Origin of the sequence: Tangfeifania diversioriginum (assembly GCF_900141875.1) — a bacterium.
Classification (GTDB): Bacteria; Bacteroidota; Bacteroidia; order Bacteroidales; family Prolixibacteraceae; genus Tangfeifania; species Tangfeifania diversioriginum.
In genome coordinates this window covers 1-56,397 of sequence record NZ_FQZE01000026.1, presented here as the reverse complement: position 1 = coordinate 56,397, position 56,397 = coordinate 1, and the positions used below count along the sequence as shown (strand labels likewise).

Genomic DNA, 56,397 nt, shown 5'->3' with positions numbered 1-56,397 from the left:
TCATATTTATTCCCCCTCGCAGCTGAAAGACATCATCCAGCCCCAACTCGAATTTCTGAAAGCAGGCCTTCAGTTTAATATAGTTTTTCACCCGCTGAATTTTAAAAAGCCGCAAGTTATTTATTCAGATAAAAAGGTGGAAGTCACCTCATTTCCGCTCAAACACAGCATTAACACTTGTGGTTTTCTTTTTAAAGAACACCCCAAAGAAGCCAATATTAAAAAGGAATATGTAAAAAAGTACAACATCCCGATTCCTGAAATCATAAAAATTAAGAGAGGTGCCGGTTTCCAAACTTCGGAAGGCGAATTTATTCCTCACGAAGAGCTGACCACTCCTCCACCCCGGCCACGATCGTACGCTTTTTGTTCCGATACCGCTTTTCATCCGCCGGTTGCGGAAATTATAAAAGATGTGGATTTATTGTACCACGAAGCCACATTTACCGAAGAACTGAAGGAATGGGCTCAAAACACTTATCACTCAACCGCCCGTGAAGCCGCCGAAATTGCGAAAATGGCCAACGCACGCCAACTCATTCTCGGCCATTTTTCAGCGCGTTATAAAAATGTTTCGCCATTTCTAAAAGAAGCCCGGGCGGTATTTCCAAACACCGTGGCTGCGGAGGATGGGAGTAGGTATGAAGTGGGAGAATAGAATAGGTAATGACATTTTAAAACTAAAAAGCACGGATTACAAATCCACGCCAGCGAGTGGAACGGCATGGTCTGCTTTAGAAAGGACTATTTATTACAAACAGATATATTGATATCTTCAATTTTATAGAGACTTTCTAAGATTCTCTTATTTCTTCTATTTATCAAATCTATTGTATGAGTTGTGTATTTCTTGTACTCACAAACTGTTTGAGGCAATGGTGGTCGAGTAAAATTATCAAATGGTATAGAAAAATTAATTTGCTCTTCGTCGTCTATAAAATCCTGCAGCATAAAGAAATCAACGTATCCAGTGAAATCAACAAACAAATCAAAAAAATCATTGTATCTCAAAAGTGCATCATAAAGTGGACTTTTTTCTTCATTATAAAAGCGTCTAATGCATTCCAAAGTCAAATCAAACCTGTCACAAATCAATCTGCTTATTCCTCTGGCTTGATTTACGGTAAAACCATTCTTATTATGAGCAGGAAATATTATATGACCTCCAATGGTACGAACTTTATATTTTAGTTCTTCTCGCTCCATGTCAGACAAGCATCCATCGAATTTACCCTTATATTTTCCATCAAAATGCGGACACATTCTATCACTTGATAAATTATCACCTAAGTTGTTTTTTATGAGCAGTCTACCATATTTGTTGCTGGTAATTTCTACGTCATAAATTTTTCCACACGGTAACACTTTATTCCATAATAATGTATGTGCGTAATACAACTTGTGGCTGTCTGTATCGGGGTCGCCACATTTACTGTCTTGTCTAAAATCAAAATTGATATCAATTTTATTCATGATTACAATTCTTCGGTAGAAAACTTGCTACCCCGCTAGTGCGGATTTGTCCCATGGGGATGCCTTCGGCGTAATCCGTGCTTTCATTTCCATGGCACAAATTGCGCGAATGCATCCCTTCGGGACAAATTTGCGCCAACAAGTATATATTCAGATTTATGCTTTTTAATATTCTTTCTTGCGTTATTTCCCAATGCGTATTCATCGTTTTTGGTTTAATTCGGTGTTTAAAACTACCAATCTTTTGTTAAAAAAACAATAACTCCAAAGGAACCGTTCTCTCCGAAAAGAACGGTTCTATCGTGCCACTCCATTAAAATATCAAAATCAGCAGTTCTGAATCCTCCGGCCTCCTTTAAAAATCAATCATTGTATTTCAAAATAATGATCCTATTCAAAGGAGGACGCGCTCCGATGCTGCTCCCCGTCCCCCTTTGGTTGCAAGTTTGGATTTGGAAAACGCCAGATGGATACCAAAGGGGGATTTAGGGGGATTAAATACTCACACCTCAAAAATTCTTTCTAAAATTCAATAAATGCCCGCGCATGGTCCTCATTTTTTTGACTAAACACCAATGCAAATTCAGAACTCATCAGACTCCTCAGCTTCAAAAAAATTCTTATGAAAATTCACCAGATATAATTTTTCTACCGGGCGGGTAAAAGCGGTGTACAACCATCGGTAATAGTCGTTGTTCAGCATGTCTTCCACCAGGTAACCGTGGTCAATAAAAACTGTTTTCCATTGGCCACCCTGCGCCTTGTGGCAGGTTAACGCGTAGGCATACTTCACCTGCAACGCGTTGAAATATGGATTTTCACGAACTTTTTCCCAGCGGTTTCGCTTGTTTTTTATATCCTGGTAATCTTCAGACACCTTCTCGAAAAGCTGCCGGTTTTGGTCTGAAGAAAAAGAAGCGGTTTCAATTGACAAGGTATCGAGAATAATTTTGCAGTCGATTTCCACATTTTCGTAATCCACAAAACGAAGACAAACATTGGCAAACCGGAAATCATACAACTCTTCGTATCCGTAAATGGTTTGAATTTCGGCAATGTCGCCATTGGCAATAAAATCGAGGCCGTCATCTTCGGTAACCCAATGGTAATTGTTTTTTACTACCATTAATAGATCGCCCCGCTCAATTTCATTTTCTTTATACAGAATAGAACCCCGGATTCCCTTGTTAAACAAATTGGCCCGTTTGTTTGATCGGGTTACCACAGTAGTATCAAATAGCCCGTTTTTTTCATATTCGGTGGTTATGCTTTCAATTAAATCTCCGCCTGATATCCGTTCAACATCGGGAAAAGCCTCTATATCAAATTGAATAAACCCCTTGGTTTTTTCATCTTCAATATTTGTCCTGATCTGCGTAGCACACGAAAGAATTCCTGAATCGGCTGCCTGGCGCACCACTTCTCTCAAGACGTACTCCTGCACACCAAATCCGAAGTACTGCAATGTTGCAGCTTCGAGCGCGGGGCTTATGTCGAGCCCCACCGGCGGGAGCTGCGCCGTGTCGCCCGAAAGCACCAGCCGGCAGTTTTCGCCCGAATACACGTACTCTAACAAATCATCGAGTAAGCGGCCACTTCCGAACACAGAGCGCACGTTGCTTTCGTTTGAAATCATGGAGGCTTCATCAACAATAAAATACGTGTTTTTATACAGATTTTTGTCAAGCACAAATTTCCCCATTCCATCAGAGGACGATTGCTGACGGTATATTTGTTTATGAATGGTAAAAGCGGGCATTCCGGTGTACCCGGCCATAACTTTTGCTGCCCTTCCGGTGGGTGCCATGAGAATTGTCCTAATCTTTACCGATTTTAGCGTTTGCGTGAGCGTGTTTATCATGGTTGTTTTTCCAGTACCGGCAAAACCTTTTATCAACAATATTTCGTCTTGCTCTTCTGACGCTATAAAAGCGGCCAAACCTTCGATTAATTCTGACTGGCACCGAGTTGGAGCAAAGGATAAATTTTTATGGAGTAAATGTTTTAAATGTTTTTTGATCATAGCTGCTAAAATAACAATCAGCAAAGGAAGGTAATTTATTTTTTTTTATAAATTTGCATGCGATCGACATCAAACTTATTAAAATTATAAAAATGAGAACCGTAATTCAGATTTTACTATTTATTGTTGCAATTGTACTAACCTACTTTATTTATAAAGGTGTACAGGATCCAATCGATTTTGATAAAACAAAAGAAGCCCGTTACGATGCAACCATCGAAAGACTGAAAGAAATCAGGAAAGCCGAGCTGGCATTTAAAAATGTACACGGACGTTTTACCGGGAGTTGGGATACACTCATCAATTTTGTAAAGTACGATTCAGTAAAAAATGTACGCAAAGTAGGTGAATTAACTGACAGCATGATAGAAGAAGGCCTGACAGAAAAAAAGGCAGTTGACCTGGGTTTATTAATCCGCGATACAATTAAAGAGAGCGTTCTCGAATCAGAATTTGGAGGTTCTTTCAATGCCGATAATCTTAAACTAATTCCAGTGCCTGATACAACCGCTGAATTCATGCTGGGGTCAAATGTAATAACAACCGGCTCCGGAATTAAGGTTCCCGTTTTTGAGGCTAAAGCGCACAATAATATTGTTTTAAGAGGGCTTGAAAGGCAATATGTTATCAACCTGAACGAAACAAGTAGATTAAATGGAAAATATCCGGGATTAAAAGTTGGCTCGCTTACCGAAACCAATAATAATGCCGGTAACTGGGAATAAGTCGATGCACGATTTGATAACAGATCAATCATTTGAACCAAAAAATATAAGTGAATATAAATTATCCATCCAGGTCAGCCTGGATGGATTTTCTTTTTTTGTTACCCATAAAACCGAACGCAGGTTACTTGCACTAAAAAGCACCCGGGTAACCATTAGCTCCGAAAAGTTTCTTGCACGCCGGTTTGCTGAATGGGCAAACTCCGAAGAAATTCTGAGCAAACCCTTTTCGTCAGTTACAATTTGTTTTATTACACCAAAATTTACATTGGTTCCCAATGAGCTTTACGAGAAGAACAAAGCAAGTTCCCTTGTAAATCTTTTGTTCGATGCGCAGGTAAAAAGCCAGATTATTGCCAACGCTATCGACGAACTTAGTACCACACTCTTATTTTCAATTCCGGTTGAACTGAAAAATGAATTTGACAAGGTTTTCAATAGCTACACGCTTATCCATACCGGAAAAGTATTGGCACAACAATCGCTGCAATTAATCGGCCCCCAAGAAACGGGTTTAACACTGTTCTTCAGCCCGGATAATTTTTCACTTTTCCTTCATAAAGAGGGCACTTTAATTTTGACCAATAGCTTTACCTACAGCCACCCGAACGATGTTTTATACTATTCACTCACAGCGCTCAAACAATACAAAATCGCCCCAAAGCAATGCAAAGTTCTGATTTCAGGGCAAATAGAAAAAGAAAGCGATTATATTACCCTACTGAAAAATTATTTCGGGCAAACCTATTTTTTACTACCCGATTTTGAATCCACCCCCGAACCATTAAACGAACCACTTCATCAGTTCATTTCACTTTTGTAAAATGCGAATAGTAGGCGGAAAGTACAAGGGAAGAGTTTTCAGTCCGAATAAAAAGTTCGGAGCACGGCCAACCACTGATTTGGCCAAAGAAGCTTTGTTCAACATACTGGCAAATCGTTACAATTTTGAAGGAATGCATGTGCTCGACTTATTCTCAGGGACAGGTAGCATTGGCTATGAATTTATCAGCAGGGGAGCAAGCGAAGTCACATTTATTGAACTCGACTTTAATCATGTTCGCCTCATTAAAAATGTAACAACAAAACTGGAAATTACCAATGCCCGGATTATTCGAAGTGATGTATTCCGTTTTCTAAAAAAGTGTCCCTCAAAATTCGACATTATTTTTGCCGACCCACCTTTTGAGCTGAAACAATTAAATGATATTCCCCAGGCCGTATTTAAGGCTGATATTTTAAAAAATGATGGTTTATTCATCCTAGAACATCCGGGGAAATATGATTTTTCAAAGCATCCGAACTTTACTGAAATACGGAAGTACGGAAAAGTAAATTTCAGTTTTTTCACCCCCACTTCAAAACAGTAACCTGTCTGTCAAAACGTCAACACTACAGAACTCAAAACCCTTATCCTCACTCCATTAAAGACAATTTGTCCTCCCCAAATAAAATAAATGAATTGGACTGTATTTTGTATTTGGCTTAAAAAAATCAAGGCTAAAAATGGAATATAAAGATTACTATAAAACGCTCGGGGTTTCGAAAAACGCCACTCAGGATGAAATAAAAAAAGCCTATCGCAAGCTGGCCATAAAATACCATCCTGACAAAACTAAAGGCGATAAAAAATCGGAAGAGCGCTTCAAAGAAATTGGTGAAGCCTACGAAGTGTTAAAAGACCCTGAAAAACGAAAAAAATACGACCAGCTCGGTGCCAACTGGAAACAGTATGAAAATGCCGGTTACGGTGGCGGCGGATTTAATTCTTCACAGTTTGGTGGAGGGCCTGCCGGCGGCAGAAATTATCACTTTGAAGGTGATTTGGGAGATATTTTTGGAGAGGCCGGTGGCGGTTTCTCCGATTTCTTCAATGCATTTTTCGGTGGTGGAGGAAGCAGTCGGTCAGGATTTGCAGGCCGGCAACGCCCGCGCAGAGGTCAGGATTTGCAGGCTGAAATGGAAATCAGCCTGTATGAAGCCTACCACGGAACTTCCAGAATTCTCAATGTGGACGGCAAAAAACTACGCGTAAACATTAAGTCCGGTAGTTACAACGGACTTGAACTGCGAATAAAAGGGAAAGGCGCACCGGGAAGCGGTGGCGGCCCCAGTGGCGACATCTACATCAAAATCAGGGTTCGGCCCGATAATCAGTACAAAATTGACGGTAACAACCTGATTCTAAAAACGGATGTGGATTTATATACCGCTGTTCTGGGCGGCAAAAAAGAGATTCAAACATTTGCCGGCAAACTCAATGTACCCATCCCCAAAGGCTCCCAGAGCGGCAGCAAACTGCGGTTAAAAGGAAAGGGGATGCCGGTTTACAATCAGCCCGGAAGCTACGGCGATTTATATGTACAACTAAATATTGTTATCCCGAAAAACCTGAGCCGCGAAGAAGAAAAACTGTTTAGAAAATTACAGGAGTTAAGAAATAATCACGTTTTCAGTCACAACTAAAATTGGAGAAGTTATGTTGGCAAAATATTACGAATACAATTACACCGACCCGATAATTGAGCTATTCCTCAACAGGATGAATGACCTCAATTACAGATATTATGCAAGCGAATTGCTGGATCGGTTAATGCATTCCGATGATTTTGATTTTAATGCTTCAATTCGGAAAGCCATTGCAATTTTGCGCCTGACAGGAGTTCCTGTACAGCAACATTTCTCTTGCATTTACCGTTCGGCGGCACGAGGCATGCAACGCGACTGGAAACTTTCGGAACTGGCCTGCAGCTTGGTTATAATCAGTGCCGAACCTGAAAATCAGGAAATAGAAAAAATACAACAGGCTTTAATGGGTTATCTGGGAATCTGATGTGAAAAATTTATACTGACAAAAAATTTCCTGATAAAAAAAAAGAGGCTAGTCCTCAAATTGACTGCCTCTAAAAATAATTTGCCTGTTTAATTCTAATCCGTTTTACGCTTAATACTGCAACCAACCGGATTCGTTTCAGCAATGGCAACTTCTTTCCCCTGCCCGAGGCTCTTGAGCGCATTCTGAAGATAAGCCTGCTTCACCTCGTCGGCATTTTTGTAGTTGTCGTCAATGGCCCCTTTGTAAGCCAGTTTCATGTTTTTGTCGAAAAGAAAAACATGGGGAGTGGTTTGCCCGCCAAAAGCGTTGGCAATTTTACTTTCTTCGTCAACTACATAGTAAAAATTGTAGTCATTTTCGCTGGCCTGCTTTTTCATGGCCTCAAAAGAATCCGCTCCGCCGCGATTCTGGTAGTTCGAATTCAGGACAATCATACCCACATCATTATTATCAGCCCATTCTTTTATATCATTATAGCGGCCTTGCCACTGCTTAACAAATGGGCATGAGGTGCACGAAAACATCACCAGCAAGCCGTTTTCTTTAGCTACATCGGCCAGTGAAACCCGTTCACCAGACACATCGAGCATTTTCACATCGGTCAAGGTGGCTGAACTTCCGATACCAATATTTCCGCTACCTGCAAATACCGGTACAACAGCCAGAATCATTATAAATACAATTAGTCTTTTCATAATTCATTGATTTTAATACAACAATAAAACACTTCTATCTCTTTTTTAACGCAGCTGTTACTAAGAATGTTCAAAGTGCTATATTTGTAATTCAAAAAATAAGAAAAAAACAAACAAATGGATATCAGCTCCTTAAGAAATGAGTACAAACACTCGGCGCTAAGTATGCATTCGGTTCATAAAAATCCGGTACAACAATTTGAAAGCTGGCTTGATGATGCAATTGATTCTGAAATTCAGGAACCGACAGCCATGGCAGTTTCAACAGTGGGCAAAAGTGGTTTTCCGCAATCGCGAATTGTTTTATTGAAATACCTTGATAATAACGGCTTTGTATTTTTCACCAATTTCGAAAGCCAGAAAGGGAAAGCCCTCGGAGCCAATCCTGCAACCGGACTTTTATTTTTCTGGCCCGAACTGGAACGCCAGGTGCGCGTTGAAGGTATTGCCGAAAAAACAAGCCGCGATTTTGCTGAAAAATATTTCCGGTCGAGGCCGGTAAGCAGCCAGATTGGTGCATGGGCTTCGGAGCAAAGCCAAACAATTCCCTCGCGCAGTTACCTCGAAGACCGCTTCTCTGAATTTAGCCTGAAATATAAAAACCAAACACCTCCCCTGCCCGATTTCTGGGGAGGTTACCGGGTAAAACCAATCAAAATTGAATTTTGGCAGGGGCGCGAAAGTCGCTTACACGACCGGATTTTGTACGAAAAAATTGAAAATGACTGGAAAATTCAACGGCTCGCGCCTTAAAGTGAAAATGAGAGGCTAACCAAAGTCGAGCTTAAATTTTTGTTTGAGCAGCTGGAGATTCGGATTCTTCTTCAGCATTTCACCATATTTTTCCGCATCAGTATAAATAATTTTTTCTTTTTCGGCATGAGAAATTTTTGTTACCAGCTGAATCCTCGAATTTTTCAATTCTTTGCGTAACCATGAAACCAACTCTGGCTTTACGCTGTTAATCAAATCTTCCTGGACAGAATTGTCGATATCCAAAACCAGTTGATAGTTTTCGTTTAGTTCGGGAGTTTTTGAAAGCGTGGACTGCAAGTTGGGTCTGTCGTGCAGTCGCTCTACAAAACTATCCCATTTCAACTTCATTTGCTCTTTGGAAAAATCTTCAGTTTCGTCTGCCCTGCTATACATTTCATGTTGTTCCTTTGCCGAAATTTTTTCATCATCGCTAAATTTTCCGGCAAGGGCATCTTTAATCGACGGCCCGCTGATATCGCTTGAAAGTCGCCTGATTTTCTTTTTAACAGGAGGTAACTTTTCAGTTACAGTCCGGTTGGATCTGTTTTTTTCGGGGGTTGAAGCAGGTTGTTGCTGCGAAAAAATGGACTCGAGGATATCCTCATTTTCATCGCCGTCAGCTATTTTTTTTTTAAGGTGAGTTGCGCCATCCTTATTAATGCCAGTTCAACCAGCAATCGTCTGTTCTGGCTGGGTTTGTATTGCATGTCGCATTCGTTGCTGATTTCAAGCGCTTTCAGTAAGAAATCGTTTTCGCACGAGGTTGCCTGTACTTTGTAACGCTCCTTTATTTCACCACCAACTTCGAGCAACTTAACCGTTGCGGTGTCTTTACACACCATTAAATTACGCAGGTGATTGCTGAGACCATTTATAAAGTGGTGTCCGTCGAAACCATGATTCAAAATTTCATCAAAAATCATAAGCGTTTCAGGCACTTCATTTTTCTGAAAATGGTCAACCATCCTGAAATAGTAATCGTAATCGAGCACGTTCAGGTTGGTAATTACATCCTGATACGAAATTTCTTTCCCTGAAAAACTGACAATCTGGTCGAAGATTGAAAGTGCATCGCGCATGGCACCATCAGCTTTCTGGGCGATAATATTCAGCGCCTCTTTATCGGCAACTGCTCCTTCGCTTTTCGCTACATATTCCAGGTGAGTGGCAATATCCGAAATGTTAATCCGATTAAAATCAAAAATCTGGCAGCGCGATAAAATGGTAGGAATAATTTTATGTTTCTCGGTTGTAGCCAGAATAAAAATGGCATGTTTGGGCGGCTCTTCAAGCGTTTTCAAAAAAGCATTAAATGCCTGAGATGAAAGCATGTGCACCTCATCGATAATATATACGCTGTATTTCCCCACCTGCGGCGGTATGCGCACCTGATCGATGAGCTGGCGGATATCTTCCACCGAATTGTTGGAAGCCGCATCCAACTCGTGAATGTTAAACGAGCGGTTGGTGTTAAAGGCTTTGCACGAATCACATTCATTACAAGCCTCAATATCATCCGACAGGTTGGAGCAGTTGATGGTTTTCGCAAAAATACGTGCGCAGGTAGTTTTACCCACTCCCCTTGGCCCGCAAAACAGATAGGCATGCGCCAGCTGGTTGTTTTTTATGGCATTTTTCAGGGTAGTTGTAATCGACGATTGTGCCACCACCGTATCGAACGATTCCGGCCTGTATTTTCGTGCTGAAACAATAAAATTCTCCATTTACTCCGTGTCTTTTATCGAATTTCAAAGATAATTAAATCTCGCTTTTTACAGGCTAAAACTTATCAACACTATATCAATTTATTTTTAGTGACTATCTATGTATTGTATCTACAATTAATGGCATTTTATTGATTTCCCGCAGATTTCGCAGATAATCGCTGATTTTTTATAAATTTCTGCGAAAATCAGCGCAATCTGCGGGCGATATATTTTTTTGATATATGAACCTGTTTTTATTCTAATTTTTTTAAGACGGTTTTTCTGAAACTTTTACGTTATTTGATGAAAGAAAATTTATATGAAAAAAATTCAAACTGTATTGTTATTTTTACTGATTGGCATATTTTCAGCTGCTGGTCAGTACAAAACATTATACGATTTTTCTGCCCGCACCATCAATGGGGAAACACTTGATTTTTCAACCCTGAAAGGCAAAAAAGTGCTGCTCGTAAACACGGCGACCGAATGTGCACTTACACCGCAATTCAAAAAGTTGCAGGAACTTTACGAGGAATACGGTGGCGACGATTTTGAGATAATCGCTTTCCCGAGCAACGATTTTGGCAGCCAGGAACCAGGCGATAACGAACATATCAAAGAATACTGCACAAAAAAATTCGGGGTGAGTTTCCAACTGATGGAAAAAATTTCGATAAAAGAAAACCCACACCCCATTTATAAATGGCTCACCAGCAGCGAAGAAAACGGCACGCTCGACGGCAAAGTCATCTGGAATTTTCAGAAATTTTTAATTGACGAAGACGGCACTGTCGTTGAATCGCTGTCGCCAATAACCGGCCCGCAAAACAGGAGGATTGTGGAATGGTTGCAGGAGTGACAAGATTGAAATGTCGTTCCGAGTACTCACCCAATTTTACTGGGAATAATGAGACGGTAACAATAAAGCTCCAAAATGCAAATCACAAATAAATTTCAATTTTCTAAACCTGAAAACACCAAAGTTCCAGAATTTATATTGTTTCGGTAGTTGGTTTTTAGTTTTTGGAACTTTTTTGATATTAGTCTGAAAATCTAAAAAAATCACTGATGCCAGGTTAATCGCATAATTTCCTGTCAGGGTGCAGTTTTGGTCATTTGATGAGTGAAAGTACAAATTTTTTTGTTTCCTGTAAAGGATTCACTTTGAATGAAGATTAGACTAAAGTGACAGCTATTTTGCAAAATTGCAATTGCTCACAGGAAAGAATAAAGACTACGAATTAATATTTTATTTTTCTGGGGTTCATTCTGTTATCAAAAAAATTCAGAAGGATAATTTTGTCACCCTGTATTTTGTAAAAAAGTGTTAATTGCTTTACTATTACAAAACCACGGATATTCCTGTTTTTGTTTTCTACGGTTCCTATTTCCGGAAATTCCTGAAGAATATCGAGAAATTCATACACTTTTTTCACGAAAGAACGGGTTACTTTCTCACCCCATTCTTCCAGCAAAAAGGCTATAATTGAGTCGAATTTTTTGTCAGCCCTTTTCGACCAAAATATAGTTAAAGCCATTTATTGTGCTTTTTTTCTACTTCACTGTGAGGAATGAGATTTTCAGGATCATTCGATTCAATTTCAGCCTTTAATAATTCGTTCCTTTCCGATTCGGAAAGTCTCGCCCACAATTTTCCTTCCGGACGGTCTTTTATTTTCACCATAATGGAATAAAACTTTGCCAAAACATTGTCATTGCCAATCGAGTCTATTAAGTGATGAAAATTCTTTTTAAGTTCTATTGTATCCATCTTTTTTGTTTCAAATATACAACTCCTGAATAAAAAAAGTAATTACCCCTTTAAAAAATTATTCTGAATTTTTCTGATTTTATCTCTGTTCGAATAAATTTCCCGGGACATACAAGATAACCAGCCGGGCTATTCATAACTTTTATTGTTTTGACAAAATAAAAGTCAACAGGAAATTCAACAAATTTTTGTAAGTATTGCAATACACAATTATTTATCATGAAATCGATTACAATAAACATAGATAATGACCGGTTGGCCGATAAAGTGATAGGTTTGTTGGAATCTTTAAAAAACGAAAAGCTGGAAATTGTCAGTAAAGATGACTTGGAAGACCTGAAACTTTTAAAAGCTACACGAGAAAAAGAATCCATTACTTTTGAAGATTATTAAGGGATAAACATTAGGATTCGAAAGTTTGCAGTAAAAGACTTGAAAAAAAAATAACTCCCAGTAAAAAACAAAAGATTCATCAAAAAATTTTAGAACTAAAAAATTCCCGAACGTTTCAAATGTGAAGAAACTCACTTATTTCGAGCCAGCATTTCGGTTGCGTGCAGGAAATTTTCGTGTTTTGTTCGACGTGGAAAACGACACCATTTATATTGGCCGGGTACTTCACCGGAAAGAAAGTTACAAAAAATGACAACTTTAAAGATCATTACGCCTGGCTTCTATTTCGGCGAAGGCCTGTTCTGCAGGGATTGATTCTTCACTTCCCGATACTGCTTCGTCATAAGCCCTTATATCTTCCAACTCTTCCAGTTTATCCAGCATTTCACGGTAATCACGGATAGGCAAAATAACACTTACTTTCCTTCCTTTTTTGTCGGTAATATATTGTTCCTTTATAACTTACATTTTTCTGTAGGTCAAAATTAAGTATTTTTTTTAGATCTGATGATGCCAGGGATAACTCAGATAAAAAGCTAATGGTTTTGTGTCTTTTTATCCTAACAGGGTTGAACGCCACTGATTCATAAGCACTTGAAATATATTTCAATACTCATAGCTTGTAAGGCAGCCCGTAAAACTCCGAAAGAAAGTAAATCAGATGTTTTGGATTTATATTGACAATGAACCCATGGAATTCCTAAAATTTGGAACCCGCCAAAACTTTTACAACGACTTTCCTCCATTTTAATCTAAATTCACTTCACCGCCTCCTTGTAAATCCGCAGTGCCCTTTCCCGTGCTTCCTTGTGCTCAACAATTGGTTCCGGGTATCGTTTCATTCCCATTTCCGGCACCCATTTCATCACGTATTTATCTTTGGGATCGAACTTTTTCTGCTGGTTTTCAGGGTTGAAAATCCGGAAATAAGGAGCAGCATCACAGCCTGAACCTGCCGCCCACTGCCAGCCGCCATTGTTGGAAGCCAGTTCGTAATCGAGCAGTTTTTCGGCAAAATAGGCTTCGCCCCAGCGCCAGTCGATGAGCAGGTGTTTGGTCAGAAAACTGGCAGTAACCATTCGCAGGCGGTTGTGCATAAACCCTGTTGCATTGAGTTGGCGCATGCCGGCATCCACCATCGGGTAGCCAGTTTCCCCTTTACACCAGCGTTCAAATTCTTCCTCGTTCTTTCGCCAGTTGATAAAATCGTATTTCGGTTTGAAAGCTTTTTCTACCACTTGCGGAAAATGCCATAAAACCGACATGTAAAATTCCCGCCAAATCAATTCATTCAGAAATACATCTGACAATTCGGCTGCTTTTTGCACCAGCCGGCGAATGCTTACTGTCCCAAATCGCAGGTGAATTCCAAGGCGGGTGGTTCCCTCCTCTTCGGCCGGGAAATCGCGGGTTTTGGCATAGTTGCGGATTACCTCTTCAGGAAAATTACGCGAAGGAATTTCAGCATCACTTTCTTCAAACCCCAGTTCCTTCAGCTTGGGAAACGATGAAGAGGAAACTTTCAACAATTTATCCAGCTCATTTTCCGATTCATACTCCGAAATGGGATGGTCTTTTAGTGTTTTTTTCCATTTTTTGCTGTAAGGAGTAAAAACGGTGTAGGGTGTTTCATCGTCTTTCTGCACTTCATTTTCTTCAAAAACAACCTGGTCTTTAAACTGCAGAAACTCAATCCCTTTATCTTTCAGAAATGTTTTTATTTTTTTATCGCGCTCCAAGGCTGCTGGTTCATAATCTCTGTTTGAGTAAACAGCCACCACATCGTGTGTTTCAACCAGTTTTTTGAATGCATCTAAAGATGTTGAATGAAAAGTTTTTAACGTACTTTCATTTTTTTCGAGTTCAGTTTTTATTTTTTTTGTTTCAGCATGAATAAACGAAACGCGGGCATCGGTTTTGGAATTTAATTTTTCAAGAATTTCCGTATCAAAAATAAAAACAGGTAAAACCGGCAAGCCTGAAGTTAACGCCTGAAAAAGGCCATGATTATCGTGTAGCCGTAAATCGCGCCGAAACCAAAACAGTACAATTTTATCTTCCATAAAACTTTCTTTTAGCAGAATTTTACCCCGAAGTAACAGCAGAAGTTGCAGCCGATGTGGTGGCAACAGAAACGGCAACTGCCTGCACAGCTTTTATGGCTTCGGCAACTTCGGCCGACACCTGGTTCTCAACCATCATTTTCTTTAACTGCAGGCGCGCTTTTTTGCGTTTCTGTTTGTCAGGAAAAATCCTTTTCATCAAGCCGGTAGTTTGGAACATCGACAGCAACATAATTTCATTTTCATCTGCTTTACCCTTAAAAATCTGGTTTTCAATTTCGCCCCGCAAATGATATACCACCTGCTTTTTTGTCAGTACCGGCTTTTTCCACCTGAAAAACAAAAAACTTTTTTCTTCCATCCGGATAATGCCTTTTCGTGTTAAATTCTTTTGCAGTTGTTTTCGTATTTTTTTCTGCGAATAACTAAATTTATTCAGCCAACGCGAAATTTTCTGTGGCTTTTTCTGCGTATTTAATTTTTCCAGTAATAAATGGTGCAGCTCATTTTCTGCTTTCCCATTTTTAACTATTATCCGCTTATTCTCAAAAACAATATTACCGTTCATGAAAAGTTCAAGCATAATTGCGCCTGGCAACACATAATTCATTGAAGTTGCCGACGTGTATATAATTCCACCCTTTTCCGGATGAACTGCCAGCACAAATAATTTCTCAGAAAGCGAAAGCGTTTTTTCCATTTTTTTAAACGTATGATTTTTTCTTACTTTAACAGACCTAAATATTTGCTTGAATTTACAAAGAATATGACAAACTTATAATGAAATGAATAAAGGATTTGCAAGCGATAATAATTCGGGTATACACCCTGCCATACTAAAAGGGATTGAGAACGCCAACCAGGGACATGTGAAAGGCTACGGTGACGATCCGTACACCCAAAAAGCCATTCAACGGTTTAAAGAAAAGTTTGGCGAAGAGACCGAGGTCTTTTTCGTTTTTAACGGAACAGGTGCCAACGTGCTGGGATTAACAACGGTAACCCAAAGTTTCAACTCGATTATTTGTGCCGAAACAGCGCATATTGAAGAAGATGAGTGCGGTGCACCGGAAAAATTTTCGGGATGTAAACTCCTGCCGGTCGAACCCGAAAACGGAAAGCTCACCCCCGAATCAGTAAAACATCACCTGAAAGGATTTGATTTTGAGCATCATTCCCAACCTAAGGTAATTTCCATATCGCAGGTAACCGAAATGGGCACGGTTTATCAGCCCGACGAAATAAAAGCACTGGCTAATTTGGCCCACAGCAATAATATGCTGCTGCACATGGACGGTGCCCGCATTGCCAATGCCGCTGTGGCGCTCGACATGGATTTTAAATCGTTTACCAAAGATTGCGGCGTGGATGTACTCTCGTTTGGCGGCACCAAAAACGGGATGATGATGGGAGAAGCGGTTCTCTTTTTTACCCCGGAGTTGACGGTTAATACAAAATATATCCGCAAACAGAGCATGCAGCTCTACTCAAAAATGCGCTTTGTTGGGGCGCAGTTTCTTGCCTATTTCGATAATGATTTATGGAAAGAAACGGCAACGCATGCCAACAAAATGGCTAAACTGCTCGAAGCCGAAGTTTCAAAAATTCCGGAAATAAAAATCACCCAACAGGTTGAAGCCAACGGTGTTTTTGCGCAGGTTCCCAAAAAAATAATTGCACCGCTGCAGGAACACTTCTTTTTCTACCCGTGGAATGAATTTAAAGGTGAAGTGCGCTGGATGACTTCGTTTGATACCACAGAAACCGAAATTTACGAGTTTGTGCAACTAATAAAAAATCTGCTACATACAAACTCCAAATAGCAATATCCAAAAAACAAACAATAACCAAAAGCCAATGAATAAAATTTCAAACCGAATACACAATTCTATGTTATGATGACTGAAGTTTGGAATCTGAAAATTGAATATTGATTTATTTGTAATTTGAGATTTGAAGTTTGAAGTTTGAAGTTTGGAATTTAATTGTTATTTGTTTTTTGATTATTGAAATTTAAAAAAATATGCGCCTTTTTAATTACTATCCGAGCAACCCGAAAAAGCTGGATCCGAAAATGGAAAAACGGATATTTATTCATTCGCTCATCCTTCCGGCGCTTTTGGTGTTTGTATTCTGGATGGTAAAAATCACCGAGCTGGTTACGGGGATCAGTTTGGTGGAATGGGGTGTTTTTCCGCGGGAATGGAGAGGTTTACCCGGAATCCTGTTTTCGCCGTTCATTCACTCCGGCTTCAGCCACCTGATATCCAATTCAGTCCCATTTTTCATCCTGTTTTTCGCGCTCATTTACTTTTACAGGCGCATTTCTTACCGAATTTTTATTATCCTTTATTTATTGTCGGGCTTGACAGTTTGGCTGGCCGGCCGCCCGGCATGGCATATTGGCGCCAGCGGCGTGGTGTATGCGCTGGCAGCATTTCATTTTGTGAGCGGAATTATCCGGAACGACGTCAGGTTGCTCACCCTTTCGGTAGTTGTTGTATTTTTGTATGGCGGTATGGTTTGGGGACTTCTTCCCATTGACCCCAAAATGTCGTGGGAAGGGCATTTGTGGGGAGCCGTTTCTGGAGTTGTCCTGGCTTTATACTACCGGAAATACATTATCCGACGCGATAAATTCGAATGGGAAGAAGAAGAAGAAGAGGAGGAAGAACCGGAAGAAGAAAGCGAAGAATTGCAACCACAGTCTGATGAAAAGAAAAATAGCAACACGCAGGTTAATTCCGGCTTTCCGAACAACTATTTTTCTGAAAACACCAACCACACCGGAGAGTATTAAAATTTTAAAATGACATTTTATGAAAACACAAAATCATCGCCTTATAATTTTCAGTGGCCCGTCATGCGTGGGCAAAAGCCCGCTGGCCAAAGCGCTTGCAAGATTTTACTCCGAATTGCATCAGAACATGAAACCACTTGTTTTATACAACAGCCGCGCTGCAAGGCCGGGAGAAGTTGACGGTACGGATTACCATTTCAGAACGCGCGAAGAAATTGAATCATTAAAATCCAACAACCAGTTTGTTGTGATGGAAGTGAGGGGCGACCTGCAGGCACTTGACCTCGGGGAACTTTCAAAAACACTGAGCGAAAACGATGTGCTTTTTGAAGGAAATCCGTTTGTTGGACGGGTGCTGCAAACGCACGAAGCACTAAAAGAGATTGAACGTCTGAGTGTTTTCATGTCGCCGCTTTCTGCTGATGAAATAAGTTTTCTCCAATCCACAAAACCATCGGTTTCAATTCCTGATTTCGTTACCGATGTTATGCGACGAAAACTACTGCGCCGTACCAAGAAGCAAAAAGGTGAACTCGCGCTGCCTGACCTGGAGAACATTGAAAAACGGGCTTCGAGCGCTTTCAGGGAATTGCAGGATGCTCATCATTCTCAGCACATAATTCCCAACCACAATGGTGAAGATAGTGAAAACTGGGATGCCTTTTACTACCCCGTTGGCGATGCCCGTAAGTCACTGCTCGCCTTTGTGGCACTATTAAAAGGTCAGGATTCTCCGTATGCAGAAAAATGGGAGGAAAATTTTATTAAATAATCCACAAAAATTAAAACGAGAGCCATTCCCAGGCACCGGGAGTGGCTCCTTTTTTTGGCAGTTTAAAATCTATGGAAATTTGTTCAATGAGTCAATTTCCAAACTCTATTGTTCCTAAAATTCATTTAAATTTTCAAGCAGTTCCAACAACACTTCCTCTCTCATTTTATAGCAACACATTCCTCTTAGCATCAGAAGAAATTCGTTGCCGCAAACCATTTTGTAAAATTAAATTTGTGTGTTTGAGAATACAAGACATTGCCGTTACATATTTGAGTGCCTTCGCTGTAAATTGCGATGCAATTAGTCGTTAAAATCCCAAAAACCTTCGCCTTTCATTGTTGCAATGCCGGTATCAAAATCGAGTATCCCGGTAATAGATACTTCTGCGGTTCCACTTTCAAATTTTCCAGTTCCCTCATAAATATTAACAGTACCTGTAATCGCTCCGTCAGTAACACTCGCACTCAAAGTACCGGTGTAGAGAAAGTAGTCGCCGTTCATAACGGTATGTTTGCCTTCAATGTTCTCAATAATTAGTGAGTTTTCGTAATCAAAATCACAACCGGTTACTTTCCAGGTGCTTTTTTCAGTGTCCAGTTTTCCGCCGTGCGCTTCAATCCCAGACATATTACCACCAGCTAAAACTACCACTTCAAACTCTTCGGGTGTGCATAAAACAGTCCCCTGCGAGAAATCAGGCACGGTGGTTGTCCAGCATTTTGCGGGGATGGGTACTTTTGCTTTTTTGAGTTCCGGATCATTCTCCGGGTTCAATAAATCCTGGTTGGTTTCAAATTCTGAACAACCGGAAATCAGAACGCCAATAAAAACAAAAAGAAAAAAATAATTTAGCTTTTTCATGACAAGTAATTTTAAAGTTAAAACTGAAATTTAATCAGTTACAATGTCATAATTAAATATCGGAAGGCGATTAAATCTTTTATCAAAAGGTTATGGTCTCTTGTCAATCCTTAAAACTATTTTTCAAATGTTATAATTCTCTGCCGAGGAATTTATATGTTCAGTAAAAGCTGCTGTTTTCTATGAATAAATCATTCTCTTCCATCCATTTTTTTACACGTTCATGTTCAGATAGATATTTCTTTTCCATTTGTACAAGCAGTTCGTTGAATCGTTTTTCATTTACAATTTTTTCAAATAAAGGGTCGTCTTTTGCGAGGTTAACCCACCATAGCGGAAACGTTTTATTCTTAATGAATTCATCGAGCAACTCATACGCTTCTGCTTTTTTCCCCTGAAATGCATAAACAGCAGCCAAATCGTAATACGCCCTGCTGTTCTGGGCAAAATCGCGCTGTTTTTCAATGGCTTCCAGGCAGTAATTTTCTTCAAGTGCAAAATATTCGTTTGCTTTTGCCGGCTGCCCGGTTTTGGCGTATGCCAGCCCAATGCGGTGCGCTTCTCCCAAATCGAGGATATTCAGCGAATCTTTCTTTTGCATCCATTTTTGGTAATAGTACAATGATTTGCTGTAGTTTTTTAAAAGATTATTATTCCCTCCCAGACGACGCAACAAAAACACATTCCCGGAATCGCACGCGAGAGCCAGGTCCAGGTATTTTTCAGCCATCAGATAATCGCCGAAATACTGTTCGAGCGTACCAACCGACAAGTAATAACTTAATGAATCGCCTGTGCTGGTCAAATCAAATGCATTATTAAAATGCGCTTTGGCCTCCTCTTTAAAACCTGCACAGGCAAAGGCAAAACCAAGCTGACTGTATAGTTCAGCCAAACCAGGCCCCTGATTTAGCGATATGGCTTTTTGTCCATTTTCAATCGCTTTTACAAAATCGGGTTGCCGCCAGGTATAAATCCGGGACAAAACCGAATAAGCTTCCCAAAAATTTGGATTGATTTCCAGTACGTTCTGAATATCTGTCAGCGCTTTTCGGTCGTCATTCATTTCGTAGTAATATTTCCCGCGAATCAAATACGCTTCTTCCGATTGTTTATCGCAATCCAATGCACGCTGAGCAAGGTAGAATGCGGAATCCAGAAAATTCGCCTCAAAGTAAGTTGTATTGTAATTTTTTTCCCAGTAAACGGTTGCCAGTGCGGCATAGGAGGGCGCATGTGCTGAATCGATAGCGAGCGCTTTTTCAAAAAAAATTGACGCCTCGTTCAACGCTTCCTTGCGGGTGTTATCCATCTGATATAAAAAAAACTGATTTCTTCCCTGCCGGAAAAAATCCTGTGCTTCCACATTGGTTCCATTTATTTTTTCGAGAAGCTGTTTTTCTGTTGGTGACAGCCGGACATGCAGTTCACCCGCTACCAACTGCGCCGCTTCATTTTGAAAAACAGAAACATTGGCCAGATTATCCTGAAATTTTTTCTGCCAAATCAGTTCTTCATTTTCTGCCCGATAAAGTTTTAAAAAAAGAATAAGCCCTTCCTCCGTTTTCTGAAATGTAGATTCCAGCATTGCTGAAACTTTTAGCTCCTTCCCGATATCTTTTATTGATTTGGAAGTTTGCCGGTATTTTTCCACTGAGGTACGCGAAATCACACGCAAATCCTCCAGCTTCATTAATTTGTCGAGTAGCTCTTCCATGCAACCTTCTGCCTGGTATTGATAAGTCGGAGGGCCAATATATTTTACGGGGAGAACAGCTATGGATTTCTCTGACGGAACTTCATTTGTCAGGCCTGAAATCCTTCCGTTCAGAAAAAAATATGCGAGCGCAAAAACAACAATCAAGCCACCTGCAAGCGAGAGGACTTTAAAAAATTTCCCTTTTGCTGATTGTGCTTCAACTGTTTTATTTTTTCCACCTTTTTTAAACTCACCGGGCGAAATGCCAAAATATTCATGAAAACATTTATTGAAATAGGTTGGACTGCCAAATCCCACTTTGTATGCAATTTCAGCAACCGATAAATTTTCATTCTGAAGAATTTCCTTTGCTTTTTCCAGGCGCCGTTCGCGAATAAATATGCTGATGTTCTTTTTTAAGTTTTCTTTCAATCTCCGGTGCAGCGACGAATAGCTCATTCCCATTTCTGCAGCAAGCTCTTCGGGGCCGAAGTGCTCGTTGTGGAGGTTGGTATCAATAATTTTCGTTAACCTATGGATAAAACCATTCTCCACCGGATTGCCTTTAAAAAAATAGTTGTTTTTGCTTTCGTTAAAATTACATCTTTTTGGCTTAAATTCAATAATTTAGATAATTAAAAGCGTAATTATTTTTTCCTGATAAGCTTGTAATTCCGGTATTCGAACAACCGCACTCCTAATGTTTTTTCAATAAAATGCAGCAGCCGGTATTTGGGTTTCATTCTGACTTTGCTCAAATCCACATCCACCTGCCAGTTAAGGCGCTGGATGCGCTCTTTCATCACAGCCGGATGAGTACCTTTAAATTTTGCCAGCATATCGTATTTTCCACTGTAATTGAACTCCTCTTCGCCGGCCTTTTTGCGTGCTTCGGATTCCGAAATGCCATCGTAAAATTTACGCACTTCGTCAATTTTTTCCTGCATAAAACGCGGATGGCGCACCCAGCCGTAGTGGTAAATTTCAGCATCAGCAGGAACAACGTTCAACTTTCGCCCGTTTTTACGAAAACCCTGCGCGTCGCGGTAGGAACGAATGGATTTGTCGTTGCGGATAACCCGAATTTCGTTGCGGTACCATTTTCGTGAAACGGCCACATAATCGAATGTTCCGTAAAAATGTCTGTACCGGAACAGCAGCCCTTCCACTTCTTTTCGGTTTAGATTATCGTGCATGGCCTTTTGAATGGCAGGCAGGTATTTTTCATGCACTACCTCATCGCCCTGAATGTAAAAGCACCAGTCGTATTCCGGAGGAATCGGATCAAATGCTTTATCGGTTTCGGCGGCGTAAACTGCCCCACCCTTTTGCAGGCTTTTATCCCACACCGTATCCACAATTGTAATTTTTCCCGGCGCAATTTTTTCAATGATTTCACGTGTGTTGTCGTCCGATTTTCCAACCGCCACTACAAAATGGTCGCAAACCGGCAAAACCGAAGTGATGGCTTCAACTATTGGAAAATCAAATTTTTCGGCGTTTCGAATGAATGTAAAACCGCAGACTTTCATCTCATTATTATTGTTAATTTTCAATGGTATTCGATGGAACTCGCTTTATAATGATCCATCTGTGTGGCAAAATTTTGTCCATGCTCGTTTCATGAATTAAATTTTCGTTTTTTGTTCCAAAAAGCCAGCGCAAATTCTATGGCCGAAATCAGCAACAACAAATCGCCCATCAGTTCCAGGCCTTCTTCGGTAGCTGCTTTTGCCATCCGGTAATTATTTTCGTCATAAAGTTCGAGCCATAATTTGGAGCGCCCCATTAACCTGCTAAAAACATACGTTATGAGAATTCCTGCAAAAAACCAGGCCGAAGCGGGCTGCGAAAAAAACTCACGGGTGGCACTTTTTAGCTTTTTAAAGTCGCGCCACACCAGCCAGAGTCCTGTCAGCAATACCATCAACGCCGGCCAGAACCACCAATCTATTAGAAAATTCAACTCGCGAATAAATCCAATCAGTAAAAACAGCCCCACCAGGTTGGAAACAGGCTGAACAGTCTGGTGTCGTTTTCCCAGCATGAGGTAAAAGAATGCGAGTGCAAGCAGTATCAATTCCTGTAAAAGCTCTGTACGGCTGATTTCACCAAACAAAGCATCTTCCAAAGGAGAAATGGCATCGAACCGGATGGCTTCTGCAATTCCAAAAACCAATAGAGAATAAATTACTACCCGGAGGGCAATTTTGGCTGGCGTGTAACTCTGCATAATCAAAATTTGAATGGGCTAAATTACATTTTTAATTAAAACTTCGCTTCAATCTCAGTTTGAAAACAAATGATATAAAAAAGATGGCACCGCTCAAAACGATGCCATCCTTTTAAATTTCACTTCAATTTCCTGATAAATCCTGAAGACGGGCAATTATTCTTATAACCCGTCTATTCTGCCGGTTTCAAAACCACACTCACATAATTATCAAAATCAAAATAAGTGTTAAAAGCTTTCCTGACCGATTCAACCGTCATATTGTTTACAATATTTTCGTACGAACCAAATTCTGAAAAATCGCCGTCTTTCATGTAGTATGTATTGCTGAGAATGTTCAGCCAAAAATTGTTTTCACGAAGCGCCAGTTCGCGTTCGCGCAGCATTTTCTCTTTTGCTTTTGCCAGTTCCTCCTCGCTGGGCCCGTTTTCAGCAAAGTGCTGAATCTCATCGAACACAGCCTGTTTAAGTTCTTCAACTTTCTCCGGATCGGTTCCGTAATAAATGGCAATGGTATATTCCTCATCCGGATATTTTGAAGAGGAAGGACGCGCTCCGATAGAATAAACGCTGCTGCGCTCTTCGCGGATTTCTTCCAGCAAGCGGGTGGATAAAATTCGACCTAGTGCATCGAGTTCCATTGCTTTTTCAGTTGAATAGTCGAAATCGCCATGGAACACAATGTACTGACGGCTTCTTTCTTCCTGTCCTTTTTTCACAGCTTTTTCAACCACACCAGAAGGCGGGTCAATACCCAGATTGCGCCACTCTTCTCTATCGTCAAAATAAGGCAACCCGCCAATATACTGCTCCACCAGTGGTTTCAATGTTTGCGGATCGACATTCCCTACAAAAAAGAAGGTAAAATCAGCTGCATTGCGAAAGCGTTCTTTTGCAATATTTTTAATCCGTTCAAAATCGGCTTCATCAAGCAGTTCCACCGACATGGGCCTCGAGCGTTCGTGATAATTGGCCAGTACGGTTGTAAGCGTATCCTGAAACGCTGCTTCGGGCGATGCCGATCTGTTCTCCAGCGTTCCTCTCATCCGGCTAATGTACGCCTGAAAACTGGTTTCATCAAAGCGCGGACGCGTAAAATAGAGGTAAACCATTTGAAGCATGGTTTCGAGATCTTCTACTGAAGAATTGCCGTCGAAACCTTCACGAAGCGTTGAAACATAAGGCGATAAGCTAAAAACTTTATCGGACAGCATTTTATCGAGTGTTATTTTATCGAATTGCCCGATTCCGCTCATGGCCATAATGGCATCGGCCAAACCAGCTGAAACATCGTCTTCAAGGTCATACAAAGAAGTTCCTCCCGGGCTCCATGCCGAAAACAGGATTTCATCGTCTTTAAAATCGGTGGTTTTCACAACTACTTTCGCCCCGTTGCGTAATGTCCATTCAACAGCGTCAACTTTCTCGATTTGTTTTTCATTTACCACCGAACTTCCATTGGGTTTATCTTCCAGAAGCGGTGTATCCGAAACGGTGTCTTCATAAGGTTCCAACTCCGCATTTTCCACCTCTTCGAGCAAGGCCAAAATATCTTCTTCATCCGGAATTTCAGTTCCTTCAATTTCAGGGGCAGTAACTACCACCACCCTGTTTTCTTCTGTTATCCATTTGTCTGCCAGTTCGTTTACTTCTTCCAGTGTTATTTCGGGCAGAAATGTTTTAAAATATTCATATTCATTTTCAATTCCGGGAATGGGTTCTTCAGTCATCAAAAAGTTACGTTGGTATTCCTGGGCATAGTTTATCGATTTTCGCGTTTCGCGCTCGTTGTAAGCTTTTTCAATCTGGTTTAAAAGTGCACTTTTTTGCCTTTCGAGTTCCGACTCGGTAAAACCGAATTGCTTCACACGTTCATTTTCGAGCAGCACGGCTTTTAAGCCTTCTTCAATTTGGCCGTTGTTACAAACGGCAGCCGACTGGTAAACACTTTTGGGCCCAAACAATTCGGTAAATGTGGATTGCCCAACGATAAAAGGCGGTTCAGCTTCCTGTGTTTTTTCCGATAACCGGGTATTTATCATTGTATTGTACAGGCTGTGCAAAATTGACTTCCGGTAATCGCCAACTGTTTTGGCTTTTTCAAGCGGGTGTTTATGAAAAACATAAGCCACCGGATATTGTGCTTCTTTATCGGTGGTGATGGAAACAAGTGTTTCTTCGTGGTCGGGAATGTCAAAAATTTCTTTCGCACGCGGGTTTTCAGGTGCAGGGATTTGAGAAAATTTTTCTTTTACCTGTTCCACCATTTCTTCCTGATTGAAATCGCCCACAACAATAACAGCTTGTAAATCTGTGCGGTACCAGTCGTCGCGGAAACGACGCAATTTTTCTGGCGGTGCATTTTCAATTATATCCACATCGCCGATTGGCAACCGCTCGGCATATTTTGAATCGTGCAGGAAAACCGGCAACCATTCCTGTTGCATCCTGAAGCTGGCATTACGGCCGCCACGCTCTTCTTCCAGAATAACGCCGCGTTCATTATTAATTTCTTCATCTGAATCGGTAATCTGGCTGGCCCAGTCGTACAAAACCTGCAGCCCTTTTTCCATATAAAGTGTAGAATCGAGCGGAACTTTCAGCATATAAACGGTTTCGTCGAAACTGGTATAGGCGTTAATTTCAGGTCCAAATTCCATCCCAATGGACTCGAAGTAATTGATCAACTCATGTTTCGGAAAATTTTTAGTGCCGTTAAACGCCATGTGTTCTGCAAAGTGCGCCAACCCTTTCTGGTCGTCATCTTCGTCAACCGAGCCGGCTTTCACAATCAGCATCAGTTCGGCACGGTTTTGCGGGTTATCGTTTGCCCGCACATAATAAGTCATTCCATTCTCCAACACTCCCTTCGAAACTTTCGGGTCGAGCGGAATAGGGTCGTTTAAATCAATATTTTGCTGCGCACTTAACAACAGTGTGCTAAAAAGGAATAAAACAATCAGTAAGTTTTTCATGGTATTAACATTTATTTTTACAGAAATGTGTATCTGAAATATCATTTACATTACAACAATTTATTTAAACAGAGGTTGAACAGCATGTGCAAATGCATCTTTTTCGTTTGAAGGAATTATTATAAACCTGTTTTTTATGTTGGCTGGTGCGTTTTCGGTAAGGAAGGAATGTGCAGTAAAGTTGAGCAAATCCAAATCGTTGTAATCATTTCCAATGCCACATGTTTGTTCGGGTTGAATTCCCAGAATATTACAAATGTGGTTCACCCCGTGCCCTTTTGAAACATCTTTATGAAAAACTTCCAGCCAAATGTACCCCTCGGTAACCGGCGAAGAGGAACGAATCACCCTGATTTCGCTGCATTGTGCTTCAACTTCCTGTTTTAATGCTTCAAAGTTGTTCTCATCTTCGGGAATAATTAAAAGGAACTGGCACAACCCTTCATCCAGTTCGCCGTTTTGCTGAAATGCTTTTGCCTGTGCATTGTGAAACGAAAGGTATTTATTAAACTCGGGGCATTCCTCTTTTCCGCGGCGGAACCATAAATTGTGGTTTTGTGGTGCCGTGGCAAAAGCGTAAAAATTATATTCTTTTTGAATGAAATGCCTGACCAGCCGTTTAGTTGATGCAGGTGTAATGTTAAGGTTAAAAAGGTGTTTTTTATCGCTCCATTGATAAACTCCAGCACCCGATGAAAAAACGATATAATCGAAGGGGACATCGGGGGCAATCACTTCTTCCACTTTTTTCAGGTTGCGGCCGGTGGCTGCCACTCGGATTACGCCCTGTTCACCAAGTTTATGCAACGCTTCCAGGTTGCCGGCGCTGATACTCCGGTCATTTTTTAAAAATGTACCGTCGAGGTCGGTAGCCACCAGTTTTATATTTTTCTTATCCATAGCAGCAAAATTAGGTAAATTCCAAAATAACAGACGAATTTAGTAACGAGAAATATGAATCAAAAATTTATCTGCAAGCTGAATTTTAAGATTTGTTTTAACTGCCGATAAAATACACAGAAACCGGCATTGTTTCTGAAAAAGTACTATTTTTGCGCCACAAAATAAGAAGTTCATTAAAGCATGATTAGCAGAAGGATTATCCGTACCAAAGTATTACAGGTTTTGTACGCTTACTATTCCTCACCGGGAAAAACGCTCTCCAACACCGAAAAGGAGCTTTTTTTCTGTATTGGAAAAACTTATGATTTATACCATTATTTGCTGGCACTGGTAATTGACATTGCCGATTATGCCGAGGAACGAATCGAAATCAGACGGAACAAACACCAACCCACCGAAGAAGATCTCCATCCGAACACCAAGTTTATAAGCAACGAAGTAATTGGGCAACTTCGCCAAAACCGCCAGTTAAAAGCCTACCTCAACCAGGAAAGCCTGAGTTGGGCAAATAACCCGGAACTAATTAAAGATTTGTATTTATTCCTGATTGAATCGGATTTTTACAAAGATTACATGGCCGATAAAAACCGCTCTTTTTTTGACGACCGGAAGTTCGTCGATAAAATTTTCAATAAAATAATTCTGATTACCGAAGATTTGTACGATGCGCTTGAGGAAAAGAGCATTTACTGGAACGACGATGTTGAATTTGTAGTTTCCATGATATCGAAAACCCTGAAGAAATTCAATCCGGGTTCAGATTCTGACCAGCCGCTGTTACAGCTTTTTAAAGACCAGGACGACCGCGACTTTGCCAAAAATTTATTACGCAAAGCTGTTATTAACCACGACGAACTCAGAGCGTTTATTAAAGAGCACTCGCGCAACTGGGATTTAGACCGTATTGCCTTTATGGACATTCTCATAATGCAACTAGCGTTAACAGAATTTATATATTTCCCATCGATACCCACCAAAGTTTCGTTAAACGAATACATCGAACTTTCGAAATATTACAGCACCGACAAAAGCCGGAATTTCATAAACGGAATATTAGATAAAACACTGAAAGACCTGAAAAAAAGCGGAAAAATTAAAAAAGCTGGTCGCGGCCTTATTGGAGAGTAGCAATGAAATACCCTGCTTTTTTTAATCAATTACCGTTGAGGCAAATACTGAAAAACCAAAACAATTGGCTATTTTTGCCAATGTGAACAATAAAATGAATTTTGAAAATTAAAAATCTGATAAAATGATGAATGTTATTCTAATGATGCAGCCTGAAGGCCAGGATGCTAACCCGCTAATGAGTTTTTTACCCTTATTACTGATAGTAGTTGTTTTTTACTTTTTCATGATCCGCCCGCAAATGAAGCGGCAAAAAGAAGTAAAAAAATTCAGGGAAAGCCTGGCTAAAAACGACAAAGTAGTTACCACCGGCGGAATCTACGGAAAGGTTGTTGAAGTAAAAGAAACCACTGTTGTACTTGAAATTGCCAAAGATGTGCAAATTAAAGTGGACAAAAACGGTATTGTTAAAGATTTAAGCGATGCTCAACCGCAGCGCTAAAAAGTAATTTTGAAAGCATAAAAAAAGGTTGGCAATTAAATTGCCAACCTTTTTTTATGCTTTTATTGTTAAACATTTAATCAGATGCTTACTTTCCCTCTCTCCCCCATTGGGGAGATGTCTGCCGACTGGCGGACAAAGGGATATTACACATTAAACCTAAAGTGCATAATATCACCATCTTTCACCACGTATTCCTTTCCTTCCACGGCAATTTTACCGGCATCGCGGCAGGCATGCTCTGAACCTAAACGCACATAATCATCGTAGTTGATTACCTCGGCACGAATAAACCCTTTTTCAAAATCAGAGTGAATAATTCCGGCTGCCTGTGGGGCTTTGGTTCCCTCGGTAAAAGTCCATGCACGGCTTTCATCCGGGCCGGTAGTGAAAAAAGTATGCAGGTTCAGTAACTTGTAAGCTGAATGAATGAGCTTGTTTACACCGGGTTCTTCCAACCCCAGTTCTTCCAGAAAGAGCTGTTTTTCTTCGTATTCTTCCAGCTCGGCAATATCCGATTCGGTAGCCGCAGCAATAACCAAAAGTTCAGCATTTTCATCTTTAATGGCTTCCTTAACTGCTTCAACATGTTGGTTCCCTGTTTTTGCCGAGGCTTCATCCACGTTGCAGGCATACAAAACCGGCTTGTTGGTGAGCAGAAAAAACTCTTTGGCAATTTTTTTCTCCTCGCTGGTTAATTCCACGGTACGTGCCGACTGGCCCTGCTCCAAAACAGCGATGTACCGCTTAGCCAGCTCCACCATCTTTTTGGTTTTCGGATCGTTGGTATGTTTGGCCTGCTTTTCAAATTTTTCCAGCCGGCTTTCGAGCGTTTCCAAATCTTTCAGCTGAAGTTCAGTGTCGATAACCTCTTTGTCGCGTACCGGGTTTATCGATCCATCAACATGGGTAATATTATCATTCTCGAAACACCGAAGCACGTGTATAATGGCATCCGTTTCGCGGATATTTGCCAGAAACTGGTTCCCCAAACCTTCGCCTTTGCTTGCACCTTTTACCAAGCCGGCAATATCCAGTATTTCAACTGTTGTGGGCACCACCTTTTTGGGCTTGTCAATTTCAGACAGTTTTATCAGTCGCTCATCGGGTACGGTAATGACACCCATGTTGGGTTCAATTGTACAAAAAGGGAAATTGGCCGACTGTGCTTTTGCACTCGACAAACAGTTAAACAAAGTGGATTTTCCCACATTGGGCAATCCTACAATTCCACATTTCAAAGCCATTTTTTTCTTTTAAAATTTGCGGTGCAAAGGTAATTTATTCTTCAATCCTGTTTTCAATTAAATGTAAAAAGTTCATTAACAGTTCTGCATATATAAAATCTTATGATTTATTACAACTGAAATTCATTTCTTAAACATCCAATTTGTACATTTGTCTAAATTTATTACAACCATGATTTTAAAAAATATATCAGTTGATTGTGTACTATTCGGATTTCAAAATAACAAGCTAAAAGTGCTGCTATGGCAGGCAGAGCCAGAGCTCCTTGAAAATTTTCTCACTTCGGAAGAAGAGTATGAGCAAATAAAAATTTTATTCGAAAAAAATCCCGCACTTGGTTCTGATAATTACTGGGGACTTATTGGCACACACCTTCCGATGGAAGAGGACCTGGACGGTTATGCCAAAAAAATTCTGCAAACCACAACCGGCCTCGACGATGTGTACCTGAAACAAGTTAAAACGTTTGGTTCGCCCGGAAGAGTGCCGCATTACCGGGTGCTCACTGTGGCATACTATTCGCTGATTAATCCCGATTATCATGATTTAAAATTGTCGCCACTGGCTAAATCTGTCAGGTGGTTCGATATCGACGACATTCCAAACGTGATTTTCGATGTAAAAGAAATTATTAACGCAGCACTGAAAAAACTAAGGGAAGAAGCTCAATATCATCCGGTTGGATTTCACCTGCTCCCCGAAAAATTTACCCTCACACAACTTCAATCCCTGTACGAAGTTATTTTAGGCGAAAAACTCGACACCCGTAATTTCCGAAAAAAAATACAGAACATGAATTTATTAATCGATACGCAGGAAAAACAGAAAAACGTTGCCCACCGGGCTGCAAAACTCTACACTTTCGACATTGACGTTTACCATAAATTGGTAGAAGAAGGACTTAACTTCCGGATTTGAGTTGCTTAAACCTTTCCACTAATTTTTGGTCATACAAAGCAAAACCATTAATTTTTCAAAATTGTTTTCTGGTTGGAACAAATAACTTACTGTAATTTTTTTGAATGAAAAGTGAAGACAGTGCACTCATTGCCGAACTGAAAGATGACAATCAACGTGATCTTGCATTTCATAAACTGGTAAAAAAATACCAGGAACGATTGTACTGGCACATCCGGAAAATGGTTCTGAACCACGACGATACCGACGACATTCTTCAAAATACATTTATAAAAGTCTGGAAAAGCATCGAAAATTTCAGGGAAGAATCGAGCCTTTTTACCTGGCTTTACCGCATAGCCACCAACGAAACCATCACGTTTATTAATTCAAAAAAACGCAGAACAATGCTGCCGCTAAACGATGCCACCGACTATTTACGGGACAACTTAATTTCTGATCCCTATTTTGAAGGTGACAAAATTCAGATGAAACTCCAGGAAGCTATTTTATTATTGCCCGACAAACAACGGTTGGTCTTTAACATGAAATATTTTGATGAAATAAAATACGAGGAAATGTCTCAAATTCTGGATACATCGGTGGGAGCCCTCAAAGCTTCGTACCACCATGCGGCCAAAAAAATTGAAGAATATTTAAGAAATACTGATTAAAATGATTTTAAACTATTTACTGAAAGGAAAGTCAAATAAAACAAAACGGAAGAAATGAGCGAGCTAAAAAATGATGCACCAAAATTATCTGAAATAAAAAAGGAACACCCGTTTCGTGTTCCCGACAATTATTTCGAAGATTTTTCCAGCCGGCTTCACACCAGGCTGGAAACAGAAAAACAGGCTCTTCCAAACCCCAAAAGCCGAATAATCAGGCTGCTCAAACCAGCCATTGGGCTGGCAGCCAGTTTTATACTGGTATTTTTACTTGTTTTCTGGCCACTTAAATCGTTTTTGCCCAGCTACATGGCCAAAAATAATTCTGCTATTGAAACAACTACTACCGAAGAGGACACCTACCTTTCCATACTCGAGAAAATTGATGAAAATTCATTTTTTGCCTTACTTTCTGAATCTTCTGATGAAGAAATAAATGATTTTAACGACGAAGAATTGATGAGCTACGTGAGTTCCAATTTTTCGGAATACGAAATTTACTTAGAAACTGCTAACGAATAATAAGATGAAACGAATAATAGCTTTTACAATTATTTTGGTTGTTACAGCCACATCGGCACTAAAAGCCCAGGAAAACGATAAAAAACACGAAAACAGATGGGAAAAATTCCGTGCTGAAAAAATTTCATTTCTCACCTCCCGGTTAGAGCTCACACCAGAAGAAGCACAGAAATTCTGGCCGGTGTATAACCAGCTTGAAAAAGAGAGATGGGAAGCGCAAAAACACCGGCGCAATCTTGAAGAAAAGGTTCGTGAAGCTGAAGAATCGATGTCGGACAGGGCAATAAAACAACTCACACGTGATTTTGCAGGAAGTCTGCAGCAGGAAGCCAATCTGTTAGTTGACTACAACGAGAAATTCCTCCAAATTTTATCTCCCGGTAAAGTGCTTACACTTTACAAGGCTGAAAATGAATTCAGGATTCACATGATAAAGAAATTCAGGGATCGCAGGAAAAACGGTGACTAATTTTTCACTTGAATAAAAAATAGGAAGGATTAATCCCCACCTTAAATGAATCTTTCAATTCTCCCGATTGCGAATATCGGTAAATAATGGCATCCTGCGCATAATCGATGGCATCGGCTACATAAATTTCATTAGCAGAAGGATCAACGGCCAGGTTATAAAACAATCTGCTCCCAGCCGGTATAAAAACGGAATCGGGCAAATACCTTTGGTCAACAGCCATTTTGTTAATACCACTCAAAATATAATAAAGAGTATCTTTTGAAGCATTCATTTCAAGTGATGCCGGCTGAGATTGTGCCGGGAACCGGTAAATCTGTTCAACCGTAAAGGTTTCCGGATCGATGCGGGTTAACGCCGGCAAAAGTTCTTTTTCGCTTGTATTTTCGTAAGTCCCTTCCGAAAGTACCCAAACCTTTTCATTTTTGTCCACTGCCAAATCTTTGGGCTGAAATGGCACTTTAATTTTCTGGGTTAATTCATCGTTTTCAGTATCGATAATCAAAATATACTCATCGTTTGCCCAGGAAGAAACAAACACATATTTACCCACCTGGACCATCTGTTCCGAATGATGATTGCCGATCTCAATTTTACCGGTAACATCAAGTGTGGCAGGATTAAAAATTGTTATTGAGCTGGCGTAAAGATCAGAAATATAGGCCTTTTCTTCCGAAACGAAATGAATGTGACGCGGCGAAGTTAAACCGGTAATGGTACCCTTGTACTCAACAGTTTCAGAGTCTGCCACATAAATTTTCCCCGAGTTGTTTACCACAATAAATAATGAATCACCAAATTGCGCGAGCGATTGCACCACATCGCCCAGCGGAGCATTGTTCCGGGCATAAAAAAGCTGATTGGTAACGGTTTTCTTTTGGGTGTTATAAAATGAAAGCGCAGCATTTCCGTACATGAAATTTCCTTCGCTCGCAATAAAAACACCATTATTTGTATCCAGGTCAAAAAATACTGTTTCTACAGGTTCTTCCGAACACCCTGCAATTAGCAAAACCAAAAATGTTATTTTGAATAATTTCTTCATGGTCAGTTTTTGTAATTTATTGCTACCGAAAAACGGTAAAAACGCCCGGGCATGGGGCGCCATAAAATACTCTGGTAATTTTCGTCAAGTAAATTTTCAACCGTAAATTTCAAATTCACAGCATAGTTACCAAAGTCGGATTTTCTGCCAATGGCAATTTTATTCAGCCAGTACGGATTTAAAACACGTTCGAATTCCGATTCCTGGTTACTTGATTTGGTAAACCGTTTGCCCACATAATTTAAAGAATAGTTAATCGCAAACTTTTTCCAGGAGGTGTTGAAATGGAAATTCCCTTTGTGTTTGGGAATGTAAATCAACTGTTTACCACGCGACTGATCGACTGAACTCACAGCATCGAGGTTTGATGTCCGGGTAAAAGAATAATTGCCACTGGTCCGGAACCGGAAACTTTTCCAGTCGTATTCAGCAGAAAAAGAATATTCAATTCCGCGCGAAAAAACGTTTTTCACATTTTGCGCTTCCCAGTACCAGGCACCGCTGGAAGCAGGCTGCCATGAAATCCAGTTTTCAATTTTCGACGCAAATCCGGTAACTTCATTTTTAAATGTCATTTTGCCCAACTGAAAGTCGCCCGACAAAGAAACATCGCCCGTAAAACCGTCTTCCGGTTGCAAATCTGGGTTTCCCCCCGGAATCCAGTACAAATCATTCAGGGTGGGTTTGTGGTAATTTCGGGCAATATTCGATAGCAGAACAACCGGGAAACGGGCGAATGGCTGCCACTCCAATCCGGCAGCCGGAATGAACGGGACAATGCTTTTATCGAACGACTCGGAGCGAAGCAACAGAAAGGCAGCAAAACTGTCGGATGATTTAAAGTTGGCCTTCATGAGCAGACTAGTTTCAAACCGGTTTTTCAGGTACCCGCTTTCATCAAGCAAATTGCTGGTTTTCACCCGGTGCAGATTGGCATCAAAACTCAGGGTGGCAAATACAACTTCATTCATTCTTTTGAAAAAGCGAAAGTGGTTCAGAAAACTGGTTTCCCTGCTTTCCGAATTTTCATTCACAAAATTAAACTGTGGCGTGGCACGGAAATATTCAAGACGATTTGAACTCACTCCGCTAAAAATGCGCGTATTCCAACCATCACTGTATTTTTTCCATTCCAGCTGCGCCCGCAGCTGCTGGTCGTTTTGAAATTCATCGCGGGTGCTTCCTTCGTATGACATCAGTTGCGGCAAATTCCGGTGGCTTTCCTGATACCAAAAACGCAATGAAAAAATTTCGTTCTCATTACTACGCAAATAAAATTCCTGCAAAACTCCGGTCTTCCGGAAATCTGCATTTTCAAGCGTATCTTTTCGATGCGGAATTACCCCCGAATTGAAAAAAGAAAAATCATTTTCCGATGCTTCGTAAAAAAGCCGGGTGTTCGATTTAAAATTTTCTGTGCCCGCCATCAACTTAAAAAAAGTTTTCCGGGTTTGAAAAGAAGCCAGTTCTGCTAAACCCGACACGCTAAATCGCGTTGACCAGTCGGGATTATTTTCGAGGTGAATGCTCCCTCCCAGCCCGCCGCTACCCTCTGAGAGCGAACTTCCGCCATGAAGCAAGTACAAATTATCGGTAAAAAATACCGGCAATAACGATAAGTCGGCCAGCCCGCGCATCGGGGAATTTAAATTCATGCCATTCCACAATATTTGTGTGTGCGTGGCCGCAGTTCCCCTGAAACTGGCTGTTGCCGAAGAACCCTGTCCGTACGATTTTATAAAAACGGGCGAAAAACCTGAAATCAGTTCAGAAAGATCTGCGGTTACTGATGACGCCATGGCTAAAGAATCGGGGCGGGTAATTTTCAACCCGGCCTCTTCAATTTTCTTTTTGGCGAGCACTTGTACTTCTTCAATATGAACAGTATCAGAAAGGTTTTGCGCTTGCATTAAATGAAAAGACAACAGAAACAACACCAGCAAAAAACTTTTTAGTGGGTTCATTTTTTTATGATTTTACAGGTTTCTGTTCCTTGCCGGTGGGTGACAACCAGGTAATAAATTCCGGGTTGAAATGAAGAGAAATCTACTTTTGCCGGGAACGTAAAAATTTCTTTATTGAAGAGTAACTGGCCAGTTGACGAAAACAGCACAATTTTAGATTTGGAAATTACAGTTCCTCCAATTGTGAGTTCATTTTCAACCGGGTTGGGATAAACCTGAATTAATTGAGAAATTTCATGAATTCCCGTGATTGTTTTTTTTGCAATAAATACTGCGTTATTGCCCGATGAAACAGTTATCGGTGGCTCAGTGTCAATGATAAAAACAACCTTTCCGCTTTCGTCGGTAAAATAGATGTCATCTGCAGAAACCTGCACATTTTTTAAAGGAGCAAAGCCGGATTCAGTGATTTCTCCGTCAAAAAAATTACAGGTGGTTTGTTCGAGCAGGATTTCAACTTCTTCGTTCCTTTTTGCGGAATCTTTATTTGTAAGCAACCTGGAATAGTTCCAGGGTTGTGTAATAGTTGACACATGGTACAAATCGAGCGTATCGCCATCCGAAATTTCAATTTCATTGAAACTGTTCAAAAACGGGTTCCCGTTGAGGCGGGCAATCCATCCCCTGGCAAAACTTTCGGGCTCTGTTTTTCCTCCCCAGCCATACGAATAAATCCCCTCGGTTTCCACTGAATACAAATACAGCTTTCCCCCGGAGGCTTCGTCGTCTCTGAACTTAAAATCAACTTCCACTTTTGATAAACCGGCCACCATTGCGTGGGCCAGGGTCAACCTGTTAAGACCTGAATAATTGAGCTGCGGGTTTTCAACAACTTGCATTAAATCAACCTCCCCAACCTCAATCCATTGAAAGGGGAACAAATTTTCATCTTCATTTTTCAGGCTGAAATACAGTTTAATCTTTTCATTTTCTGAAAGCACTTCCACATTTTTCTCTGCCTGCAAATCGAATCCTTCCACGTTGCATACCACATTCAATATTCCGGGTTGAATGGCTTTGAGCCAGTAACTTCCATTTTGTTGAACGACTTGTCCCAAACCAGGACGGGACGAAGAAAAATGCACCGGGATATTTAATTTTTCATTTTCATTGTCGTAAACAGTGGCTTCCAGCCGAACCGAATCACCCGGATAAAGAGCTGAAAAATCAGTAAGAATTTGAATGGAATCAGGCTCAACCACCATAATATTAATTTGCTGAACTTCAGCTTTTGCAGAAATGGAAATTTGAGTTTCGCCTGTACTTTGTGCCGTTAATTTTCCCGAATTATCTACCGTTGCTACCAACTCATCCTGTGAGGAAAAGGAAATGTCAGTTCTTTTTTTTCTGCCCTGCTCAAAATAAACTGCTTCAAGCAATGATGAATCACCAGCAACCAGTTTCTTGGAGGTTGGGAAAACAACCAACATGTTCTCCTTCCCACTAATTTCCGGAGCTGGTGCCACATCGGCAAACCATGAAACATCGGTGGAAATTTCGCCCAAATGGCTGGTATTAGCCAAAGTTCCTGTAACAATCTTTACAAAATGAATTGAATCGAGATGCACGTAATTTCCATTTTCCTCAACGGCCCATGAAATGTCAATAGGATCACCTCCAGCGCCTTCAATTTCAGTTGTGTACGGATTATCGGGCACTGTCATATCGATTCCTTTTACCCGTGGACGGTTATCAGCATAACCGAAAGCCAATGCTTCCGTTTTAATTACCTGCTGCAAACTGTCGATAAACGGATACAACATTGTTCCTTCAAAAGTCACCGAATCCGGAGGGTAGCCGGGGAAAAAATCATTTGCCGGATAATATTCCTGAAGGTTAAAATTGTTTGCAAAAATCCATCCGCTCTCACCTGAATTATTTTTCCAGAAAACATCTCTCGTTTCAGTTTTAAAATAGGTAACCGATGAATTTTGAATGGATTGGGAATAAAAATGCTGGCTACCGGCAATTTCAAACCAGGTGTCGTCAGGTTTTCCATTGCTGTTTTCATCCTGCATTACCCAAACCACTCCGGGTTCAGAAGAACCGGAAAAGGCATTCCCGAACACAGTAAAATCAACTCCATACGGATTTTCCTGATCATTCAGGCAGGCCTCGTTGAATTTAAGTATTACGTAACCTCCAAAACTACCGAGAGAAACAAGTTTGTCGGGGTTGGCAGCCATTTGCTCAGCAGCGGCTGGTGTTCCCAGCGAACTGATATTAATGTGCTGGCCGGGAGCCGGTTTGTAATCCCAGACTTCAAAACCGTTGGTTTGTGAGAGCCCCCAAAAAGGGAAAGCCCCCCATACGAAAAGTAGTAGTAATTTATTCATTCCCCTTTGTTTTAGTAAAACGGGGAAATAAAACTTCAGGTGTTTAAACCGTCGCTTTTATTCCCGAAAGCATTATAAAAAATGGCAGGTCTTCTGGCTTATTTTCTATTGGCAGCGCCTTCCCGTCCCGATAAATCGGGACAGTGGCAAAAAATGCTGCCAGTTTTGAAAAATTACAGCTGCGGGTACAGCTCCGGTTTTGCACCGGATTCCCTTTTTAATTCACCATTTTTTTTTCATCACAAAATTAATAATCGTGGTATAAATTCCTGTCACCAGATATTTTCCGGGTGGAAACTTAATAAGAATTTATTCCACGGCTCGCAACCAGGCTTCGGCCATAAGCTGGGCTCCGGGCATAGCAGGATGAACCCCGTCGCCAGTCCAGTAAGTTGCAGGTGCGTGTTTCACTGCTTCGTCGAAAACCTTTTGAAAAGGCACCCAAATAGTGTTGAATTCATCAGCCAGTTTTTTGGCAACAGCCTGGTATTTTTTCATGGGCGCTACCCAGGTTTCATCAACAACCGATGTATTGAGCACGTAATATGGTTCGCAAATAACAAGTTCTACGTTGGGTAAATTATCTTTGGTTCGTTTCAGCAATTCGCGGTAATCCTTTTCATAAATTTCAACTGTACCGTCGTAATGGCCGTCTCGTTTGTGCCAGTAATCGTTCACTCCTATTAAAATACTTAAAATGTCAGGGTTCAGATCCAGGCAATCTTTTTTCCAGCGTTCGTCCAGCTGATAAACTTTATTCCCGCTGATTCCCCGATTATAAATGGTAAGATTTTTTTCCGGTAATGCATTCAATAAAGCTGATGCAGCCAAGAATGCATACCCCGAGCCAAAAGAAGCCGGATTATTGGGCAGTTCTTTTGTTTTTTCTCTTCCGGCATCGGTAATGGAATCGCCCTGAAAAAGCACGGTATCAGCCCTGCTAAACATTGAATAGTTGCCACTGCTTTTGGCAGGTGCTATACTTGCACTAACTATTGAGGGAATACTTGCCAGCGCTGCAGCTCCTGCAGCTGACCTGGCGAAAAATTTTCTTCTAGAAAGGTTCATTTGAATTGTTTTTGTTTGCAAAAACAAAAGTAAGAATAAAAGCACATTTAACCCACAAACAATTCAACTGAATTTAAGCTGAACAATAATCAACCATTAAAAAGGTAAATCACTGGAGTCTGAATCATCAGCCGGTTCCGGCGGAATATCTTCAGGCCTGAATTCAGGCGGTGGTTCGGGCAAACTTCCCTCACCCTGTTTTTTGTCTAATTTCCAGGCATTTATGTTATGGTACCATTTGCCGTTAAACTCCCTCGACTCGAGGTTAAAAGAAACATCTACTTCGTCGCCCTCTGAAAAACCATCAAGCAACGATGATTTATCGCCAAAAAGCGTAAAGCAGACTTTGCGGGGAAACTGCTCTTCGGTTTCAATTACAAACTCTTGTTTTTTCCACTCTTTGCCTGCACGGCTAACACCCGATTCGGGTTTCAGTATCTGTTGTATTTTTCCGGTAACCTGTAAACTCATACGGCAAAAATAAAAAAAGAAACCCTTTGCAGGAAAACTTGCAAAGGGTATTTTATAAAAAATTGTTTTACTTCAGTTATCGCATTTGCTGTTGCATCTGCTGTTGAATTTGCTGCTGCTGGCGTTGTTGCTGTACTTGCTCTTCATCCAGTATTTCGAGCAGTTCAACCTCAAAAATAAGGGTTGAATTCGGGCCAATATCTGCACCTGCTCCGCGTTCGCCATAGGCTAAATCAGAAGGAAGATAAATTTTCCATTTTGAGCCCACCGGCATCAGTTGCAGTGCTTCTGTCCAACCTGGAATTACCTGGTTTACACCAAATACTGCCGGTTCGCCACGTTCAACTGAACTATCGAATACTGTACCGTCTAAAAGTGTACCGTGGTAGTGTACCCGCACCCTGTCGGTAGCAGAAGGTGTTGGTCCGTCACCTTCTTCGATTACTTCGTACTGCAATCCGCTTTCAGTCACACTAACTTCATCCCTGGCTTTATTTTCTTCGAGAAAAGCATTTCCTTCTTCAAGATTTGCCTGTCCTTGTCTTTCGCCGGCAGCTGTAAAAAAATCTCTTACAATCTTATCGGCTTCTTCGGGGGTTATTTGCAACTCCTGATCGAGCGCAGCCTGTGCAAAACCAGAAACCATAGCGTCCATGTTTAACTCACTGCCGCCGGGAGCGTTCCCCACTTGTTCTTTATTGTTATTTCCAACCAAAATTCCAATTGCATAACCTGCTGAGTCGGCTTGTGTTTCAAGTTTAACTTCGCCAACTCCGCCATTTTGCTGGCAACTCATGCCAACAATTACCAACACAACTGCTGATAAATAAATAATACTGTTCCTCATAACTAAAAATTCTATTTAAACGATTTCTAATAATTCAACATCGAAAACCAAGGTTGAGTTGGGGCCAATTACTCCGCCTGCACCTTGCTCACCGTAAGCCAGCTCGGGAGGTACAAAAAGGCGCCATTTGGAGCCTTCCGGCATCATCTGCAATGCTTCTACCCAACCGGGAATAACAGCATTTACAGGAAAAACAGCGGGTTCGCCGCGTTCAACAGAACTGTCGAAAACAGTGCCGTCAATCAATGTACCGTGGTAATGGCATTTTACCTCGCTTTCAGTTGAAGGTAATTCACCATCTCCTTCTTCCAAAATTTTATACTGCAATCCGCTGGGCAGTTCGTTAACACCAGTTTCCGACTTATTTTCAGCCAGAAATTTCAGCCCTTCTTCCAGGTTATTTTTGGCCTCTCCCTGGTTGGCTTTCTGCATAAATTCTTCTAAAATTTTGTTTGCTTCTTCAGGCATCATTTTTGGCATTTCGCCTGTAAATGTATCGTTTATAGCCTGCAGGAATAAATCAGGATTGATTTTTTTTACCCCCGATCGAATTAGATTTGAGGCCACACTCATACCCAACGCATAGCTAAACCGATCGAGTTCTCCTGTTAATTTCTTTTCTGTCATTTTACTATTTTTCTCGGTTCGAGTGGACGAAGATAATTCAATTTTTTGGCAATTAAAGGCCTGAGTCCACTTTTATTCCGCGTAACATTTCTTTTTTTCCGGGCGGTCCGGGCAATCGTTCCATGCTGAAACCTGCAGCTGACAAGTCTCTCCTAACCTGCCCTTTTGCGCTGTAGGTAACAAAAACTCCCTGAGGGGCCATTATTTTATTCAAGTGTTCAAATATTTGAGGTGTCCACATTTCGGGCTGTTTGTCGGGACCAAATGCATCAAAAAAAACGACGTTAGCCGGTTGTTCAATTTCCGGTTTATCCTTTGTTATATCCTTTTGTATTTTAACAATATGGAAATATTCAGAAATTTGAACTTTCTCATCCCATTTGCAGGCATGAATCTTTCGAAACAACGCGTCAGCTTCTTCTGAAATAAGTGCACCATAATCAAGTTTTTCAATCAACTCCATATCAACTGGATATTTTTCAACAGTGAGATACGTGGTACATCGTTTTTGTTTTTGAGCCAAAACCGCTGTAAGCAAACAGTTTAAACCGGTTCCAAAGCCCACCTCGAAGACAACCGGCTCGCTGGCAGATTGATGTAAATAACCCGTTTTCAGGAATACATGTTCCGATTCAGTTATTGCACCATTTAACGAGTGATATTGTTCATCCATTTCAGGAAGATATATCGTTGATGAACCATCGGCAGTTTTTCTAATTTGATATTCCATTACTTCACGTTAGTAAAACTTCGGGAAATAAATCTAAAATTATATTTTTACCGGGCAAAATTAAAATTCGCTATGTTAATACGACTCTTTAATGAAAATCCGAATCCGCGCGAAGTTCGTAAAGTTACAGAAGTTTTACGCGATGGTGGAATTATTATTTATCCAACTGATACGGTTTACGGATTGGGCTGTGACATAACCAACGCTAAAGCCGTTGAAAAAGTGGCCCGTTTTAAAGGGCTTAAAATCGAGAAATCAAACTTCTCATTCATTTGCAGCGACTTAAGTCACCTATCGGATTATTCACGCCCCATTTCCAATTCGGTTTTTAAACTCATCAAAAAAAATCTGCCGGGGCCGTTTACATTTATTCTTGAAGCCAACAACAACGTACCCAAATATTTTAAAGGGAAGAAAAAAACGGTGGGCATTCGCATTCCCGATAACAATATTATCCGTGACATTATTTTTGAACTGGGAAACCCTATTCTTTCCACTTCTATACGCGATGAAGATGAGATACGGGAATATACTACCGATCCGGAATTGATTTATGAAAAATACAAAGATTTTGCTGACCTTGTAATTGATGGCGGCCCCGGAGAATTGACACCCTCCACAATAGTTGACTGCACTTCAGATGAAATTAAAATTGTGCGTGAAGGAAAAGGAAAGCTTGAATTTTAATTTTATTCTTTCCAGAAAGAAGGAGAAAACAGCACCAAAACTGTAAACAGCTCCAAACGGCCCAGCAACATTAAAAACGACAGGAACCATTTCCCCACCGGTTTTACATGAAGAAAATTTTCTGCAGGCCCAACGTTTCCCAATCCGGGACCAATGTTTCCCAGGCTTGTGGCAACCGCTCCCATTGCCGACTCGATATCGGGCTCAATGATTGTGAAAATTACCGTACTTGCACCAAAAATTACAAAGTAAAACATAAAGAAAGCCAGCACGTTAGTAATTATTTTTGCATCTACTGAGTGGTTATTAAATTTTACCGGAATAATTGCCTGAGGATGTACTATTCTTCGTAATTCATAATAACTGTTTTTCAGCAGCAGAACAATACGCATAATTTTCATGCCACCACCTGTTGAACCTGCAGAACCACCAAAAAAGAACAATCCGAAAATGATGAAAATAAGAATGGGCGCCCAGGTTAAATAATCGGCAGTTGCGTAACCGGTGGTCGTAATAATTGAAACAACCTGAAAAAGTGAATTCCGAAAGGATTCTTCGACACCTGTTTGGGAAGAAACAAGCAATCCGATAAAAATTATAAGCGTAAACCCCAGTACAAATAAGCCGTAATATTTAAACTCTTCATCTTTAAAAACATGTTTAAACTTTCCGTTAATTGCCATGTACGAAAGGGTAAAATTGGTACCGGCAAAAAACATAAAAATTACAATAACATAGTGTATAAATGGTGACGACCAGTGTGCAATACTTGCCTGTTTTGTTGAAAACCCTCCTGTAGCCATGGTAGTAAATGAATGACAAACTGCATCGAAAATTGACATTCCGCCCAACCAAAGCAGCAGCATCTCGCTAACGGTAAAACCCAAGTAAATCACCCATAAAGTTTTGGCTGTTTGCCTTATTCGCGGACTGATTTTATCGGGGGTTGGACCGGGAACTTCGGCCATAAAAAGCTGCATACCACCAATTCCGAAAACCGGTAAAATGGCCAGCGACAAAACGATAATTCCCATACCTCCCAGCCACTGGGTAATACTTCTCCAAAATAAAATTCCGTGGGGCAGCGCTTCAATATCTGCTAAAATTGATGAACCGGTGGTTGTAAAACCCGATATTGTTTCGAAAAAAGCGTTGGTAAAATTGGGAATCGCACCACTGATAATATAAGGCAAACTTCCAAAAAAAGAAAATACAATCCACACCGATGAAACGATAATGTAACCTTCTTTTTTGCCAATATCCTTATTGGCTTTACGGGTTAAAAAGCCAATTGTTGTTCCGAGGCCAATGGCTATTCCGGAAGAAATTAAAAATGCTGTTTGGTCGTACCCGCCATAAATAAGAGCAACAAAAAAGGCCAGCGCCATAGCAATCCCTTCCACAAGAAGCAAAAACCCAAGCAACCGAAGAATGATTTTAAAGTTCATTTAGTTTAGACTTTCCGGTGAATTTACTTAAAAAATTTCTCCAGTTTTTTAATACCCGAAGGAAGTGTAAAAACAACTACTTTGTCGGCTTCCTTAACCTGCGAATCGCCATGTACAATAAAAGCATCGTCTCCCCTGATGATACCTCCAATTTTTGCTTCTTCGGGGAAACCAAGATCTTTCACCAGTTTCTGAGTGATTCTCGCACCAGGTTTGGCAATAAACTCAAAAACTTCGGCATCGGAAGCGGTCAGGCATTTTACTTTCGAAATAGCTGCATTAAGCGTAAAACGATAAATATAGCTGGCTGCAATCAGTTTTTTGTTTACAATACTTCCGATGTTCATATTTTCGGCAAGCCCCATAAAAGCCAGGTTTTCAACTTCGGCAATGGTACGCCGAACGCCAAGGGATTTGGCAAGGTGGCAGCCCAAAATATTTGTTTCTGAATTACCGGTGGTGGCTACCACTGCATCCATTTTTTCAAGGCCTTCATCTTTAAGGAGTTTCAGATCGCGACAATCGCCATTAATGACCAATGCATTGGCATATTTTTCGGCAACTTGCTGGCACTTTTCGTGACTTTCTTCCACCACTTTAATCCTGTACTGGTCGCCCAGTTTTTCAATGGCTTTTTGTGCAATTCGGCTGCCACCGAGAAACAGTATATTTTTTACCTCGAATGTTTTTTTTGCGGTCAGGTCAAAAATCCGTTTTTGCTCATCGCGGGTGGTTATAAAAAATACAATATCGCCATCTTTTATAAAATCGGTTCCACTTGGTATAATGGTTTCATTTTCGCGATTAATAGCTACCACCAGAATATGTTCATTTTCCTGTGCGAGCTCCTCAAATGTTTTGTTTAAAATTGGCGCATCCTGCCTGACTTTAACACCGAGCAACAATAATTTACCATTTGAAAATTCAATTAACTGCCGGGTGCCGGTTTGTTTTACCGAAGCCACAATTTCTTTGGCAGCCAGACTCTCGGGATAAATCAGTTCATTAATTCCCAGATTGTTTAGCTTCGAACGGTACCTGCCCATAAGGTATTCCGAATTGTTAATGCGTGCAATTGTACGCCCGACACCAAGGTATGAAGCCATTGAACAGGCCAGGACGTTCCTTTCTTCAAACGGGGTTACTGCAATGAAAAGGTCAGCTTTTGCAATTCCGGTGTTTTTCAGATCATGAAAAGAATGTGCTGAACCGGTAACGGTCATTAAATCAACATCGTTGCTAACAATGGAAAGTTTTTCCACCGAATCGTCCATTAAAACAATATCATGTTCTTCGCTGCTCAGCATTCGGGCCAAATGAGTTCCAACTTCTCCGGCACCAGCAATTACAACTTTCATTTTAACCTTTCTTTATTTCAAAATTAGGGTACAAATTAAAAGAATACAAAATGAACTACCAGTAATCTTTCTGTTTTTTCAGTACAAAAAAGATTCATTTAATGTATGAACCGGTGCAAATCTACCACTTTTCCCTGTATGCACCATTTTTCCTGACAGAATAAACCTTAAAGCTTTCGAATTCCTCCGCGGGAAGAAACCGGGCGGTGGAAACCAATAATGGATTGCTTGATGTTTTTTGATTAAGGCCCGGCCTGGTTACCGGGCCAATTACTATATCAGGAGTTAGCTCACGAGGTAGTTTTGGGGTATTGCCTGAAGCAATATGGAAAACCCGCCCTTCAAAACAGATAAAATTATCTTTCAGCATGAGGTGCTCATCCTCAAAAATTTGATGTTGTGTTAAAAAGACCGGAGAACGGAGCCGATTTCTGTACACCAGATTTTTGATCATCCCCATTGAAAATCCATCCTCTTCAAGTTCTTTTTCGGAAATCACATAATTTTTTGGGCCTGAAAGCAGATGAACAATCGTATTATCCGGCTGATTATAAACAATTAATTCGTTGCGTGACAAATTATTGATTTTGAATATAAATACCGAGAACAATACCAAAACAACATTAACAAGAGCCAGTTTAAAAAACAACTTTCGTTTTGTTTCAATAAACACAAAAACAGACAAAAGAAACCCGGCAACAAATACAAGTTCAAGAGGCAAAAAAGTAAATTCAATAATTGAGGAAGGTAAATTTTCGATAAACTGAAGCAAGCTGTAAATTCCCCCAATAACAAAATTTATTGTTTCAGAAATAAACGGGGAAATTACCGGGATTCCATGCAACACCAACATGGCGATGCCCAATGGAATTAACAGGGTTACTGCAGGGATCACAAACAAATTTGAAATCCAGAAATAGGTTGGAAACTGATTGAAATAGTACACCGACAACGGGAAAGTTGCAATTTGGGCAGCCACCGAAACGGTTAGAAGCGCCCAGGCGTACCGGATGATTTTATATTTGAACGTGACCAAATTTTCGAGCCGGGGTTGCAAAAAAACAATACCAAAAACAGCAGCGTATGAGAGTTGGAATCCGACTTCGAACAAATTATTGGGATTAATCAGCAACAGCAAAAAAGCCGAGGCAGCCAGCGAATTGTAAGTGTTTACCTGCCGCCTGATGTTGGTTCCAATTACTACAAAAGAAAACATTGTTGCTGCCCGGGTAACCGAAGGTGATAGCCCCGTTAGAAAAGCAAAGAACCACAAAACACTGATAGTAAGCAGCACAAAAAATATCCGCCCTACTTTTTGTTTACGTAAAAATCCCAGCAAAAAATTGAGCACCAAAAATACAATACCCACATGCAACCCCGAAACAGCCAGAACATGCATGGCTCCGGCAGATGCAAAAACTCTTTTGGTTTCAGGGTCGAGGCCGCGTTTGTAGCCCAAAGTAAGTGCCGATAAAATTTGAAGCTCATTTTCGCCTAACCCCTGTTCTTTATAAATTTGAAGCAGTTGCATGCGAACGCGTTCGGCAAAAACCGGTAAAGAAAATGACGACTCACTGTTTATTTTCTTCCAATTTTCAGCTGGCAGGTAAAGTTGCCTGTAAATCTTTTTTTTGGCCAGATACTGTTTATAATCAAATTCGAAAGGATTATTATTGTTGGAAACCATTTGCGGTTTTCCTTTAAAAATGATTTGTTGGCCTGGAATTAACTGCTTTGCGTTTTCCTCTTTTTCAAACCAGGTTATAATTTTTTCATTGGTTTGAAAAATTGAATCATTTGCCCCAACTTCTTCAACATGTAAGATCGTTTGGTACGAGTTGGGCTTTTCCTGAGGAATTTCAACAATTGTGGCCTTAAAAATACCTTCACCAGGTATCATTGGTTTTTGGTTGTACTGCATGGCCACGAGAACTCCGAGAATCACAAATACAAAATGAACCATTACTCCCCAATAAGAAGCAATGCGGTAGCTATAAAATTTCTGGCCCAAAACAACTGCCAGTAATGCCAGCAACGAAATCAGAAAAACAAAAGTAAATCCTATGTTTATAAAGGATTGAGCAACTATTCCAATTGCAAAAGCAACTGCAATTCGTAAAAAGGGTATTTTCTGAATTGTTTTTTCCAATTTTTGTGGTGTTGTCAGGGGAAGTAAATTACGAAAAAATTGGAAAAGTTCAAATTATTTTACCGGACAGGAACATTTATCCGGTAATGCGGAGTCACTTTTCCAATCGCAATATTACGTAATTTACTCTTCAAAAGCCGTTTTCGTAGTGGCGATAAATAATCAATAAAAAGTATTCCTTCCAGGTGATCGTATTCATGCTGGATTACCCTGCCGGCAAAACCACTGAATTCTTCTTCGTGCGGTTCGAAATTTTCATCCAAATATTTAATTCTCACCACATCGGTTCTTTTTACGTCTTCTCTTATTTCCGGAAGGCTTAAGCATCCTTCGTTCATTATCCACTCCTCACCAGCGGTTTCAATAATTTCAGGATTGATAAAAACTTTTTTAAAATCTTTCAGCTCAGGTTCTTCGTCGGCTGCTGACGAAGCATCAACCAAAAACAGGCGAATTGATTTACCTACCTGTGGAGCGGCAAGCCCAATCCCATCAGAATAATACATGGTTTCCCACATATTTTCAATTATTTCGTCAAGCTCTTCTGTTTTCTTTTCAATTGGCTTTGCTTTTTTTCTGAGTAAAGGGTCGCCATATACTGTAATCGGATATTTCATGTAATTATAATTGTTAATTTTCAAAGTATGATATTGCCCCGCCCAACTATGCTGATCAGGTGGGCTCGTTTCATTTTTTCTGCAAATTAAAAGGAATTTCTTTTCTGCTCCATGTAATTTTGTAAAATAATGGTGGCGCTAATAGCATCTACCATTGCTTTGTTTCTCCTTCCTTTTTTGCTTACACCTCCATCAATCATGGTCTGAAAAGCCATCTTGGATGTAAACCTTTCATCCATCAATTCGAGGTTCATTTCAGGATATTCCCGCTTAAATTTTTTAATGAAAGGATTGATGTAAGTAACAGCTTCAGAAGGTTGGTTGTTCAACTGACGCGGATAACCAATTATCACTTCGTCAACAGTTTCTTTGCTGAAATAATTCTGCAAAAAATCCCACAATTCGTTGGTTGCCACTGTGGTTAATTTATTGGCGATTATTTGAGCCGGATCGGTGACAGCCAGTCCAACTCGTTTTTTTCCGTAGTCAATTGCTAAAACTCTTCCCATGTCTTCTTTTTCAGGATGCAAAATTAGAGAGAATTATGCAAATAATAAAACTTTTTAACCAACTGGTTTAAAACACCTTAAAAACCTGAGCAACTGCGGGGTATTTAATTTGGCATACGCTTTGCTTTTCAAAGGCAAATACCGGTTACAAAGGCGCCACAGAGCAAGCAATTAAAATGTTGAATTTTTAAAACTTAAAGCCATGAAAACAAAAAATACAAAACTGTTCGCCATACTACTCATAGTAGCAACAGTAACAGCAACAACATTTCCTTCCGTTGCTCAACGCCGGTCCACTCAGAGAAACCAGGAGAAAAACACCCCGGTTGAACGAACCGAAAGAAGCAGACGCAACACTGTACGCGAAAAAAGCACTTTCAAAAAAAGAGAAATTCAGAGAAGAACTCCAAAGGAACCTGCTACCCGTGCCAAAAGGAGCAACCGTTCTGAGAACCGGAGCAACCTGAAAAGTACCTCACCCGGAAAGACAAATAACAAGCCTGCAGCTGTAAATCGCTCAGGACGCAAACGCTACAATAATTCTGTAAGAAGAAGCACCTCAACGAGAGCAAACACCGAAGATGCCAGGGTACGTGCAAATCCGGAAAATAAACGCAAAGTTTACAGGTTAGATAAAAATGACAACAGGTACAGAACAAATAAAAATTACAAAGGCAGTAAAAAATACTGGAACCGCAGGCGTGCCCCTAACCATGTTCACTACAGGAAGCACACCAAAAATTATTACGCTAATTACAATTATTATAATCATAACCACTGGGATCACAAATGGGAAAGGTACCGCTGGGATTTAAACAGCTGGAGAGACTATTACAACAGTTACCATCCCTACTCTTACCGTTTTCACAAACACTACTACCACCACCCGAAATTCGGACATGTAATCCGCACTTTTGCAAGTCGCCCGTGGTTCTTCGTTCATAATCACAACAGGTATTACATCTACAATGGTCACTTTTTCAGGTTTTTTAGAGGAGTTGGTTATGTGTTGGTAGATATGCCCTATGGAATTGTTTTTGAACAACTGCCGCCGGTAAAGGAGCAGGTTTACATTAATGGATACCCCTATTTCAGAGTTGGCAACCTGTTTTTTGAATTGACAACCCATGGTTTCAGGTTGGTCCATTATCCCGAGAGGTATTTTGCATACAACAACGGTTATTACAACGACGGATATTACTACGAAGACGATAACTATTATTACGACTAAATATAAATTGAAAAAGAACTGTAGATATTTACAGTTCTTTTTTATTATATTTGGTTTCGAATTGAAATAAAAGATCCAAACGTATGTCAAATAAACTTAAACGAGATCAAATTCCAGCGCCCAAAGCGGAAAACTGGGAAAAAAACTTTGAGGAAGAAAAGAAATTAAGTTTTAATCTTTCAGTTCCGCCAATCATTCTTCAAAAAGAAACATATAAAGCTTTAAATAGTGAAGATGAAAACAGGGTAAGAATTTATCTTGGACTTGAAAAAGAGATGATAGATGGGAAACACGTATTGTGTGCTTTTGCAGTTTCTGCTTTTCTGATGGGCAGCGGAGATGTATATGCTGATTATGAAACTCCTGTTTTTAAGTTGGGAAAGGAGAACGAAAATCTTTCTAAACGTACTGAGGAAGTACTTGAAAGTATCCGCAGATACCGCAAGTGGCGTGCTGGTGAGCTCAACTCTGAAAATGAATGGGCCGCTTTCAGGCAATACATTTACCCCAATGCGTACTTATTTACCAAGTTTGAATTACACGAAATTTTCAATACTCAAAATCGGTCGGAAGCTCAAATCGATTTTGGTATTTCAAAAACCATGGATGTAATGATTTATTCAGAAGCGAAAGAAATCAGAAATCCTGAAGTATTTAACTATGGGGCTTTATGCCCACCAATCTGCGATAATAATAGTATTTATAATTCATAGGCTAGTTTAACTCACACCTTAGATGCCAGCTCAATTATATATACATATTGCGGAAGTGGGTATTGCATTTTTTGCAGGGCTCTATAGTTTTCGCAGCCTTAATAAAAGTTTAAAAATCCTGTTCATTTTTACCGGACTAGCTTTTGTTACTGAAATTTCGGGAAGTGCATTAATTGCAGCCGGCATAAGAAATACCATTCCCGGATTGCATTTTTATATCCTTTTAGAATTTTTCCTCTGGGCACTCTTTTACAAAAGTGTACTCCATCCCTTTTTTCATAAAAAGATAATCATTGTTATCATTATCCTTTTTGAGTCATACACAATTATCAATCTGCTTTTTATCCAGGATTTATATACCATGCCAAATCTTGTACGCTCTGTTGAAGGGCTACTGCTCGTGCTCTTTTCAATTTTGTTGTTCTCAAAATTTATGGTTGAAAGCAAGCACCGGGAAATTCAAAAAGAGCCAATTATATGGATAAATACTGCTGTGTTGATTTACTTTTCCGGAAACTTTTTCTTTAATATACTATTCAACCTGATTCTCGAGAATTCAATGGAATTTTCAAAAGTTACAACCTATTTCTTTACCGGGCTCAACGGTTTGTTTTATTTTTTAATTGCTTTTGGTTTTTTGCTTCAAAAGAAATATAATTCCAAGAACTGATTCATTAGTATTCCATTACATCTGGAATACCCCATCCATTTTTTTTGTTATAACTGTTGATATCTGCTAATCATGCAAAACAAAAAAATAGTGTGAAAAGAAAAAAGACGAAGTAATATTGGGAAAATTACCTGTAAATTTCTTCTTCCGTCTGGTAACCTTCTGAAATAACGGTCAGTTTCAGGTTATCTTTATTAACTATCATTGCTTCGTGTAACACTGCCGGCACCAGACGCTGTCCGTTGCTAACAGTTTGGAAAGTACGCTCGCATTCTTCATCCCTGCCAAGTGTCATCGCAAGTTCGGCAGCAGTAGCAGCCAGTTTTTCATACGGTTTATAAACCGTGCATGTTTGATGTCCGGCCACAATTTCTTGTAAATTTCTTAAGTCGGCATCCATTCCGGCAACCAAAACTTCCCCCTCTTTTCCTGCTTCTGCCAATGCTCGTGTAACTCCGAAAGCTATTGCGTCGTTCCCGGCAATTATAGCGTCAATTTCTTCTGTAGTTTGCAATAATTTTTTTGCATGATTGTAGCCTTCTTCTTCTTCCCATGCTTCGGTAAATTCATTATAGATGATCTCAATATCTCCTTTTTCAACCAGCGGTTGCAAAACATTCATCTGGCCCAGGTACAAAAACTGGCTGTTATTATCGCTAATTGCACCACCAATAAGGGCATATTTCCCGGAAGGCTTCATTGTGGTTAGGTATTCCGCCTGCAATCTGCCAATTTCAACATTGTCGGTTGACACATAATAATCGAGCCGGCAATTTTTTATCAATCGGTCATACGAAATAACACTCACATTTTTCTCTTGTGCATTTTGCACAATTTCAGCCGCTGCAAACTGGTCAACAGGCACAACGACCAAAACATCTATTCCGTTGGCAAGGAGCTCGTTTGCCTGATCAAGCTGCTTTTGTGCATCATTATCTGCAACACGAACTTCAACTGTACCTCCCAACTCCTGAACTTTTTCAATAAAGTAGTCCCGATCGTTTTCCCACCGTTCTTTATCAAGGGCATGAATTAAGAATCCAACCTTTATTGCGTCATCTTCTTTTGTGCATCCGCTGAGAATAAAAATGGTAAATACCATCAGGATTAAAAGCCGAACCGGATTATTCATAATAATGGTTTTTTAAATTTCAATTTATACCATTTACGAGTTATCGGCCAAAAGGGTTAAACAAAAGAAATATTAAAGTATTGTTATATAACACATAAAAAAATGAAACCTTTTTTAAAAGGACTAAAATTGCAGTATTTCTTCATAGAGTTTCTGAACAGGCAATCCCATAATATTATAGAAAGAACCCTCTATGTGCTTGATTCCTATGCAACCAATCCATTCCTGAATTCCGTATGCGCCGGCTTTATCAAAAGGTTTGAACGATGAAATGTAGTAATCAATTTCATCGTTGCTGAGCTTCTTAAACTGAACATTTGAAACAGAATAAAAGGTTTTTTGTTTGTCAACGGAGGTCAAACAAACCCCGGATATTACTTCATGTTCACTTCCACTGAGTTCCGAAAGCATTTTTTTTGCTTCATTTTCCCCGGAAGGTTTTCCAAGAACTTTGCCTCTGTGCCAAACAATTGTATCGGCAGTTATGAGCAAATCGTCAGGTTTCAGTTGGTTCCTAAATGGCTGTGCTTTCAGGAGGGCCAGGTAAACCGGAATTTCTTCTTTGGGCAAATCTGCCGGAAAATCTTCTTTTACTTCTTTGACAATAACCTGAAAATCAATTTCCAACGACTTTAATAAATGTTGTCGCCTGGGCGATTTTGAAGCAAGAATAAAATTATACTTGGGAAACCAGTTCATTTAAAAAGCTTTTTTATGCAACATTTCGTTGGTAAACCATTTGTCCTGGGAGCGCAGGGTTTGTTCAATAACATCGCGCACACAGCCTTCGCCTCCACTTTTATGCGAAACATATTTCGAAATTTCTTTGATTTCGTTTACTGCATCGTTTGGGCACACCGGTATTCCAACCTTTTGCATAACTGAATAATCAACCAGATCGTCGCCCATAAAAAGAACATTTTCCGCTTTCACACCTGTTTTTTTCAGAAAATCATTCAGACAGTCAACTTTGTCGCGCGAATTATCGTAATAATATTTCACTCCAATTTTTTCGTACCTGAGCCGGACACGTTCCACAAAACCACCTGTTATTACCGCCACCGGGTATCCCAAATCAATGGCATTCCGAATGGCAAACCCGTCTTTCACATTGGCTGTTCGCACTGGGTCTCCGTTTTCATTTAACGGCGAAGTGTCTTTCGACAAAACCCCGTCAACATCGAAAACAAAAGCTTTTACATTTTTTAGTTCTTCTTTAAAAAAGGACATGGATTAAGTGTTTTGATGAAATTTATAAATATTTTCTGAAACCATTTTATATATTTTTTTGAATTCAGGAAAATCGTTCAATGTATCCAGGTGTTTTTCAATCACGTTATGGTCGAAACGAACAGCAGGTCCTGTCTGGGCTTTCCCCGGATCCATTTCCTGAACCTTACGTGCTGTCTCCATTATTAAAGGATTCAAAACCTGAATCGGGACATTTTGCGATTTCAACATTTCGCCGGCAATAGCATAAAAATGGTTTACAAAATTACAGGCAAAAACAGCTGCCACATGAAGATGCAGTCGTTGTTCTGAATTTAAAACGGAAACTCTGGCCGAAATTTTTTCAGCAATCCGCCTCAGCATTTTTTCATTTTGGGGTGAATTGCCTTCAATAAAAACAGGGATTTCGGAAAAATCTACCTTCCGCTCTTTCGAAAATGTCTGAAGCGGGTACAGTACGCCAATGTTGCCCGAATAATTCTGAAGAGAAGAAAGCGGCATGCTGCCGGAACAATGCACCACCAACTTATTTTGAAAATTGATGTGTGGGAGAACTTCTTCAAATGCAGAATCTTTGAGGGCCACAAAATACACATCGGCATCCGGTAAAATCTCCTGGACAGAGGTTGTGAAGTTCGTCTCCAACTTATCAGCCAATTCTTTAGCTGATTTCTCTGTTCGGCTGTAAACTTGTCCAATGAAAAATCCTTTTCGATGTAGTTCAACAGCTAAATGTGTGGCCAGGTTCCCTGCGCCCAAAAAAACAAAACGGTGACTCATTCTCTTAAAATTTGAAGTACCAAAAATAGTGAGCCACTTCTAATGTTCCAATTAATTCTCAGGCTTTCGCATAATCGTGTCTGCTTTTTTCACATCTCTCCTGTAAAGAAGAAATCATTTATTCCTTCCGGTTAAATGGCTCATTAATTTTTTATTCTGATTATTTTTACGCATAAAATCCGGTAAACATGAAAGTATCACTCATTATTGTAACATACAACCGACCCGATGCGCTTTCGCTTATTCTGAAAAGCATTGAACGCCAAACTGCTTTACCGGATGAAGTTATCATTGCCGATGATGGATCCACCAGTGAAACAGCGCAACTTATCGCCAATACAAAACAGAGTTTTCCGGTTCCATTGCTACATGTTTGGCACGAAGACAAAGGCTTCAGGGCTGCAGCTGTTAGAAACCTGGCTGTGAAAAAATGTTCGGGAGATTACCTTATTTTTTCTGACGGGGATTTGTTTTTTCACCCCCGCTTTATTTTCGATTTAAAAAAAAATGCAAGTAGAGGTGAAGCATTAATTGGCTCCAGGGTTTTTCTTTCGAAACGGACTACCCTAAAGCGGATTCAAAATAATAAATGTCATCCTGTTTTTACTCTTCTTTCAAATGAAATTGAAACCAACCGGATAAATTCAGTACGACTACCAATTTTGAATAAGCTGTACAAACCATTAAAATATTCCTCAAACTTGAGGGGTGGTTTATTGGGCATCTGGAAAAATGATTTGGAACGGGTCAACGGATGGAACGAAGAATTTGTGGGTTGGGGACTGGAAGATACAGAATTAGTGGCAAGGCTTTTCAACAGTGGTTTGTTACTGCGCAAAATAAAATTTCAGGCGATTACTTACCACCTCTGGCATAAAACACAAAGCCGTGAACAATTAAGCAAAAACAAACAAAAGCTGGAAAAAGCAATTTCTGATAAAACAGTAAGATGCATTAAAGGACTTACCGTTTTACAATAGAACTTTTCATTTCGGTGGTTGAATTCCATAGAAACAGGAAATAGAAAAAAGAGAAAAAAGATAATCCCATGTGGGTTTCCAAATTGGCATCACCCAAGTTGGCAAAAGCAATAGCAATAAGAAAACAAACAAAAATGAAATTTCGGCGATGTCCCAAAAGAAAAACCGGGTAAAGAATGGCAAATAAAATCCATAAAAACCCAATGATTCCAAATTTCACCATGTAATTTAAATACTGATTGTGCGACGGTCCGCGTTTTTCATCATCGAGTTTTGAATCCATTTGGTCGTACACTTTATTATACTCATTTACCCAATTGCCAGTACCAATACCAAACCATGGATTTTCTTTTATTATGAAAAGTGAAGCTTTGATATATTCGATACGTTGTGCCAGCGACTTATTATTCGGGTTTCCTGTACGAAAATAGTTATCGAGTTCCCAAATGGTTTCGTAAATCCTGGGATAAATTGAAAAAAAGCGATTATCGAATTTATGGTTTGTAACACCTTGTTCAATTAACTTAATGTCTTTTGGCGTTAACCGGCTAACTCCAACACTGTCTTTTCGGTACCCCAAACTGGTTAAATACCTGATGAGTGTGCTACTCAACGGATAACCATTCAGGTTGTCACCATATTTTATTTCACTGTGTTTATTCCATTCCTGCCTGAGCTCTTCCTGGCAAATGTAAACATAAACCAGGTAACCATTTTCCCGGGCATGCTCACTAAAATTGTGACGATACCGATTACCTGCATGGGTTTTGGTTTCAACAGATTTGGGATCATAGTCTTTAAAATCAAAGTAATCAGTATAAACCCTGGCCGTATAAAGCACAGGAACCAATACAATTGAAAGTAAAGCAGCAATTAAAAAATATTTCATTTGCCTGCTTTTCAATTTCAAAATATAAAAAATCAGTGCAATACCTGCCGTTCCCAAAAAAGAAATAATCCCAAGTAAAGACTTCAGCAAAAAAAGAAAAACGACAAGCCAAATGAAAAGTGCGAATAAAAAGATGGGATTAAATGAGAATTTGAGTTGTTTAAATTTGAGGATAAACCAGGCCACTATTATTAATGACAATACAACCTGAAATGAAAAGCGGATATGTGAAATAATGCTCAACGATCGGAATCCGTTAAATTGAAAATGATCATTGAGAATTATTTTACCGGTAATAATAAAACTTGCAATTGTTACGGATAAAACAAAAATACCAAGGACGCGGTAAAGTTTTTTGTCCGGAAGTTGTGGAGATAAAATAACGGCCAATGGAACTACCAGCCAGAAGATTACTTTCTTTAACTCATATAAGGCAAAAGAAAAATCATTTGTAAATAAAGTACCAACAATGTATATTCCAAAAATTGAAAAGGGAAACAATACTATTTTTAGTGACCGCTTTTTAACAGTTGGGTGATTCCAGGAACGAAAAGCCAACGCCTGAAACAATAGCAAACCAATGGTAATACTCACCAATGCTTCAGAATATGGAAAAACAGCAGCAGTGAGCAGTAATAAGAAAAAAAACAGATCTTCTCTGCGTTTATGAATTTTTTCAGTCATTATTGCCAAGCTAAGTCTAATGAAGAAACGTAAGGAAATAAAAATAATTATTTAAAAACACAGGCTTATTCCAATAAAAAAGCCCATGCTCTTTTGAACATGGGCTTTGGATAAATCCGGCAGCGGCCTACTCTCCCACTTTTACGCAGTACCATCGGCGCTGGCGGG

General features: G+C 40.1%; 59 protein-coding genes and 1 riboswitch (1 of these 60 only partly in view). Of the genes, 24 read left to right on the top strand and 35 right to left on the bottom strand.

All coding sequences use genetic code 11. From position 1 onward, the window contains the following. Nucleotides 1-658: the 3' portion of a ribonuclease Z gene (locus tag BUC07_RS15555; RefSeq protein ID WP_073171548.1), read on the top strand. It extends 260 nt beyond the left edge of the window; the window shows 658 of its 918 coding nt (coding positions 261-918); its start codon lies beyond the left edge, outside the window; it ends in the stop codon at nt 656-658. Between the two features lie 86 nt (nt 659-744). On the opposite strand, the gene BUC07_RS15550 is transcribed toward BUC07_RS15555, so the two are convergent. Both BUC07_RS15550 and BUC07_RS15540 read right to left on the bottom strand, forming a co-directional pair. Then, nucleotides 745-1,473 carry a DUF6994 family protein gene (locus BUC07_RS15550; protein WP_073171546.1) on the bottom strand — a complete coding sequence of 243 codons (729 nt, stop codon included), beginning with the start codon at nt 1,471-1,473 and terminating at the stop codon, nt 745-747. A 583-nt stretch (nt 1,474-2,056) separates the two neighbouring features. Beyond that, entirely contained in the window at nt 2,057-3,412 is a 1,356-nt protein-coding gene (locus BUC07_RS15540; protein WP_245792718.1) for an ATP-dependent DNA helicase, read from the bottom strand. Between the two features lie 176 nt (nt 3,413-3,588). Here BUC07_RS15540 and BUC07_RS15535 point away from each other — a divergent pair, with 176 nt between their 5' ends. From BUC07_RS15535 to BUC07_RS15515, 5 genes are all read left to right on the top strand, one after another. Further along, nucleotides 3,589-4,221 (top strand): hypothetical protein, encoded by a 633-nt coding sequence (locus BUC07_RS15535; RefSeq protein ID WP_073171538.1) that lies wholly within the window; start codon nt 3,589-3,591, stop codon nt 4,219-4,221. Then, the gene (locus tag BUC07_RS15530; protein WP_073171535.1) at nt 4,202-5,044 is read left to right on the top strand and encodes a DUF3822 family protein; all 843 of its coding nucleotides are present in this window, start codon (nt 4,202-4,204) and stop codon (nt 5,042-5,044) included. The genes BUC07_RS15535 and BUC07_RS15530 overlap by 20 nt, the downstream gene beginning before the upstream one ends. A gap of 1 nt (nt 5,045) precedes the next feature. Next, nucleotides 5,046-5,591, top strand: coding sequence for a 16S rRNA (guanine(966)-N(2))-methyltransferase RsmD (rsmD, locus tag BUC07_RS15525; protein WP_073171532.1), 546 nt, complete (start codon nt 5,046-5,048; stop codon nt 5,589-5,591). A 136-nt stretch (nt 5,592-5,727) separates the two neighbouring features. After that, complete coding sequence (locus tag BUC07_RS15520; protein WP_073171529.1) at nt 5,728-6,687, top strand: DnaJ C-terminal domain-containing protein; 960 nt, start codon at nt 5,728-5,730, stop codon at nt 6,685-6,687. Nucleotides 6,688-6,700: 13 nt separating this feature from the next. Then, entirely contained in the window at nt 6,701-7,054 is a 354-nt protein-coding gene (locus BUC07_RS15515; protein WP_073171525.1) for a hypothetical protein, read from the top strand. A 95-nt stretch (nt 7,055-7,149) separates the two neighbouring features. On the opposite strand, the gene BUC07_RS15510 is transcribed toward BUC07_RS15515, so the two are convergent. After that, nucleotides 7,150-7,752: a thioredoxin family protein gene (locus BUC07_RS15510; protein WP_073171522.1), complete on the bottom strand. Its 603-nt coding sequence runs from the start codon at nt 7,750-7,752 to the stop codon at nt 7,150-7,152. Nucleotides 7,753-7,869: 117 nt separating this feature from the next. Here BUC07_RS15510 and pdxH point away from each other — a divergent pair, with 117 nt between their 5' ends. Continuing rightward, nucleotides 7,870-8,505, top strand: a complete 636-nt coding sequence (gene pdxH, locus BUC07_RS15505; RefSeq protein WP_073171519.1) for a pyridoxamine 5'-phosphate oxidase — start codon at nt 7,870-7,872, stop codon at nt 8,503-8,505. A gap of 15 nt (nt 8,506-8,520) precedes the next feature. Here pdxH and BUC07_RS15500 read toward each other — a convergent pair whose 3' ends face one another. Further along, the gene (locus BUC07_RS15500) at nt 8,521-8,901 is read right to left on the bottom strand and encodes a hypothetical protein (protein ID WP_073171516.1); all 381 of its coding nucleotides are present in this window, start codon (nt 8,899-8,901) and stop codon (nt 8,521-8,523) included. Nucleotides 8,902-9,128: 227 nt separating this feature from the next. Further along, on the bottom strand, nt 9,129-10,232 hold the full coding sequence (locus BUC07_RS15495; RefSeq protein WP_073171513.1) for a DNA polymerase III subunit gamma/tau: 1,104 nt from the start codon (nt 10,230-10,232) through the stop codon (nt 9,129-9,131). A 301-nt stretch (nt 10,233-10,533) separates the two neighbouring features. Here BUC07_RS15495 and BUC07_RS15490 point away from each other — a divergent pair, with 301 nt between their 5' ends. Next, a complete protein-coding gene (locus tag BUC07_RS15490) occupies nt 10,534-11,073 on the top strand; it encodes a glutathione peroxidase (RefSeq protein WP_073171508.1) in 540 nt (179 codons plus the stop codon). A 382-nt stretch (nt 11,074-11,455) separates the two neighbouring features. On the opposite strand, the gene BUC07_RS15485 is transcribed toward BUC07_RS15490, so the two are convergent. Further along, nucleotides 11,456-11,752, bottom strand: a complete 297-nt coding sequence (locus BUC07_RS15485) for a type II toxin-antitoxin system RelE/ParE family toxin (protein ID WP_073171505.1) — start codon at nt 11,750-11,752, stop codon at nt 11,456-11,458. Continuing rightward, on the bottom strand, nt 11,743-11,985 hold the full coding sequence (locus tag BUC07_RS15480) for a hypothetical protein (RefSeq protein ID WP_073171502.1): 243 nt from the start codon (nt 11,983-11,985) through the stop codon (nt 11,743-11,745). Before BUC07_RS15480 ends, BUC07_RS15485 begins: the two co-directional genes overlap by 10 nt. A 219-nt stretch (nt 11,986-12,204) precedes the next feature. On the opposite strand from BUC07_RS15480, the gene BUC07_RS20965 reads away from it, so the two are divergent. Together BUC07_RS20965 and BUC07_RS21145 are read left to right on the top strand one after the other, a co-directional pair. Beyond that, the gene (locus BUC07_RS20965) at nt 12,205-12,378 is read left to right on the top strand and encodes a hypothetical protein (RefSeq protein ID WP_175552545.1); all 174 of its coding nucleotides are present in this window, start codon (nt 12,205-12,207) and stop codon (nt 12,376-12,378) included. 121 nt (nt 12,379-12,499) lie between these two features. Beyond that, entirely contained in the window at nt 12,500-12,631 is a 132-nt protein-coding gene (locus tag BUC07_RS21145) for a type II toxin-antitoxin system RelE family toxin (RefSeq protein WP_217652714.1), read from the top strand. A gap of 5 nt (nt 12,632-12,636) precedes the next feature. Here BUC07_RS21145 and BUC07_RS15470 read toward each other — a convergent pair whose 3' ends face one another. The 3 genes from BUC07_RS15470 to BUC07_RS15460 form a co-directional block, all read right to left on the bottom strand. Continuing rightward, complete coding sequence (locus BUC07_RS15470; protein ID WP_073171499.1) at nt 12,637-12,837, bottom strand: hypothetical protein; 201 nt, start codon at nt 12,835-12,837, stop codon at nt 12,637-12,639. A 299-nt stretch (nt 12,838-13,136) separates the two neighbouring features. After that, a complete protein-coding gene (locus BUC07_RS15465; RefSeq protein ID WP_073171496.1) occupies nt 13,137-14,441 on the bottom strand; it encodes a cryptochrome/photolyase family protein in 1,305 nt (434 codons plus the stop codon). Between the two features lie 22 nt (nt 14,442-14,463). Beyond that, nucleotides 14,464-15,141, bottom strand: coding sequence for a GOLPH3/VPS74 family protein (locus BUC07_RS15460; RefSeq protein WP_073171493.1), 678 nt, complete (start codon nt 15,139-15,141; stop codon nt 14,464-14,466). 85 nt (nt 15,142-15,226) lie between these two features. On the opposite strand from BUC07_RS15460, the gene BUC07_RS15455 reads away from it, so the two are divergent. The 3 genes from BUC07_RS15455 (at nt 15,227) to BUC07_RS15445 (ending at nt 18,013) form a co-directional block, all read left to right on the top strand. Further along, nucleotides 15,227-16,264: a threonine aldolase family protein gene (locus BUC07_RS15455; RefSeq protein WP_073171491.1), complete on the top strand. Its 1,038-nt coding sequence runs from the start codon at nt 15,227-15,229 to the stop codon at nt 16,262-16,264. A gap of 200 nt (nt 16,265-16,464) precedes the next feature. Then, nucleotides 16,465-17,241 (top strand): rhomboid family intramembrane serine protease, encoded by a 777-nt coding sequence (locus BUC07_RS15450; RefSeq protein ID WP_083578291.1) that lies wholly within the window; start codon nt 16,465-16,467, stop codon nt 17,239-17,241. A 19-nt stretch (nt 17,242-17,260) separates the two neighbouring features. Beyond that, a complete protein-coding gene (locus BUC07_RS15445; RefSeq protein WP_073171488.1) occupies nt 17,261-18,013 on the top strand; it encodes a guanylate kinase in 753 nt (250 codons plus the stop codon). A gap of 303 nt (nt 18,014-18,316) precedes the next feature. Here the strand turns inward: BUC07_RS15445 and BUC07_RS15440 are convergent, their stop codons facing one another. The 6 genes from BUC07_RS15440 to BUC07_RS15415 all read right to left on the bottom strand — a co-directional run bounded on the left by BUC07_RS15440 (nt 18,317) and on the right by BUC07_RS15415 (nt 26,684). Continuing rightward, a complete protein-coding gene (locus tag BUC07_RS15440; protein WP_073171485.1) occupies nt 18,317-18,877 on the bottom strand; it encodes a hypothetical protein in 561 nt (186 codons plus the stop codon). 160 nt (nt 18,878-19,037) lie between these two features. Then, complete coding sequence (locus BUC07_RS15435; RefSeq protein ID WP_073171482.1) at nt 19,038-21,131, bottom strand: helix-turn-helix domain-containing protein; 2,094 nt, start codon at nt 21,129-21,131, stop codon at nt 19,038-19,040. A 92-nt stretch (nt 21,132-21,223) separates the two neighbouring features. Continuing rightward, a complete protein-coding gene (locus tag BUC07_RS15430; protein ID WP_073171478.1) occupies nt 21,224-22,108 on the bottom strand; it encodes a glycosyltransferase family protein in 885 nt (294 codons plus the stop codon). A gap of 89 nt (nt 22,109-22,197) precedes the next feature. Further along, nucleotides 22,198-22,809 (bottom strand): hypothetical protein, encoded by a 612-nt coding sequence (locus tag BUC07_RS15425; RefSeq protein ID WP_073171475.1) that lies wholly within the window; start codon nt 22,807-22,809, stop codon nt 22,198-22,200. Nucleotides 22,810-22,982: 173 nt separating this feature from the next. Continuing rightward, nucleotides 22,983-25,784: a M16 family metallopeptidase gene (locus BUC07_RS15420; RefSeq protein WP_073171472.1), complete on the bottom strand. Its 2,802-nt coding sequence runs from the start codon at nt 25,782-25,784 to the stop codon at nt 22,983-22,985. A gap of 60 nt (nt 25,785-25,844) precedes the next feature. Next, nucleotides 25,845-26,684, bottom strand: coding sequence for an HAD-IIB family hydrolase (locus BUC07_RS15415; RefSeq protein WP_073171470.1), 840 nt, complete (start codon nt 26,682-26,684; stop codon nt 25,845-25,847). 183 nt (nt 26,685-26,867) lie between these two features. Here BUC07_RS15415 and nusB point away from each other — a divergent pair, with 183 nt between their 5' ends. Further along, nucleotides 26,868-27,815 carry a transcription antitermination factor NusB gene (nusB, locus tag BUC07_RS15410; protein WP_073171465.1) on the top strand — a complete coding sequence of 316 codons (948 nt, stop codon included), beginning with the start codon at nt 26,868-26,870 and terminating at the stop codon, nt 27,813-27,815. 124 nt (nt 27,816-27,939) lie between these two features. Then, a complete protein-coding gene (gene yajC / locus BUC07_RS15405) occupies nt 27,940-28,257 on the top strand; it encodes a preprotein translocase subunit YajC (protein WP_139279612.1) in 318 nt (105 codons plus the stop codon). A gap of 146 nt (nt 28,258-28,403) precedes the next feature. Here the strand turns inward: yajC and ychF are convergent, their stop codons facing one another. After that, complete coding sequence (ychF, locus tag BUC07_RS15400) at nt 28,404-29,504, bottom strand: redox-regulated ATPase YchF (RefSeq protein ID WP_073171462.1); 1,101 nt, start codon at nt 29,502-29,504, stop codon at nt 28,404-28,406. Nucleotides 29,505-29,676: 172 nt separating this feature from the next. Between ychF and BUC07_RS15395 the strand changes: the two genes are divergently transcribed. The 4 genes from BUC07_RS15395 (at nt 29,677) to BUC07_RS15380 (ending at nt 32,064) form a co-directional block, all read left to right on the top strand. Next, the gene (locus BUC07_RS15395; RefSeq protein WP_073171460.1) at nt 29,677-30,423 is read left to right on the top strand and encodes an NUDIX hydrolase; all 747 of its coding nucleotides are present in this window, start codon (nt 29,677-29,679) and stop codon (nt 30,421-30,423) included. A gap of 104 nt (nt 30,424-30,527) precedes the next feature. Next, a complete protein-coding gene (locus BUC07_RS15390) occupies nt 30,528-31,076 on the top strand; it encodes an RNA polymerase sigma factor (RefSeq protein WP_073171457.1) in 549 nt (182 codons plus the stop codon). Nucleotides 31,077-31,130: 54 nt separating this feature from the next. Beyond that, a complete protein-coding gene (locus BUC07_RS15385) occupies nt 31,131-31,595 on the top strand; it encodes a hypothetical protein (RefSeq protein WP_073171454.1) in 465 nt (154 codons plus the stop codon). A 4-nt stretch (nt 31,596-31,599) separates the two neighbouring features. Next, nucleotides 31,600-32,064, top strand: coding sequence for a hypothetical protein (locus BUC07_RS15380; RefSeq protein ID WP_073171451.1), 465 nt, complete (start codon nt 31,600-31,602; stop codon nt 32,062-32,064). Between the two features lie 4 nt (nt 32,065-32,068). Here BUC07_RS15380 and BUC07_RS15375 read toward each other — a convergent pair whose 3' ends face one another. The 8 genes from BUC07_RS15375 to mnmD form a co-directional block, all read right to left on the bottom strand. Then, complete coding sequence (locus BUC07_RS15375) at nt 32,069-33,109, bottom strand: YncE family protein (protein WP_073171449.1); 1,041 nt, start codon at nt 33,107-33,109, stop codon at nt 32,069-32,071. 2 nt (nt 33,110-33,111) lie between these two features. After that, nucleotides 33,112-35,073, bottom strand: a complete 1,962-nt coding sequence (locus BUC07_RS15370; protein WP_083578289.1) for a TonB-dependent receptor plug domain-containing protein — start codon at nt 35,071-35,073, stop codon at nt 33,112-33,114. Continuing rightward, a complete protein-coding gene (locus tag BUC07_RS15365; RefSeq protein ID WP_073171443.1) occupies nt 35,070-37,409 on the bottom strand; it encodes a T9SS type A sorting domain-containing protein in 2,340 nt (779 codons plus the stop codon). Before BUC07_RS15365 ends, BUC07_RS15370 begins: the two co-directional genes overlap by 4 nt. A gap of 66 nt (nt 37,410-37,475) precedes the next feature. After that, nucleotides 37,476-37,654: riboswitch (cobalamin riboswitch) on the bottom strand. A 64-nt stretch (nt 37,655-37,718) separates the two neighbouring features. Beyond that, nucleotides 37,719-38,477: an SGNH/GDSL hydrolase family protein gene (locus BUC07_RS15360; protein WP_073171609.1), complete on the bottom strand. Its 759-nt coding sequence runs from the start codon at nt 38,475-38,477 to the stop codon at nt 37,719-37,721. Between the two features lie 96 nt (nt 38,478-38,573). Next, nucleotides 38,574-38,948, bottom strand: a complete 375-nt coding sequence (locus BUC07_RS15355) for a DUF3127 domain-containing protein (protein ID WP_073171440.1) — start codon at nt 38,946-38,948, stop codon at nt 38,574-38,576. A 76-nt stretch (nt 38,949-39,024) separates the two neighbouring features. Further along, nucleotides 39,025-39,795: a BamJ family beta-barrel-assembly machinery protein gene (locus BUC07_RS15350; protein ID WP_073171437.1), complete on the bottom strand. Its 771-nt coding sequence runs from the start codon at nt 39,793-39,795 to the stop codon at nt 39,025-39,027. 15 nt (nt 39,796-39,810) lie between these two features. Beyond that, on the bottom strand, nt 39,811-40,422 hold the full coding sequence (locus BUC07_RS15345; protein WP_073171433.1) for a BamJ family beta-barrel-assembly machinery protein: 612 nt from the start codon (nt 40,420-40,422) through the stop codon (nt 39,811-39,813). A gap of 52 nt (nt 40,423-40,474) precedes the next feature. Then, the gene (gene mnmD, locus BUC07_RS15340; protein WP_073171430.1) at nt 40,475-41,152 is read right to left on the bottom strand and encodes a tRNA (5-methylaminomethyl-2-thiouridine)(34)-methyltransferase MnmC2; all 678 of its coding nucleotides are present in this window, start codon (nt 41,150-41,152) and stop codon (nt 40,475-40,477) included. Between the two features lie 72 nt (nt 41,153-41,224). Here mnmD and BUC07_RS15335 point away from each other — a divergent pair, with 72 nt between their 5' ends. Next, a complete protein-coding gene (locus tag BUC07_RS15335; RefSeq protein ID WP_073171427.1) occupies nt 41,225-41,839 on the top strand; it encodes an L-threonylcarbamoyladenylate synthase in 615 nt (204 codons plus the stop codon). Between the two features lie 2 nt (nt 41,840-41,841). Here the strand turns inward: BUC07_RS15335 and BUC07_RS15330 are convergent, their stop codons facing one another. The 5 genes from BUC07_RS15330 to ruvX all read right to left on the bottom strand — a co-directional run bounded on the left by BUC07_RS15330 (nt 41,842) and on the right by ruvX (nt 47,920). Further along, complete coding sequence (locus tag BUC07_RS15330) at nt 41,842-43,287, bottom strand: TrkH family potassium uptake protein (RefSeq protein WP_073171424.1); 1,446 nt, start codon at nt 43,285-43,287, stop codon at nt 41,842-41,844. 23 nt (nt 43,288-43,310) lie between these two features. Continuing rightward, on the bottom strand, nt 43,311-44,645 hold the full coding sequence (gene trkA, locus BUC07_RS15325; protein WP_073171421.1) for a Trk system potassium transporter TrkA: 1,335 nt from the start codon (nt 44,643-44,645) through the stop codon (nt 43,311-43,313). Between the two features lie 121 nt (nt 44,646-44,766). Then, nucleotides 44,767-46,794 carry a ComEC/Rec2 family competence protein gene (locus BUC07_RS15320; protein ID WP_073171417.1) on the bottom strand — a complete coding sequence of 676 codons (2,028 nt, stop codon included), beginning with the start codon at nt 46,792-46,794 and terminating at the stop codon, nt 44,767-44,769. 59 nt (nt 46,795-46,853) lie between these two features. After that, on the bottom strand, nt 46,854-47,411 hold the full coding sequence (def, locus tag BUC07_RS15315; protein ID WP_073171414.1) for a peptide deformylase: 558 nt from the start codon (nt 47,409-47,411) through the stop codon (nt 46,854-46,856). A gap of 86 nt (nt 47,412-47,497) precedes the next feature. Beyond that, nucleotides 47,498-47,920 carry a Holliday junction resolvase RuvX gene (ruvX, locus tag BUC07_RS15310; RefSeq protein WP_073171606.1) on the bottom strand — a complete coding sequence of 141 codons (423 nt, stop codon included), beginning with the start codon at nt 47,918-47,920 and terminating at the stop codon, nt 47,498-47,500. 202 nt (nt 47,921-48,122) lie between these two features. On the opposite strand from ruvX, the gene BUC07_RS15305 reads away from it, so the two are divergent. From BUC07_RS15305 to BUC07_RS15295, 3 genes are all read left to right on the top strand, one after another. Continuing rightward, complete coding sequence (locus BUC07_RS15305) at nt 48,123-49,151, top strand: hypothetical protein (RefSeq protein WP_073171411.1); 1,029 nt, start codon at nt 48,123-48,125, stop codon at nt 49,149-49,151. Nucleotides 49,152-49,234: 83 nt separating this feature from the next. Beyond that, on the top strand, nt 49,235-49,864 hold the full coding sequence (locus tag BUC07_RS15300; protein ID WP_073171408.1) for a hypothetical protein: 630 nt from the start codon (nt 49,235-49,237) through the stop codon (nt 49,862-49,864). A gap of 22 nt (nt 49,865-49,886) precedes the next feature. Beyond that, on the top strand, nt 49,887-50,534 hold the full coding sequence (locus BUC07_RS15295; protein ID WP_073171406.1) for a hypothetical protein: 648 nt from the start codon (nt 49,887-49,889) through the stop codon (nt 50,532-50,534). A 127-nt stretch (nt 50,535-50,661) separates the two neighbouring features. On the opposite strand, the gene BUC07_RS15290 is transcribed toward BUC07_RS15295, so the two are convergent. The 4 genes from BUC07_RS15290 to BUC07_RS15275 form a co-directional block, all read right to left on the bottom strand. Next, a complete protein-coding gene (locus BUC07_RS15290) occupies nt 50,662-51,666 on the bottom strand; it encodes a sugar ABC transporter substrate-binding protein (protein ID WP_073171403.1) in 1,005 nt (334 codons plus the stop codon). Nucleotides 51,667-51,789: 123 nt separating this feature from the next. Then, complete coding sequence (locus tag BUC07_RS15285) at nt 51,790-52,365, bottom strand: Maf-like protein (protein WP_073171400.1); 576 nt, start codon at nt 52,363-52,365, stop codon at nt 51,790-51,792. After that, entirely contained in the window at nt 52,366-52,896 is a 531-nt protein-coding gene (locus tag BUC07_RS15280) for a KdsC family phosphatase (RefSeq protein ID WP_073171397.1), read from the bottom strand. Nucleotides 52,897-52,899: 3 nt separating this feature from the next. Further along, nucleotides 52,900-53,676, bottom strand: a complete 777-nt coding sequence (locus BUC07_RS15275) for a Rossmann-like and DUF2520 domain-containing protein (protein WP_073171394.1) — start codon at nt 53,674-53,676, stop codon at nt 52,900-52,902. A gap of 188 nt (nt 53,677-53,864) precedes the next feature. Here BUC07_RS15275 and BUC07_RS15270 point away from each other — a divergent pair, with 188 nt between their 5' ends. Beyond that, entirely contained in the window at nt 53,865-54,656 is a 792-nt protein-coding gene (locus BUC07_RS15270) for a glycosyltransferase family 2 protein (protein WP_073171391.1), read from the top strand. On the opposite strand, the gene BUC07_RS21680 is transcribed toward BUC07_RS15270, so the two are convergent. After that, nucleotides 54,640-55,545 carry an O-antigen ligase family protein gene (locus tag BUC07_RS21680; RefSeq protein WP_394333217.1) on the bottom strand — a complete coding sequence of 302 codons (906 nt, stop codon included), beginning with the start codon at nt 55,543-55,545 and terminating at the stop codon, nt 54,640-54,642. The genes BUC07_RS15270 and BUC07_RS21680 overlap by 17 nt on opposite strands. Between the last annotated feature and the right edge of the window lie 852 nt (nt 55,546-56,397).

Bases quoted from the DNA above. Each gene is read 5' to 3' on its own strand.
- BUC07_RS15490 (WP_073171508.1), top strand. From the start codon at position 10,534: ATGAAAAAAATTCAAACTGTATTGTTATTTTTACTGATTGGCATATTT.
- ychF (WP_073171462.1), bottom strand. From the start codon at position 29,504: ATGGCTTTGAAATGTGGAATTGTAGGATTGCCCAATGTGGGAAAATCC.
- BUC07_RS15345 (WP_073171433.1), bottom strand. From the start codon at position 40,422: ATGACAGAAAAGAAATTAACAGGAGAACTCGATCGGTTTAGCTATGCG.
- BUC07_RS15520 (WP_073171529.1), top strand. From the start codon at position 5,728: ATGGAATATAAAGATTACTATAAAACGCTCGGGGTTTCGAAAAACGCC.
- BUC07_RS15330 (WP_073171424.1), bottom strand. From the start codon at position 43,287: ATGAACTTTAAAATCATTCTTCGGTTGCTTGGGTTTTTGCTTCTTGTG.
- BUC07_RS15380 (WP_073171451.1), top strand. From the start codon at position 31,600: ATGAAACGAATAATAGCTTTTACAATTATTTTGGTTGTTACAGCCACA.
- BUC07_RS15365 (WP_073171443.1), bottom strand. From the start codon at position 37,409: ATGAATAAATTACTACTACTTTTCGTATGGGGGGCTTTCCCTTTTTGG.
- def (WP_073171414.1), bottom strand. From the start codon at position 47,411: ATGAAATATCCGATTACAGTATATGGCGACCCTTTACTCAGAAAAAAA.
- BUC07_RS15305 (WP_073171411.1), top strand. From the start codon at position 48,123: ATGAAAACAAAAAATACAAAACTGTTCGCCATACTACTCATAGTAGCA.
- BUC07_RS15510 (WP_073171522.1), bottom strand. From the start codon at position 7,752: ATGAAAAGACTAATTGTATTTATAATGATTCTGGCTGTTGTACCGGTA.
- BUC07_RS15530 (WP_073171535.1), top strand. From the start codon at position 4,202: ATGCCGGTAACTGGGAATAAGTCGATGCACGATTTGATAACAGATCAA.
- BUC07_RS15355 (WP_073171440.1), bottom strand. From the start codon at position 38,948: ATGAGTTTACAGGTTACCGGAAAAATACAACAGATACTGAAACCCGAA.
- BUC07_RS15360 (WP_073171609.1), bottom strand. From the start codon at position 38,477: ATGAACCTTTCTAGAAGAAAATTTTTCGCCAGGTCAGCTGCAGGAGCT.
- BUC07_RS15425 (WP_073171475.1), bottom strand. From the start codon at position 22,809: ATGCAGAGTTACACGCCAGCCAAAATTGCCCTCCGGGTAGTAATTTAT.
- pdxH (WP_073171519.1), top strand. From the start codon at position 7,870: ATGGATATCAGCTCCTTAAGAAATGAGTACAAACACTCGGCGCTAAGT.
- BUC07_RS20965 (WP_175552545.1), top strand. From the start codon at position 12,205: ATGAAATCGATTACAATAAACATAGATAATGACCGGTTGGCCGATAAA.
- BUC07_RS15385 (WP_073171454.1), top strand. From the start codon at position 31,131: ATGAGCGAGCTAAAAAATGATGCACCAAAATTATCTGAAATAAAAAAG.
- BUC07_RS15460 (WP_073171493.1), bottom strand. From the start codon at position 15,141: ATGGAAAAAACGCTTTCGCTTTCTGAGAAATTATTTGTGCTGGCAGTT.
- BUC07_RS15440 (WP_073171485.1), bottom strand. From the start codon at position 18,877: ATGAAAAAGCTAAATTATTTTTTTCTTTTTGTTTTTATTGGCGTTCTG.
- nusB (WP_073171465.1), top strand. From the start codon at position 26,868: ATGATTAGCAGAAGGATTATCCGTACCAAAGTATTACAGGTTTTGTAC.
- BUC07_RS15285 (WP_073171400.1), bottom strand. From the start codon at position 52,365: ATGAACTGGTTTCCCAAGTATAATTTTATTCTTGCTTCAAAATCGCCC.
- BUC07_RS15535 (WP_073171538.1), top strand. From the start codon at position 3,589: ATGAGAACCGTAATTCAGATTTTACTATTTATTGTTGCAATTGTACTA.
- ruvX (WP_073171606.1), bottom strand. From the start codon at position 47,920: ATGGGAAGAGTTTTAGCAATTGACTACGGAAAAAAACGAGTTGGACTG.
- BUC07_RS15480 (WP_073171502.1), bottom strand. From the start codon at position 11,985: ATGGATACAATAGAACTTAAAAAGAATTTTCATCACTTAATAGACTCG.
- yajC (WP_139279612.1), top strand. From the start codon at position 27,940: ATGATGAATGTTATTCTAATGATGCAGCCTGAAGGCCAGGATGCTAAC.
- BUC07_RS15430 (WP_073171478.1), bottom strand. From the start codon at position 22,108: ATGAAAGTCTGCGGTTTTACATTCATTCGAAACGCCGAAAAATTTGAT.
- BUC07_RS15335 (WP_073171427.1), top strand. From the start codon at position 41,225: ATGTTAATACGACTCTTTAATGAAAATCCGAATCCGCGCGAAGTTCGT.
- BUC07_RS15445 (WP_073171488.1), top strand. From the start codon at position 17,261: ATGAAAACACAAAATCATCGCCTTATAATTTTCAGTGGCCCGTCATGC.
- BUC07_RS15420 (WP_073171472.1), bottom strand. From the start codon at position 25,784: ATGAAAAACTTACTGATTGTTTTATTCCTTTTTAGCACACTGTTGTTA.
- BUC07_RS15415 (WP_073171470.1), bottom strand. From the start codon at position 26,684: ATGGATAAGAAAAATATAAAACTGGTGGCTACCGACCTCGACGGTACA.
- BUC07_RS15270 (WP_073171391.1), top strand. From the start codon at position 53,865: ATGAAAGTATCACTCATTATTGTAACATACAACCGACCCGATGCGCTT.
- BUC07_RS15390 (WP_073171457.1), top strand. From the start codon at position 30,528: ATGAAAAGTGAAGACAGTGCACTCATTGCCGAACTGAAAGATGACAAT.
- BUC07_RS15450 (WP_083578291.1), top strand. From the start codon at position 16,465: ATGCGCCTTTTTAATTACTATCCGAGCAACCCGAAAAAGCTGGATCCG.
- trkA (WP_073171421.1), bottom strand. From the start codon at position 44,645: ATGAAAGTTGTAATTGCTGGTGCCGGAGAAGTTGGAACTCATTTGGCC.
- BUC07_RS15280 (WP_073171397.1), bottom strand. From the start codon at position 52,896: ATGTCCTTTTTTAAAGAAGAACTAAAAAATGTAAAAGCTTTTGTTTTC.
- BUC07_RS15275 (WP_073171394.1), bottom strand. From the start codon at position 53,676: ATGAGTCACCGTTTTGTTTTTTTGGGCGCAGGGAACCTGGCCACACAT.
- BUC07_RS21680 (WP_394333217.1), bottom strand. From the start codon at position 55,545: ATGAAATATTTTTTAATTGCTGCTTTACTTTCAATTGTATTGGTTCCT.
- BUC07_RS15485 (WP_073171505.1), bottom strand. From the start codon at position 11,752: ATGGCTTTAACTATATTTTGGTCGAAAAGGGCTGACAAAAAATTCGAC.
- BUC07_RS15395 (WP_073171460.1), top strand. From the start codon at position 29,677: ATGATTTTAAAAAATATATCAGTTGATTGTGTACTATTCGGATTTCAA.
- BUC07_RS15350 (WP_073171437.1), bottom strand. From the start codon at position 39,795: ATGAGGAACAGTATTATTTATTTATCAGCAGTTGTGTTGGTAATTGTT.
- BUC07_RS15375 (WP_073171449.1), bottom strand. From the start codon at position 33,109: ATGAAGAAATTATTCAAAATAACATTTTTGGTTTTGCTAATTGCAGGG.
- BUC07_RS15515 (WP_073171525.1), top strand. From the start codon at position 6,701: ATGTTGGCAAAATATTACGAATACAATTACACCGACCCGATAATTGAG.
- BUC07_RS15550 (WP_073171546.1), bottom strand. From the start codon at position 1,473: ATGAATAAAATTGATATCAATTTTGATTTTAGACAAGACAGTAAATGT.
- BUC07_RS15300 (WP_073171408.1), top strand. From the start codon at position 49,235: ATGTCAAATAAACTTAAACGAGATCAAATTCCAGCGCCCAAAGCGGAA.
- BUC07_RS15455 (WP_073171491.1), top strand. From the start codon at position 15,227: ATGAATAAAGGATTTGCAAGCGATAATAATTCGGGTATACACCCTGCC.
- BUC07_RS15495 (WP_073171513.1), bottom strand. From the start codon at position 10,232: ATGGAGAATTTTATTGTTTCAGCACGAAAATACAGGCCGGAATCGTTC.
- BUC07_RS15370 (WP_083578289.1), bottom strand. From the start codon at position 35,073: ATGAACCCACTAAAAAGTTTTTTGCTGGTGTTGTTTCTGTTGTCTTTT.
- BUC07_RS15295 (WP_073171406.1), top strand. From the start codon at position 49,887: ATGCCAGCTCAATTATATATACATATTGCGGAAGTGGGTATTGCATTT.
- BUC07_RS15465 (WP_073171496.1), bottom strand. From the start codon at position 14,441: ATGGAAGATAAAATTGTACTGTTTTGGTTTCGGCGCGATTTACGGCTA.
- BUC07_RS15500 (WP_073171516.1), bottom strand. From the start codon at position 8,901: ATGTATAGCAGGGCAGACGAAACTGAAGATTTTTCCAAAGAGCAAATG.
- rsmD (WP_073171532.1), top strand. From the start codon at position 5,046: ATGCGAATAGTAGGCGGAAAGTACAAGGGAAGAGTTTTCAGTCCGAAT.
- BUC07_RS15290 (WP_073171403.1), bottom strand. From the start codon at position 51,666: ATGAATAATCCGGTTCGGCTTTTAATCCTGATGGTATTTACCATTTTT.
- mnmD (WP_073171430.1), bottom strand. From the start codon at position 41,152: ATGGAATATCAAATTAGAAAAACTGCCGATGGTTCATCAACGATATAT.